At 65.0% G+C, this 55,090-nt stretch carries 57 protein-coding genes and 3 tRNA genes (1 of these 60 cut by a window edge); 23 read left to right on the top strand and 37 right to left on the bottom strand.

Translation table 11 applies throughout. From position 1 onward, the window contains the following. The 11 genes from B7G52_RS04390 to trpE all read right to left on the bottom strand — a co-directional run. The coding region (locus B7G52_RS04390; RefSeq protein WP_240523322.1) for a GTP-binding protein at positions 1–145 on the bottom strand (145 nt) is incomplete at its 3' end. Positions 146–248: 103 nt separating this feature from the next. Next, positions 249–323: transfer RNA gene (locus tag B7G52_RS04395), tRNA-Thr, on the bottom strand. 53 nt (positions 324–376) lie between these two features. Then, positions 377–450: transfer RNA gene (locus B7G52_RS04400), tRNA-Gly, on the bottom strand. Positions 451–533: 83 nt separating this feature from the next. Beyond that, a tRNA-Tyr gene (locus tag B7G52_RS04405) sits at positions 534–619 on the bottom strand. A gap of 62 nt (positions 620–681) precedes the next feature. Beyond that, a complete protein-coding gene (locus B7G52_RS04410; RefSeq protein WP_096696442.1) occupies positions 682–1,452 on the bottom strand; it encodes a uracil-DNA glycosylase in 771 nt (256 codons plus the stop codon). Positions 1,453–1,468: 16 nt separating this feature from the next. After that, complete coding sequence (gene trpC, locus B7G52_RS04415) at positions 1,469–2,269, bottom strand: indole-3-glycerol phosphate synthase TrpC (protein ID WP_096696443.1); 801 nt, start codon at positions 2,267–2,269, stop codon at positions 1,469–1,471. A gap of 3 nt (positions 2,270–2,272) precedes the next feature. After that, positions 2,273–3,316: an anthranilate phosphoribosyltransferase gene (gene trpD / locus B7G52_RS04420; protein WP_096696444.1), complete on the bottom strand. Its 1,044-nt coding sequence runs from the start codon at positions 3,314–3,316 to the stop codon at positions 2,273–2,275. A 42-nt stretch (positions 3,317–3,358) separates the two neighbouring features. After that, positions 3,359–4,009, bottom strand: a complete 651-nt coding sequence (locus B7G52_RS04425; protein ID WP_096696445.1) for a LysE family translocator — start codon at positions 4,007–4,009, stop codon at positions 3,359–3,361. A 3-nt stretch (positions 4,010–4,012) separates the two neighbouring features. Beyond that, the gene (gene ltaE, locus B7G52_RS04430) at positions 4,013–5,065 is read right to left on the bottom strand and encodes a low-specificity L-threonine aldolase (RefSeq protein ID WP_096696446.1); all 1,053 of its coding nucleotides are present in this window, start codon (positions 5,063–5,065) and stop codon (positions 4,013–4,015) included. 66 nt (positions 5,066–5,131) lie between these two features. After that, positions 5,132–5,704: an aminodeoxychorismate/anthranilate synthase component II gene (locus tag B7G52_RS04435; protein ID WP_096696447.1), complete on the bottom strand. Its 573-nt coding sequence runs from the start codon at positions 5,702–5,704 to the stop codon at positions 5,132–5,134. A 10-nt stretch (positions 5,705–5,714) separates the two neighbouring features. Continuing rightward, positions 5,715–7,214 (bottom strand): anthranilate synthase component I, encoded by a 1,500-nt coding sequence (gene trpE / locus B7G52_RS04440; RefSeq protein WP_096696547.1) that lies wholly within the window; start codon positions 7,212–7,214, stop codon positions 5,715–5,717. A gap of 456 nt (positions 7,215–7,670) precedes the next feature. Here trpE and B7G52_RS04445 point away from each other — a divergent pair, with 456 nt between their 5' ends. Then, positions 7,671–8,258, top strand: coding sequence for a chalcone isomerase family protein (locus B7G52_RS04445; RefSeq protein WP_096696448.1), 588 nt, complete (start codon positions 7,671–7,673; stop codon positions 8,256–8,258). Between the two features lie 21 nt (positions 8,259–8,279). Here the strand turns inward: B7G52_RS04445 and gph are convergent, their stop codons facing one another. The 4 genes from gph to rpe all read right to left on the bottom strand — a co-directional run bounded on the left by gph (position 8,280) and on the right by rpe (position 14,085). Next, the gene (gph, locus tag B7G52_RS04450) at positions 8,280–9,020 is read right to left on the bottom strand and encodes a phosphoglycolate phosphatase (protein WP_096696449.1); all 741 of its coding nucleotides are present in this window, start codon (positions 9,018–9,020) and stop codon (positions 8,280–8,282) included. 6 nt (positions 9,021–9,026) lie between these two features. Then, positions 9,027–11,549 carry a PAS domain S-box protein gene (locus B7G52_RS04455; RefSeq protein WP_096696450.1) on the bottom strand — a complete coding sequence of 841 codons (2,523 nt, stop codon included), beginning with the start codon at positions 11,547–11,549 and terminating at the stop codon, positions 9,027–9,029. Positions 11,550–11,672: 123 nt separating this feature from the next. Beyond that, the gene (locus B7G52_RS04460; RefSeq protein ID WP_096696451.1) at positions 11,673–13,325 is read right to left on the bottom strand and encodes an adenylate/guanylate cyclase domain-containing protein; all 1,653 of its coding nucleotides are present in this window, start codon (positions 13,323–13,325) and stop codon (positions 11,673–11,675) included. Positions 13,326–13,389: 64 nt separating this feature from the next. Further along, the gene (gene rpe, locus B7G52_RS04465; RefSeq protein WP_096696548.1) at positions 13,390–14,085 is read right to left on the bottom strand and encodes a ribulose-phosphate 3-epimerase; all 696 of its coding nucleotides are present in this window, start codon (positions 14,083–14,085) and stop codon (positions 13,390–13,392) included. A 98-nt stretch (positions 14,086–14,183) separates the two neighbouring features. Between rpe and apaG the strand changes: the two genes are divergently transcribed. From apaG to thiL, 5 genes are all read left to right on the top strand, one after another. After that, positions 14,184–14,591 (top strand): Co2+/Mg2+ efflux protein ApaG, encoded by a 408-nt coding sequence (gene apaG / locus B7G52_RS04470; RefSeq protein ID WP_096696549.1) that lies wholly within the window; start codon positions 14,184–14,186, stop codon positions 14,589–14,591. 3 nt (positions 14,592–14,594) lie between these two features. Beyond that, positions 14,595–16,601: a site-specific recombinase gene (locus B7G52_RS04475; protein WP_096696452.1), complete on the top strand. Its 2,007-nt coding sequence runs from the start codon at positions 14,595–14,597 to the stop codon at positions 16,599–16,601. Positions 16,602–16,879: 278 nt separating this feature from the next. Further along, positions 16,880–18,136, top strand: coding sequence for a cation:proton antiporter (locus tag B7G52_RS04480; protein WP_096696453.1), 1,257 nt, complete (start codon positions 16,880–16,882; stop codon positions 18,134–18,136). Continuing rightward, a complete protein-coding gene (locus B7G52_RS04485; RefSeq protein WP_240523317.1) occupies positions 18,129–19,286 on the top strand; it encodes a YbdK family carboxylate-amine ligase in 1,158 nt (385 codons plus the stop codon). Before B7G52_RS04480 ends, B7G52_RS04485 begins: the two co-directional genes overlap by 8 nt. A gap of 515 nt (positions 19,287–19,801) precedes the next feature. Continuing rightward, the gene (thiL, locus tag B7G52_RS04490) at positions 19,802–20,776 is read left to right on the top strand and encodes a thiamine-phosphate kinase (protein WP_096696454.1); all 975 of its coding nucleotides are present in this window, start codon (positions 19,802–19,804) and stop codon (positions 20,774–20,776) included. On the opposite strand, the gene B7G52_RS04495 is transcribed toward thiL, so the two are convergent. After that, complete coding sequence (locus tag B7G52_RS04495) at positions 20,764–21,168, bottom strand: tautomerase family protein (protein ID WP_096696455.1); 405 nt, start codon at positions 21,166–21,168, stop codon at positions 20,764–20,766. The genes thiL and B7G52_RS04495 overlap by 13 nt on opposite strands. Before the next feature lies 1 nt (position 21,169). After that, positions 21,170–21,349 carry a hypothetical protein gene (locus tag B7G52_RS04500; RefSeq protein WP_096696456.1) on the bottom strand — a complete coding sequence of 60 codons (180 nt, stop codon included), beginning with the start codon at positions 21,347–21,349 and terminating at the stop codon, positions 21,170–21,172. Positions 21,350–21,485: 136 nt separating this feature from the next. Between B7G52_RS04500 and B7G52_RS04505 the strand changes: the two genes are divergently transcribed. The 6 genes from B7G52_RS04505 to B7G52_RS04535 all read left to right on the top strand — a co-directional run bounded on the left by B7G52_RS04505 (position 21,486) and on the right by B7G52_RS04535 (position 26,398). Continuing rightward, the gene (locus B7G52_RS04505; RefSeq protein ID WP_096696457.1) at positions 21,486–22,415 is read left to right on the top strand and encodes a LysR family transcriptional regulator; all 930 of its coding nucleotides are present in this window, start codon (positions 21,486–21,488) and stop codon (positions 22,413–22,415) included. Then, a complete protein-coding gene (locus B7G52_RS04510; RefSeq protein WP_240523318.1) occupies positions 22,415–23,302 on the top strand; it encodes an alpha/beta fold hydrolase in 888 nt (295 codons plus the stop codon). Before B7G52_RS04505 ends, B7G52_RS04510 begins: the two co-directional genes overlap by 1 nt. A gap of 109 nt (positions 23,303–23,411) precedes the next feature. Next, positions 23,412–23,960, top strand: coding sequence for a phosphatidylglycerophosphatase A (locus B7G52_RS04515; RefSeq protein WP_096696458.1), 549 nt, complete (start codon positions 23,412–23,414; stop codon positions 23,958–23,960). After that, positions 23,954–24,472: a CinA family protein gene (locus tag B7G52_RS04520; RefSeq protein WP_096696459.1), complete on the top strand. Its 519-nt coding sequence runs from the start codon at positions 23,954–23,956 to the stop codon at positions 24,470–24,472. The genes B7G52_RS04515 and B7G52_RS04520 overlap by 7 nt, the downstream gene beginning before the upstream one ends. A gap of 472 nt (positions 24,473–24,944) precedes the next feature. Next, on the top strand, positions 24,945–25,760 hold the full coding sequence (locus B7G52_RS04525; RefSeq protein WP_096696460.1) for a hypothetical protein: 816 nt from the start codon (positions 24,945–24,947) through the stop codon (positions 25,758–25,760). A gap of 200 nt (positions 25,761–25,960) precedes the next feature. Further along, positions 25,961–26,398, top strand: coding sequence for an FKBP-type peptidyl-prolyl cis-trans isomerase (locus B7G52_RS04535; RefSeq protein WP_096696552.1), 438 nt, complete (start codon positions 25,961–25,963; stop codon positions 26,396–26,398). Positions 26,399–26,531: 133 nt separating this feature from the next. On the opposite strand, the gene B7G52_RS04540 is transcribed toward B7G52_RS04535, so the two are convergent. Further along, positions 26,532–27,515, bottom strand: coding sequence for an LLM class flavin-dependent oxidoreductase (locus B7G52_RS04540; RefSeq protein WP_096696461.1), 984 nt, complete (start codon positions 27,513–27,515; stop codon positions 26,532–26,534). A 155-nt stretch (positions 27,516–27,670) separates the two neighbouring features. Between B7G52_RS04540 and B7G52_RS04545 the strand changes: the two genes are divergently transcribed. The 7 genes from B7G52_RS04545 to B7G52_RS04575 all read left to right on the top strand — a co-directional run bounded on the left by B7G52_RS04545 (position 27,671) and on the right by B7G52_RS04575 (position 32,589). Beyond that, positions 27,671–28,171, top strand: coding sequence for a nuclear transport factor 2 family protein (locus B7G52_RS04545; RefSeq protein ID WP_096696462.1), 501 nt, complete (start codon positions 27,671–27,673; stop codon positions 28,169–28,171). A 2-nt stretch (positions 28,172–28,173) separates the two neighbouring features. Beyond that, a complete protein-coding gene (locus tag B7G52_RS04550) occupies positions 28,174–29,085 on the top strand; it encodes an alpha/beta fold hydrolase (RefSeq protein ID WP_096696463.1) in 912 nt (303 codons plus the stop codon). 2 nt (positions 29,086–29,087) lie between these two features. Continuing rightward, positions 29,088–29,564 carry an OsmC family protein gene (locus B7G52_RS04555; RefSeq protein WP_096696464.1) on the top strand — a complete coding sequence of 159 codons (477 nt, stop codon included), beginning with the start codon at positions 29,088–29,090 and terminating at the stop codon, positions 29,562–29,564. Between the two features lie 98 nt (positions 29,565–29,662). Further along, positions 29,663–30,568: a triacylglycerol lipase gene (locus B7G52_RS04560; RefSeq protein WP_205853026.1), complete on the top strand. Its 906-nt coding sequence runs from the start codon at positions 29,663–29,665 to the stop codon at positions 30,566–30,568. Between the two features lie 20 nt (positions 30,569–30,588). Next, entirely contained in the window at positions 30,589–31,050 is a 462-nt protein-coding gene (locus B7G52_RS04565; RefSeq protein ID WP_096696465.1) for a GNAT family N-acetyltransferase, read from the top strand. Positions 31,051–31,381: 331 nt separating this feature from the next. Further along, a complete protein-coding gene (locus B7G52_RS04570) occupies positions 31,382–31,849 on the top strand; it encodes a hypothetical protein (protein WP_096696466.1) in 468 nt (155 codons plus the stop codon). Between the two features lie 140 nt (positions 31,850–31,989). Next, complete coding sequence (locus tag B7G52_RS04575; protein ID WP_170954675.1) at positions 31,990–32,589, top strand: HNH endonuclease signature motif containing protein; 600 nt, start codon at positions 31,990–31,992, stop codon at positions 32,587–32,589. 622 nt (positions 32,590–33,211) lie between these two features. Here B7G52_RS04575 and B7G52_RS04585 read toward each other — a convergent pair. Then, entirely contained in the window at positions 33,212–34,039 is an 828-nt protein-coding gene (locus B7G52_RS04585; RefSeq protein ID WP_096696469.1) for a UPF0149 family protein, read from the bottom strand. Between the two features lie 102 nt (positions 34,040–34,141). On the opposite strand from B7G52_RS04585, the gene B7G52_RS04590 reads away from it, so the two are divergent. Together B7G52_RS04590 and B7G52_RS04595 are read left to right on the top strand one after the other, a co-directional pair. Next, the gene (locus tag B7G52_RS04590; RefSeq protein ID WP_096696470.1) at positions 34,142–34,576 is read left to right on the top strand and encodes a hypothetical protein; all 435 of its coding nucleotides are present in this window, start codon (positions 34,142–34,144) and stop codon (positions 34,574–34,576) included. Continuing rightward, positions 34,573–35,802, top strand: coding sequence for a serine hydrolase (locus B7G52_RS04595; protein ID WP_096696471.1), 1,230 nt, complete (start codon positions 34,573–34,575; stop codon positions 35,800–35,802). Before B7G52_RS04590 ends, B7G52_RS04595 begins: the two co-directional genes overlap by 4 nt. A 37-nt stretch (positions 35,803–35,839) precedes the next feature. Here B7G52_RS04595 and B7G52_RS04600 read toward each other — a convergent pair whose 3' ends face one another. The 18 genes from B7G52_RS04600 to B7G52_RS04685 all read right to left on the bottom strand — a co-directional run bounded on the left by B7G52_RS04600 (position 35,840) and on the right by B7G52_RS04685 (position 53,855). Beyond that, on the bottom strand, positions 35,840–36,280 hold the full coding sequence (locus B7G52_RS04600; RefSeq protein WP_096696472.1) for a putative toxin-antitoxin system toxin component, PIN family: 441 nt from the start codon (positions 36,278–36,280) through the stop codon (positions 35,840–35,842). 11 nt (positions 36,281–36,291) lie between these two features. Continuing rightward, the gene (locus B7G52_RS04605) at positions 36,292–37,695 is read right to left on the bottom strand and encodes a class I SAM-dependent RNA methyltransferase (protein WP_096696473.1); all 1,404 of its coding nucleotides are present in this window, start codon (positions 37,693–37,695) and stop codon (positions 36,292–36,294) included. Continuing rightward, entirely contained in the window at positions 37,692–39,227 is a 1,536-nt protein-coding gene (locus B7G52_RS04610) for an RNA polymerase factor sigma-54 (RefSeq protein WP_096696474.1), read from the bottom strand. Before B7G52_RS04610 ends, B7G52_RS04605 begins: the two co-directional genes overlap by 4 nt. A gap of 142 nt (positions 39,228–39,369) precedes the next feature. Further along, complete coding sequence (gene lptB, locus B7G52_RS04615; RefSeq protein WP_096696475.1) at positions 39,370–40,137, bottom strand: LPS export ABC transporter ATP-binding protein; 768 nt, start codon at positions 40,135–40,137, stop codon at positions 39,370–39,372. 10 nt (positions 40,138–40,147) lie between these two features. Next, on the bottom strand, positions 40,148–40,768 hold the full coding sequence (gene lptA, locus B7G52_RS04620) for a lipopolysaccharide transport periplasmic protein LptA (protein WP_170954676.1): 621 nt from the start codon (positions 40,766–40,768) through the stop codon (positions 40,148–40,150). Positions 40,769–41,177: 409 nt separating this feature from the next. Further along, the gene (locus B7G52_RS04625) at positions 41,178–41,831 is read right to left on the bottom strand and encodes a thiol:disulfide interchange protein DsbA/DsbL (RefSeq protein ID WP_096696477.1); all 654 of its coding nucleotides are present in this window, start codon (positions 41,829–41,831) and stop codon (positions 41,178–41,180) included. Between the two features lie 62 nt (positions 41,832–41,893). Then, entirely contained in the window at positions 41,894–42,514 is a 621-nt protein-coding gene (locus B7G52_RS04630; RefSeq protein WP_096696554.1) for an SPOR domain-containing protein, read from the bottom strand. Positions 42,515–42,575: 61 nt separating this feature from the next. Then, positions 42,576–44,252, bottom strand: a complete 1,677-nt coding sequence (gene argS, locus B7G52_RS04635) for an arginine--tRNA ligase (protein ID WP_096696478.1) — start codon at positions 44,250–44,252, stop codon at positions 42,576–42,578. 56 nt (positions 44,253–44,308) lie between these two features. Then, entirely contained in the window at positions 44,309–44,761 is a 453-nt protein-coding gene (locus tag B7G52_RS04640; protein WP_096696479.1) for a DUF2214 family protein, read from the bottom strand. A 26-nt stretch (positions 44,762–44,787) separates the two neighbouring features. Beyond that, positions 44,788–45,825 (bottom strand): LysR family transcriptional regulator, encoded by a 1,038-nt coding sequence (locus B7G52_RS04645; RefSeq protein WP_096696480.1) that lies wholly within the window; start codon positions 45,823–45,825, stop codon positions 44,788–44,790. A 77-nt stretch (positions 45,826–45,902) separates the two neighbouring features. Further along, complete coding sequence (locus tag B7G52_RS04650) at positions 45,903–46,817, bottom strand: sugar phosphate isomerase/epimerase (RefSeq protein ID WP_096696481.1); 915 nt, start codon at positions 46,815–46,817, stop codon at positions 45,903–45,905. Positions 46,818–46,822: 5 nt separating this feature from the next. Beyond that, complete coding sequence (locus tag B7G52_RS04655; RefSeq protein WP_096696482.1) at positions 46,823–47,728, bottom strand: 4-hydroxyphenylpyruvate dioxygenase; 906 nt, start codon at positions 47,726–47,728, stop codon at positions 46,823–46,825. A gap of 59 nt (positions 47,729–47,787) precedes the next feature. Then, positions 47,788–48,621, bottom strand: coding sequence for a shikimate dehydrogenase (locus tag B7G52_RS04660; protein WP_096696483.1), 834 nt, complete (start codon positions 48,619–48,621; stop codon positions 47,788–47,790). 145 nt (positions 48,622–48,766) lie between these two features. Further along, on the bottom strand, positions 48,767–49,774 hold the full coding sequence (locus B7G52_RS04665) for a TRAP transporter substrate-binding protein (protein WP_096696484.1): 1,008 nt from the start codon (positions 49,772–49,774) through the stop codon (positions 48,767–48,769). Positions 49,775–49,949: 175 nt separating this feature from the next. Further along, positions 49,950–51,230: a TRAP transporter large permease subunit gene (locus B7G52_RS04670; RefSeq protein WP_096696485.1), complete on the bottom strand. Its 1,281-nt coding sequence runs from the start codon at positions 51,228–51,230 to the stop codon at positions 49,950–49,952. A gap of 15 nt (positions 51,231–51,245) precedes the next feature. Next, positions 51,246–51,785, bottom strand: a complete 540-nt coding sequence (locus tag B7G52_RS04675; protein ID WP_096696486.1) for a TRAP transporter small permease — start codon at positions 51,783–51,785, stop codon at positions 51,246–51,248. A gap of 105 nt (positions 51,786–51,890) precedes the next feature. After that, positions 51,891–52,574: a TetR/AcrR family transcriptional regulator gene (locus B7G52_RS04680; protein ID WP_096696487.1), complete on the bottom strand. Its 684-nt coding sequence runs from the start codon at positions 52,572–52,574 to the stop codon at positions 51,891–51,893. Between the two features lie 51 nt (positions 52,575–52,625). Further along, the gene (locus B7G52_RS04685; RefSeq protein ID WP_096696488.1) at positions 52,626–53,855 is read right to left on the bottom strand and encodes a CaiB/BaiF CoA-transferase family protein; all 1,230 of its coding nucleotides are present in this window, start codon (positions 53,853–53,855) and stop codon (positions 52,626–52,628) included. Positions 53,856–54,014: 159 nt separating this feature from the next. On the opposite strand from B7G52_RS04685, the gene B7G52_RS04690 reads away from it, so the two are divergent. Next, the gene (locus B7G52_RS04690) at positions 54,015–54,722 is read left to right on the top strand and encodes a haloacid dehalogenase type II (RefSeq protein ID WP_096696489.1); all 708 of its coding nucleotides are present in this window, start codon (positions 54,015–54,017) and stop codon (positions 54,720–54,722) included. A 67-nt stretch (positions 54,723–54,789) separates the two neighbouring features. Then, positions 54,790–55,090, top strand: partial view of a malate synthase G gene (locus tag B7G52_RS04695; RefSeq protein ID WP_096696490.1) — the start only. 1,916 nt of this gene lie beyond the right edge of the window; the window shows 301 of its 2,217 coding nt (coding positions 1–301); it begins with the start codon at positions 54,790–54,792; its stop codon lies beyond the right edge, outside the window.

Genomic DNA, 55,090 nt, shown 5'->3' on the forward strand with positions numbered 1-55,090 from the left:
GGTCGTAACCCTTGGCTTCGCCGCCGAACTTGGCTGCAAGCACGGTCGTGATCGCTGCCGTCAGGGTGGTCTTGCCATGGTCAACGTGTCCAATCGTGCCTACGTTGACGTGCGGCTTGGTCCGCTCAAATTTGCCTTTTGCCATTTTTCGACTCCAAATACCTTAAGGATTTACTTACGAAATTTGTCACACCTCAGCCATCACACCAGCCATGCCGGCACGCCACGCCGGCCATGCACCCATGAAATGGTGCCCATTCCGGGAATCGGACCCGGGACCTCTCCCTTACCAAGGGAGTGCTCTGCCACTGAGCCAAATGGGCCAAATTCAAAAACTCTGCCTACCTGCCAAATACAAAACCAGCGCTTGTTGTGATGGAGCGGGAGACGGGAATCGAACCCGCGTCATTAGCTTGGAAGGCTAGGGTTCTACCATTGAACTACTCCCGCATCGACCGCCTTTTCACCTCAAGACAACCCCGAAACACGGCATACCAACCATCCAGGCCAAGCCTGCCTATCAAAATTATCGCTGGTGGAGAGGGCTGGATTCGAACCAGCGTACTCGTTAGAGGGCAGATTTACAGTCTGCTGCCATTAACCACTCGGCCACCTCTCCTTTGGCGAACCTCAGATTATGCCATGGAAATTTGACATCCGGCAATCCTGAACAACAAGTGCTTACCACCTCACCGGCCGGCGGCCATGGCTGCGCAAAAAGTCGTTGGCGGCGCTGAAATGCCCGCAGCCAATGAAGGGTTTGGGGGGGCGCAGCGCCGACAGGGGCGAGGGGTGATTGGCCGCCAGCACCAGGTGCCGGGCAGGAATCAGCGCCTGTTTGGTCTGCGCATGGGCGCCCCAGAGCATGAACACCACCGGCTCGGGTTTGGCCGCCACCGCGGCGATCAGCTGGTCGGTCAGCACTTCCCAGCCCTGTTTGGCATGGCTGGCGGCCTGCCCTTCTTCCACCGTCAGGCTGGTATTGAGCAGCAACACGCCCTGGCTGGCCCAGCGTTCCAGCGAACCGCCGCTGTGCGCTTCCGGCGTCACCGCCGGGTCGCGCGCCAGCTCCTTGAACATGTTGCGCAGGCTGGGCGGGGGTTTCACGCCGTCGGGGACCGAAAAAGCCAGCCCCTGCGCCTGCCCCGGGCCATGGTAGGGGTCCTGGCCCAGGATCACGACCTCGACATCGGCCAGCGAGGTCAGCGCCAGGGCCCGGAAGGGCTGTGGCGGGTAGATGATGGCCCCTTGCGCGAGCCGCTGTTCGATGAACGCCCCCAGTTGCTGGCCGGTTTGGCTGGCCAGGAAATGACCGACTTCCGGCGCCCAATCGGCCGCCAGTGGCCAGTCGGCCGGATTCCAGCGCGTGAGGTGCCGGCCGTGGCCGCCGCCCTCCGGCAGCGGCTTGGGCCGAGTTTCAAAGGCCAGATCGGCCTGCAGTCCTTGTGGCATGGGCGTGCGCGGCTATTTAATCAGTAGCATCCGGAAACAGGCCCGCCAGCGCGACACCGGGGTCTTCGGCCCGCATGAAGGCCTCGCCGACCAGGAAAGCGTTGACTTTGGCCTCGCGCAGGCGCGCCACGTCGGCGGGGGTCGAAATCCCCGACTCGGTGACCAGCAGGCGGTCGGCCGGCACGTCCTTGAGCAGGCCCAGCGTGGTGTCCAGCGACACCTCGAAGGTCTGCAGGTTGCGGTTGTTGATGCCCAGCAGCGGCGTCTTGAGCTGGAGCGCGCGCTCCAGCTCGGCGCGATCGTGCACCTCCACCAGCACCGCCATGTCCAGCGACAGGGCCAACGCCTCCAGCGCCTTCATCTGCGCGTCGTCCAGGCAGGCGGCAATCAAGAGGATGCAGTCGGCACCCATGACGCGCGATTCGTAGACCTGGTAGGGGTCGACGATGAAGTCCTTGCGCAGCACCGGCAGGCTGCAGGACGCACGTGCCTGCTTCAGGTAGTCGATGCTGCCCTGGAAAAAATCCTTGTCTGTGAGCACCGACAAACATGCGGCGCCATGCTCCGCATAACTTTGGGCAATGTCCGCCGGAATGAAGTCGGCGCGCAACACCCCCTTGGAGGGACTGGCCTTCTTGATTTCTGCAATCACGGCGGGCTTGCCGGCGCTGATTTTGGCGCGCAGGGCGCCGACAAAATCACGCGTCAGCACGCGCGACTCGGCGTCAAAACGCATCGCGGCCAGGGGTTTGCGCTTGAGCGCCGCGGCGACTTCTTCGCGTTTGACGGCCACAATCTTGTTCAGGATATCGGACATGGTTCAGGTCGCCAGGGCTTGGGAAGTGGAAACAAGCTGCTCAAGCTTGCCTTTGGCGGCGCCGGAGGTGATGGCCTTGCGGGCCAGCGCGATGCCGGCCAGCATGGATTCGGCCACATTGGCCGCATACAGGGCGGCGCCGGCGTTGAGGATGACGATGTCGCGCGCCGCGCCGGGCTCGTCGTCGAGCACGCTCCTGAGCATGGCCATGGACTGCTCGGGCGTTTCCACGCGCAGGGTGCGGTTGCTGGCCATGGCCAGGCCGAAGTCCTCGGGATGGATTTCGTACTCGGTGATTTCGCCGCCCTTGAGCTCGCCGACCACGGTGGCCGCCCCCAGTGACACCTCGTCCATGCCGTCCTTGCCGTAGACCACCAGCGCATGTTCGGCGCCCAGGCGCTGCAACGCGCGTATCTGGATGCCGACCAGGTCGGGGTGGAACACGCCCATCAGGATGTTGGGCGCATCGGCCGGGTTCGTCAGCGGCCCGAGGATGTTGAAGATGGTGCGCACGCCGAGTTCCTTGCGCACCGGGGCGACGTTTTTCATCGCCGGATGGTGGTTGGGCGCAAACATGAAACCAACGCCAACCTGCGCGATGCATTTGGCAATCGCGTCAGGGGGCAGGTTGATGTTGATGCCCAGGGCTTCGAGCACGTCGGCGCTGCCGGACTTGCTGCTGACGCTGCGCCCACCATGTTTGCTGACCTTGGCGCCGGCCGCCGCGGCCACAAACATCGAGCAGGTCGAGATGTTGAAGGTGTGCGAGCCGTCGCCGCCGGTGCCGACGATGTCGACCAGGTGTGTCTTGTCGGCCACATGGACCTTGGTGGAAAACTCGCGCATCACCTGAGCCGCCGCGGTGATCTCGCCAATGGTTTCCTTCTTCACGCGCAGACCGGTGATCAGCGCCGCCATCAGCACCGGCGACATCTCTCCGCTCATGATCAGCCGCATGATGTGCAGCATCTCGTCGTGGAAAATCTCGCGGTGTTCGATGGTGCGCTGAACGGCTTCCTGCGGGGTGATTTTGTGGGTGTGGGGCATGACGTGTCTCGTTTCTGTGTTCTTGACTGAAGAATATCTGGATCAGTTCGCCGGCTGGTCGGCAAGGGCCAGCTTGATGCCAAATCCGATGAACATCACGCCGGCGGCGCGGTCCAGCCAGTGCATGCCGCGCTGCACCGCATCGCGCCTGGCCATCCACGCGGCAACCAGCGCCCAACCCACGTTGACAGGGATGGCGTTGAGATTGAACAGCACGCCCAGCATCGCAAAAGCCAGCGCCGGGCTGGCGGCGTCAGGCGCGATGAACTGCGGCACAAACGCGAGGAAAAAGATCGCCACCTTGGGATTGAGCACATTGGTCCAGAAACCACCGATGAACACCGCCTTCAGCGGGCGTTGCGGTTCGCTGGCGGCCGCGGCCATCAGGTCGGTGGCGGCTTGCGGGCGCCTGGAAAACAGGATTTTGATGCCTGTCCACAGCAGGTAGGCAGCGCCCATCCATTTGAGTACCGTGAAGGCCGTGGCCGAGGCGGCCAGCAGTGCGCTGACGCCGACCGCGGCCGCGAAGATGTGGACGAAACAACCGGCCGTGATGCCCAGGCCCGCAACAATGCCGGCGCGCGCGCCCGAGCGCAGGGAGTTTGTCACGATGTACAGCACATCAGGGCCCGGCGTCAGGTTGAGCAGCCAGCCGGCCGCGATGAAAAGCAACAAGTGTTGAACATCGGGCATGGCTCACGTCCTTGCGTTGAAAAATTGGCGAATCGCCGCCACAGCACGATCCACACCGGCGGTGTCCACGTCCAGGTGGGTGACAAACCGGAGGCGGTAAAGGCCGGTGGCCTGGACACCCTGCCCCGCCAGGTGCTTGAGCAAGGCCGCAGACTGTTCTCTGGCCGCCCCCGTCAAATCCACAAACACCATGTTGGTCTGCGGCACCTCCACCTGCAGGTCTTCAATACCCGCCAGCCCGTCGGCCAGATGTTGGGCCAGCGCATGGTCCTGGGCCAGCCGCCCCACATGGTGGTCCAGCGCATGCGAGGCCGCGGCCGCCAGCATGCCGGCCTGGCGCATGCCGCCGCCCGCCATCTTGCGGATGCGATGCGCCCGGGCGATGAATTCGCGCGAGCCGCACAAGGCGGACCCCACCGGGGCACCCAGGCCTTTGCTGAAACACACCGAAACGCTGTCAAAACATTGCGCAATGCGCCGCGCCTCGGCCAGCGGGTTGCTGCCCGTTTGGGCGGCCTGCGCAACGGCGGCATTGAACAGCCGTGCACCGTCCAGGTGGCGGCTGAGTCCGTGTCTTTGCGCCAGGGCGGTCGCCTGCTGCACATACTCGAAAGGCAGCAGCTTGCCGCCCAGCGTGTTCTCCAGCGCCAACAGCCGGGTGCGCGCAAAGTGCGCGTCATCGGGCTTGATGGCCGCCTCGACGTCCGCCAGGGCCAAGGTGCCGTCGGGCTGGTGATTCAGCGGCTGCGGCTGCACGCTGCCAAACACCGCTGCACCGCCGCCTTCCCAGCGATAGCAGTGTGCCATCTGCCCCACGATGTATTCGTCGCCACGCTGGCAGTGGGCCAGGATGGCGCACAGGTTGCTCTGGGTGCCGGTGGGCACAAACAGCGCCGCCTCGAAGCCCAGCATCGCCGCGATCTTGTCCTGCAGCGCGTTCACACTCGGGTCGTCGCCGAACACGTCGTCACCCAGCGGCGCAGAGGCCATCGCGGCACGCATGCCTTCGGTGGGCTGCGTCACGGTGTCGCTTCTCAGGTCAACTTTTGTCGTCATTTATGCCACCAGCCCTTATGGAATATGCACAAGCAGCTACGCTTTTAATAGCAAACAGAGCCAAGACTAGGCGCGCTGCTCAAGGAAGTTTTTCAGCATCGCGTGGCCGTGTTCGGTCAGTATCGATTCAGGGTGAAACTGCACGCCCTGGATCGCGAGTTCCTTGTGGCGCACGCCCATGATCTCGCCGTCGTCGGTCCAGGCGGTGATGGCCAGCACCTCGGGGCAGGACGCCTTGTCGATCGCCAGCGAGTGGTAGCGGTTGACGGTGAACTGCTTGGGCAAACCGGCAAACACGCCTTGCTGCGTGGTGCTGATCACACTGGTCTTGCCGTGCATCAGCTGCTGCGCACGCACGATCTTGCCGCCAAAGGCCGCGCCCACCGCCTGGTGGCCCAGGCAGACGCCCAGGATCGGCAGCTTGCCGGCGAAATGCTGAATGGCCGCCACCGAAATACCGGCTTCCGCCGGTGAACACGGGCCGGGTGAAATCACCAGCCGGTCCGGCGCGCGTGCGGCAATGCCTTCGACGGTGATTTCATCGTTGCGGAAGACCTCGACCTCGGCACCGAGCTCGCCGAAATACTGGACGATGTTGTAGGTGAAGGAGTCGTAGTTGTCGATCATCAGTAATTTCATGATCCGCTCCTTATTCCAGGCCTTCTTCGACCAGCTCGGAAGCGCGCAGCAAGGCGCGCGCCTTGGCCTCGGTCTCTTTCCATTCGAGCTCGGCCACCGAATCGGCCACCACGCCGGCTGCCGCCTGCACATACAGCATCTGGTCCTTGATGACGCCGGTGCGAATCGCTATCGCCACGTCCATGTCGCCGGCATAGCTGAGGTAGCCGCAGGCGCCGCCGTACAGGCCGCGTTTGGTCGGCTCCAACTGGTCGATCAGTTCCATCGCATGCACCTTGGGCGCGCCGGTCAGCGTGCCGGCCGGGAAAGTCGCCTTGAGCACGTCCATGCTGGTCATGCCGTCGAGCAACACGCCCTCGACATTGCTGACGATGTGCATGACATGGCTGTAACGCTCCACCGAAAACGCCTCGGTCACCTTGACCGTGCCGGTTTTGGCGATGCGGCCGATGTCGTTGCGCGCCAGGTCGATCAGCATCACGTGTTCGGCACGCTCTTTCGGGTCGTTGATCAGTTCCTGCTCGACGGCCTTGTCGGCCTCGGGCGACGAAGCGCGCGGGCGCGTGCCGGCCAGCGGGCGGATGGTGATCTTTTGACCTTCTTCCGTTTTCTCCTGGCGCACCAGGATTTCCGGCGAGGCCCCGACCACATGAAAATCCCCGAAGTGGTAGTAATACATGTAGGGGCTGGGGTTGAGCGAACGCAGCGCGCGGTACAGCGACAGCGGCGACTCGGTGTAGCGCTTCTTGATGCGCTGGCCGACCTGCACCTGCATGAAGTCGCCCGCCTCGATCAGCCGCTTGGCGCGTTCGACAGCCGCCAGGTAGTCGGCTTTCGCAAAGTCACGTTCGGCCGGATAGCCTTGGGTCGGCTTGACCACGGGCGCGCTGACCGAGTACTTGAGCTGCTCCTTCAGTTCCCGCACGCGCTTCTTGGCGTTCGCATAGGCTTCCGGCAGGGCCGGGTCGGCGTAAACGATCAGGTAGAGCTTGCCCGACAGGTTGTCGATCACCGCCAGTTCTTCACATTGCAGCAGCAGGATATCGGGACAGCCCAGCGTATCAGGCGGACAGGAGGCTTCGAGTTTTTTCTCGATGTAGCGCACCGTGTCGTAGCCGAAATAACCAGCCAGACCACCGCAAAAACGCGGCAGGCCGGGCCGCAGCGCGACCTTGAAACGCTTCTGGTAGTCGCTGATGAAATCAAGCGGGTTGGCCTTGGAGGTTTCGATGACCTGGTCGTCGCGCACGACCTCCGTCAGCACGTCGGCGCCAAAACCGCTGGCGCGCACCAGGGTGCGGGCCGGCAGGCCGATGAAGCTGTAGCGGCCAAAACGCTCACCGCCGACGACCGATTCGAGCAGAAAGCTGAATTTTCCGCCGTCCCTCGAATGCGCCAGCTTGAGGTACAGGGAGAGCGGGGTTTCGAGGTCGGCAAACGCCTCCGCCATCAGCGGAATGCGGTTGTAGCCCTGCTGCGCAAGGCTTTTGAATTCAAGTTCAGTGATCACGGCAAGTTCCTTCACCGGTGGACCCACGCGCGCCGGCGTGGCCACCCTCATTCAGTACGCCCCAAAAAACGGGGCAAGGATGCTCGTTGCAGGAGGGCAAGAGCGCATCAAAACAGGCTTGCAGGGCAACGAGGCGGGATGGCCTCGGCATGCGAGAGCTGTCAGGCCCGCCAGGGCCAGGCTCCCCGGTAGCTGCTACCTGTCTGAATGATGCGATGAATGAACATGGAAGGCCGAGTGTAGCAAAGCCAGAAGGACAGAAGGCGCCGCCCAGCCACTCACACAAACGCAAAAGAGCGAAGTTCAGCGGGGGCCCAAAAAATCAGGCGCCCCCATAGCCCCGAAAGAATGTAACTAGTAGTAACGCTTATCTCGCAAACCCTCTTGTGGCGGCTCAGGGGCCGGACCAAAATACACTCATTAACGAACGACCGTTCTTTTTTTGGGAGACCTCTTATGACCTGGATGAAACCATGCTTGGCGGGCGCTGTGTCGCTTTTGTTGGCATGCAGCGCCGCAGCAGCCACCGTGGAGGTGGGCGGTGTCAAACTGGATGACCAGATCGACATGCGCGGCAGCAAGCTGGTGCTCAATGGCGCCGGCGTGCGTTTCAAGGCCGTCTTCAAGGTGTACACCGCCGGCCTGTACCTCGGCAAAAAAGCCGCCACCCCGGAGGAGGTGCTGGCCGCCCCCGGCGCCAAGCGTCTGCAGATCACCATGCTGCGTGAGATTGATTCCAACGAACTCGGCAAGCTCTTCACGCGCGGCGTGCAGGACAACGCGCCCAAAGCTGAAATGTCGAAGCTGATCCCGGGCCTGATCAAGATGGGGCAGATTTTCTCGGACCAGAAAAAGCTGCTCGCCGGCGACGTCTTCATGATCGATTGGGTGCCCGGCACCGGCACGGTGATCACCGTCAAGGGGGTTCCGCAAGGCGAGCCCTTCAAGGAGCCGGAATTTTTCAACGCGTTGATGCGTATCTGGCTCGGTCCCGTGCCCGCCGACTGGAAACTCAAGGACGCTCTGCTGGGCAAACCCGCCTGAGCCCAGCGCCGGCTGTGATTTTTAACGGGGCGCAAGCCCCGTTTTTGTTTTCAGGGCGGCCAGGTCCATCGCCGCAAGCGTGTCGACAAAACCATCGGCGTCCACACCGCGCACGGGCTGGCCATGGTTGTAGCCGTAAGTCACCAGCAACACCGGACAACCTGCGGCCCGCGCCGCCTGCGCATCGTTGCTGGAGTCACCAATCATCAGCGTTCGCGAGGGTGCGCTTCCCAGTGCCTCGCAGGTCTTGCGCAGCGGCAGAGGGTCGGGTTTTTTCCGCTCGAACGAATCGCCGCCGAACACCAGGCTGAAAAAACCGTCCAGGCCCTTGGCCTTGAGCAGGGGCAGGGCAAACGCGGTCGGCTTGTTGGTCAGGCAGGCCAGCTTCAGGCCCTGGCGCTGCAGCAGCTGCAAGCCCTCCAGCACGCCCGGGTAGACGCTGGCATGCTGGCCGTTGATCGCCAGGTAGTGGCGCTGGTAGCTGCTCCAGGCAGCCGGCAACAGTTGCCCAACTGCTTCTTTATTGATAGCTACCGAAGACCGCCCGTCAAGGGATACAGGCCGATTCAGCACATGATCCAGGACAGCGCTGATCAAATGCTCCGAGCCCTTGCCTACCCGTGTCCCGACCACGGATCGTTCGACCGGCGACAGCGACAGATCGGCCAGCATCCGGTTCAGGGCGACCACAAAATCACCGAGCGTATCGACCATGGTGCCGTCCAGGTCAATGATCGCCGCATCAAAAAAGCCGGAGCTCATGCCCGCTCACCGCTTGCCATGGGCGCGCCGGCTGTCAACGGCTTGCCGCAGGCAATTGAGAAACCGCTGCTCGTCGATCGGCTTTTCAAGCCAGTCGGACACCGCCACCGTGGCGCCGGCGTACAAGCGGGCTTCCGCCGCCGTCACCGACAAAACGAGAACCGGCAGGTCTGCCGTGCGCTCGTCCTGGCGCAGGGAGCGGATCAGTTCCAGCCCGTTTTCGTAGGGGGGCTGGATATCCACGGTCATGGCGGCGTAGGACTCCATCCTGAGGTAGTCGCGGGCCTGCGCCGCCGTGTGGGCGATGTCGGCATCGAAGCCGGCCTTGTCCAGCATCATGCCTATCAGTTGCGCCACATCCGGGTCGTCTTCACAGACCAGGATGCGCGGCCGGTTGAGGCCGTAAAGACTCATGGGCGCCGTGACCGGGGGCGCCTCGCGCCACTCCGGCAGCTCGAAAAAGAAGGTGCTTCCCACATCGACCTTGGAGGTGAAGCCGAGGCTTCCCTCCATCCGCTCAATGATCGCTTTCGAAATCGCCAAGCCGAGACCGGTCCCGCCCTTCTGGCGCGTATCGGACGAGTCGGCCTGCGAGAACTTCTGGAAAATGCGCTGGCGGAATTCTTCGGGAATCCCCGGTCCGCTGTCACTGACCTCGACGCGCACGCGACCCGCGTGCCGGCCCAGCAGCACCAGCACCGTGCCTTGCGCGGGAGAAAACTTGATGGCGTTGGACAGCAGGTTGGTCATCACCTGGAGCAGGCGGTCGCTGTCCACCTGGACCTTCAGGGGCTGCCTGGGCGCATGCAGGATCAGCTTGACCTGGTGCTGCGCGGCAAAACCTTCGTTGTCCGCCAGCGTCTGCTGCAGCAGGGGCAGCAGTTCCAGCGACTGCAACTCGAACTGCATCTTCCCGGATTCGATTTTTTCGCTGTCGAGGATGTCGTTGATCAGGCGGATCAGCCGCTCACAGTTGTTTTTGGCGATTTCCACGAGGCTTTTGGCGCGGTCCGGCAGCGCTCCGGCCACACCGCCAGAGACCAGCCCCAGCGAACCGCGTATCGAGGTCAGGGGCGTGCGCAGTTCATGGCTGACCGTGGAGACAAACTCGCTCTTCATGCGGTCGATGCGCTTGAGCTCGGTGACGTCGGTGCCGAGCGTGAAAAATCCGATGACCTTGTCCTGCACATCGCCTTCACCGTAGCGCGGGAAGTAACTCATCACGTATTCGCGCCGCTCGCCGCTGGCGGTGAGCTGCTCCCGCTCGTAACGCACCGCATAACCGGACAGCGCTTCCCGCACATGGCCGCTTATCCGGCTGTAAAACTCGGGGCCAGCGATTTCAAGCAGCGTCTTGCCGTGGATTTTTTCCCGCGGCAAACCAAAAACCTCTTCATAGGCCTTGTTATGAAACTGGAAGCGCTGGTCGCTGTCCACATAGGCCATCAGGGCCGGGACATTGTCGGTCAGCTGGCGCAACTGCTCCTCGCTGTCGTGTAACGCATCAGCAATGCGCTTGCGTTCGGAAATGTCGCGGATGATGGCCGTGAACAGCCGCCGCCCGCGCACATTGACGTCGCCGAAGGACACATTGACGGGAAACTCGCTGCCATCGCGGCGCACGGCCAGGACCTCGGTATCGGACTCCCTGAAGCCTGGCGGGCGGTTGACCAGGGTGGCAAAAAAAGCGGAAAAACCCGGCTGCCAGCGCGCCGGCAAAAGCATGGCCACCGGCTGCTCCAGCAAGTCTTTGAGCCGATAGCCAAACAAGTGCCGGGCCGCACTGTTGGCGTTGGCAATCAGCCCCTCCGGGGTCGCGGTGATGACGCCGTCAGCCATGCTCTCGGTGATGGCGCGGCTCATGGCTTCGCTGTCGGCCAGCTCCGCCTGGATGCGGCGGTTGCTCGCCTGCGCGCGGATCACGGCCCGAATGGTCCAGCCGAGCAGCCCGAGCGAGAGCAGGCCGCTCAGCAGGATCAACAGCCGGACCGTCTGTGCTGTCCGCCGGGCGTTTTGCTCGGACCGCTCCAGGGTCAGCGTCTGTTCGCTTTTGATCCGGCCGGCGAGTTCCTCGATGTCATCGTGAAGCTGGCGATTGAGGTCGCTGCCGACCAGCACGGTCGCCGCTTCCAGCCCCGCCTGCTGCCGGGCGCTGACGGTCTCTTCCATGAGATCCAGGCGCCGGGCGATCAGCCCCTGCAGGGTGCGCAGGTCCTCCAGGCTCTCGCCCGCCATCGGCAGGTCACCGGCGCCCCGCAGCACCTGCTGCACGCCCGCCCTGGCCTGCCGGTAGGAAGCCAGGTCCCTGTCGATATTGGTCAAAAGGTAACGCCGCTGCAGGGACTCCGTGGTCTTGAACTGCGAGACGAGCCGCTCCAGCAGGACCACCGTCACCTGGATTTTTTCTTCGCTTTTCTCGCCCTCGAGCAGCGCATTGATGGTCAGGTAGGACGTGCCCGTGCTCAGGGCCATCAGGAGCAGGCCCAGGCCCAGGGCAATGGTGATGTTGGTGCGAAAGGGCAGCTTCATGGCGGGGGCCTCATGCGGGCTGGGTACGGGAATCGGTGCCGGGGTGCTTTTCCCGATCCGCCTGTACGGACGATACACCAGCGGACCCTGCACGCCTGCCTGCCGCCGGACGCAGCCGCGCGGTCATGGCGTTGCCGCCGCAGGCAAGCCGGCCTCCAGCGCCGCGATCAACTCGCCCAGCGAGGCCTCCAGCCGCTTCAGCAAAACATCGAGCGCGGCGCGCGGCTGCTCCCCGTGCAGGGCCTGCTCCAGCGCCTGGGCGTGCCCGGGCACCTGCGTGGCACCGATCTGCGCGGACAGGCCGCGCAGGGAGTGGACCAGCAGTTCCGCCGCTTGCAGGTCGCCCGCGTCCAGCGCCTCCCGGAGGCGACCGGGCGTGTCCTTGCGCCCTTCCAGAAAACGGCTCAGCATGGAAAAATAAAGCGTTTTCACGCCCATCGCCCGGCGCAACCCGAGGGCCAGGTCCAGCCCTTCGATGGCGGTGGGCCAGGCATCGGCCGGCGGCTCACCAGCCGCCGTCGCTTCCAGCCTGGCCAGCGCCTTGCGCAACTCGCTCACGGCCTCGGCCTTTTGCGCCGCGGTCAGTCGGCCCGCATCGATTTCCAGATGCAGGCCCGGCCGGTCGCAGCGAATGACCGCCGGATCGCCAGGCAGTCCCGTGGTTTCCGGACGGACCACATAAACGGGAATGGGTTGGGAAAACCCCTTGGCCAGGATGGCGTCCCGTGCGTCGGCCTGGACCTCGCCCTGCACCAGGGCATGGGTCTCGCTGGAAATCAGGATTTCGCCGGGTTCGGCGGCCTGCTCGAGCCGGGCCGCCAGGTTGACCTCGCGGCCGATGATGGTGTATTCCATGCGCAGGCTGCTGCCGAAATTGCCGACGTCGCAAAACCCCGAGTTGATGCCGATGCGAATCTCGAAATTCCTGTGGATGCCCATGTCCCGCCAGCGGGCCCGCAGCCCTTCCATGCGTTTTTGCATGGCGATGGACATCCGCACGCACTGCAAGGCATCCTCGCGAACGCCCAGCGTATGCGGGTCGCCAAAAAAAATGACGATGGCGTCCCCGATAAATTTGTCCAGCGTGGCGCCGTATTCGGCGGCAATCTGCGACATCTCCGCGAAATAGCTGTTGAGCAGCAGCGTGACCTCTTCGGGCTGCCACTGCGCCGTCGATTCGGTGAAGTTCTTGATGTCGGAAAAAAACACCGTCAGCTTCTTGCGCTGCGTCCGGATTTCAGCTTGGCGCGAACCGTCGAAAAGCGACTGGTACACCTGCGGCGCCAGATACCGCGAAAGCTGCTCGGACAACACCTTCAGCCGCCTGGCGTTGGCGCTGCGCTCCAGGTGCAATTTCAGGCGGGCCAGAAGCACCGGCGGACTGATGGGCTTGGTCACGTAGTCGGTGGCGCCCAGGTCCAGACCCCGGTGCTCTTCGTCCTCGCTGCCCAGCGCGGTCAGGAAGATGACCGGGATATCGGCGGTGCGCGGGTCCCGGCCGAGCCGGGCAAGCACCTCGTAGCCGTCCATGTCCGGCATCACCACGTCGAGCAGGATGATGTCGGGCCGCTCGGCCGACCGGGCCATCTGCAGACCGGCCTCGCCGGCGGCAGCCGCCACCACCTCATAGCTGTCCTGGAGCAGGGCCGTGAGCAGGTAACGGATGTCCTCGCTGTCCTCGATCACCAGAATTCGGTGCCTGTGCAGCGGCGCCGGCGCATCTGCCCCTGCGGTCTGCTGCAGCGCCCCCGCTTCTGATTTGCCCGCTGTCCCCATGGTCCGGCCTTTCCAATCTAGCCAGGGCACGGCCCCTGGTTCACCCGCATCCTGCGCTGTCGGCTTATGTCGCCAGTGCTGCCCGCATGCCCGCGATCACCGCCCGGTAGTCCGGCTTGCCGAAAATCGCACTGCCCGCCACAAAAGTATCGGCGCCGGCAGCAGCCACCTGCGCGATGTTGTCGAGCTTGATGCCGCCGTCGACCTCCAGACGGATGTCCTTGCCCGAGGCGTCAATGCGCTTCCTCGCCTGCTCGATCTTGCGCAGGGCCGAGTCGATGAAACTCTGGCCGCCAAAACCAGGGTTGACACTCATGATCAGGATCAGGTCGATGTCGTCGATGACCCAGTCCAGCACGTCCAGCGGCGCGGCCGGGTTGAACACCAGACCGGCCTTGCAGCCTTTGGACTTGATGGCCTGCACACTGCGGTGCACGTGGCCGGAAGCGTCGGGGTGGAAGCTGATCAGGTCGGCGCCGGCATCGGCAAAGGCCGCAGCCAGGCTGTCCACCGGCTGCACCATCAGATGCACGTCGATCGGCACCGCGGTGCCGTCGGCCTTCTTGGCGTGCGGCTTGAGGGCGCTGCAGATCATGGGCCCGAAGGTGAGGTTGGGCACGTAATGGTTGTCCATCACGTCAAAGTGGATCCAGTCGGCACCGGCCTCGATGACCGACCGGAGTTCCTCCCCCAGGCGCGCGAAATCGGCGGACAAAATCGAAGGGGCAATCCGGTACACGGGTGGCTTGTTTTGGCTCATGGCGAGATTGTCGCAGCAAGCGCGCATCCCGCCCATTTCCCCCGGATTCTCCTGCCCGCCAGAGGGCGGTTAACATGGGCGCCACTCTTGTGGACCCCATGCCGAAATACGAATTTTCCTGCGACGTCCAGCCGCACTACCTTCCCGAGCAATCTGCGCCCGACGACGAGGTGTACGGCTTTGCCTACACCGTCACGATCACCAACACCGGCGAAGTCGCGGCGCAACTGATCTCGCGCCACTGGATCATCAGCGACGCGCGTGGCCACACCGAAGAGGTCAAGGGCCTGGGCGTGGTGGGCCACCAGCCCTTGCTCAAGCCCGGCGAGTCCTTCCAGTACAGCAGCGGTTCGCGCCTGCGCACCCCGACCGGCACCATGCATGGCAGCTACTTCTGTGTCGCCGAGGATGGCGAACGTTTCGAGGCGACCATTCCGATGTTTGTGCTCGAGGCGGGCGATGCCGGCGGACCGGGCCAGGCCGGCGCCGGCCGTGTCCTGCACTAGGCCATGCGGACACTGAGCGAGTTGCTGGACCAGCTGGAGCCGCGGGCCGAGCTGGCCGTGCGGCACCTCTGGCTCAGCGACCTGCTGGACTGGATACGCGGGGACGCCGGCAATGCGCAGGCCGCGCTGTCCCGGGTCCAGCTGTTCCTGGACGCGGCGCACGCCCGGCCGGGTTTTCCGGAGCGGCTGCGTCAATGGTGGCTCACCCTGGTCGAGACGGTGGATGCCACGCCCCTGTTTTCCGATTTCGGTTTTGCGCCGCGTGCCGCCTTTCTCAGCGAACTCGGCGAACGGCTGCGCTACAAGCTGTTGCCGGGCACGCCCGAGACCACGCACGCCACCGAACTGTTCATGCTGCTGTTCCCGGTGCCGTTCGACGCGCAGTGGCTCAAGCTGCTCGACGAGGACACGCTGGGCCGGCTGGGCGCCCTGCTGGACCCGCCCATCGCCACACCGGCCGGCGACGAAGCCGTTGGCGAACCCCCTGCCACCGGCGCCAGCACGTTGTTGCAGGACTGGCAGGTCACGCTGCTGGAGTCCCTGACCTACTGCACCAGCCAGGTCTGCGCCACCGGCTTCTCGCCGGAACTGCGCCTGCGCATGAGTTCCCAGAGCCTGCTGGCCCGGCCCTTTCACGGCCTGCAAGCTGATCTTGAAGCGCTGCGCGCCGCGCTGCTGCTGCACGGGCCCGACAGCGGCGCGCTGCACCTGGCGCTGGACCAGTTCAAGAGCCGGCTCGAGGCTTGCCGCAGCGCCGCCTCGTCGGTGTACGTCCATCTCGATGAACATGGCATCTCGGTCGGCCTGGTGTTTCGCCTGCGCCAGTTGCGCGAGCGCATCCTGCGCATTCGCGAGCTGCTCGACTGCCTGCTTTCGGACAAACCCGCCACCAGCGCCATGCAGCTGCTGGCCCGGCTGGTGCTGCTGGCCGAAGAGCGCCGCAGCATACGCGCGCTGGTGGCCAGCAACTCCACCCTGCTGGCCGCCAAGGTGGCCGAGCGCGGCGCCGAGACCGGCGAGCACTACATCACGCGCGACCGTGCCGCCTACACCGACATGCTGGGCAAGGCGGCCGGCGGCGGCGCCCTGACGGCCGTCACCACGCTGCTCAAGTTCATGGTGGTGGGGCTGGCGCTGTCGGCCTTCTGGAGCGGCTTCCTGGCCAGCATCGTGTATGCCGCCAGCTTTGTGCTGATCCAGCTGCTGCACTTCACGCTGGCCACCAAACAGCCGGCCATGACGGCACCGGCCATGGCCGCCAAGCTCAAGGACCTGCGCACCGGCGAAGCGGTCAGCGAGTTTGTCGACGAGGTCACCCACCTGGTGCGCTCCCAAGTGGCGGCCGTGCTGGGCAACGTGCTCGTGGTGGTGCCGGTCGTGCTGCTGATCAGCCTCGCCATGCAGTACGGGCTGGGGCGGCCGATGATCGACGCGAAAGAAGCCGGTCATGTGCTGCACACCCTGAGCCTGCTCGGCCCCACGCTGCTGTGGGCCGCCTTCACCGGTGTGGTGCTGTTTGCCGCCAGCATCATCGGCGGCTGGGTGGAAAACTGGTTTGTGCTGTACCGGCTGGCGTCAGCCATGCGTTACAACCCGCGCATCACGCGGGCCCTGGGCGTTGCTCGGGCGCGGCGCTGGGCCCATTTCATGCGCGACAACATTTCCGGCTTCACGTCCAACATCGCCCTGGGTTTCATGCTGGGGCTGATTCCGCCCATGACCGGCTTTTTCGGTCTGGAACTCGAAGTGCGCCACGTCACGCTGTCCTCGGGCCAGTTGGCTGCGGCCGCTGCGGCCCTGGGCTGGGACGCGTTGCGGCAGCCGGCCCTGTGGTGGTGCGTGGCGTCCATCCCGCTGATCGGTGCACTCAACCTGGGGGTGAGTTTTTACTTCGCCTTCCGGCTGGCGCTGCGGGCCCACAGCGTCAGCGGTGTGGACCGCGGCCGCATCCGTTCTGCGATCTGGGCGCGCTGGCGCAGCAAGCCGGCCAGCTTTTTTCTGCCCGATTGAGTTCCACGGGAACTGTCAGTACCCTGACAGCCATCACACCAACAGCGCGGCAGGCCCGCATGTGAGTACTTGTCCTACATGCAAAGAGTGTGAAGCGTTGTAAATTGGGGCTGCTTTTCCCATGGGTGCCTGTCCGGCCTGCAACCCCCGGCCCCGACAATGAACCGCAGCAGGCCCCCGGGGCTTGTCGCCGCATCGGCGGCCTGTCCCCATCGAGCACCCGCGCACCCCTGCGCGGCGCTGCATGAATTTCAATCAATCAGCGGAGACACTCATCCATGAATGAAATCGTGGCCATTTGGGCCGAATGGATCAAACCCTCGGCGGGACTTCCCACGGTTCAGTGGTCCATCCTGCTGGCGCTGGCCGCGCTGACCGGGCACCTGGTGCAGCGTTATGCAGGCGTTCCCAAGGTGGTGGGTTATTCGGCGGTCGGCGCCTTTGCCGGTCTGGCCGGATTCACCGGTGCGGCCTGGCCGCTACAGGGAACCGGCCTTTTTCTGCTGGAACTCGGCGTGGCCGTCGTGCTGTTTGAAGCGGGTGGCCGCATTCCGCTGCGCTGGTTCCGCCACAACCCCATGGTGCTGGTGCAAAGCCTGGCCGAATCGACGCTGACCTTTGTCGCCGTCTATTGGGCGCTGACTTTTTTCGGCGTGCGTGACGTGGTCGCCGAGCCGCTGGCCCTGCTGGCCATGGCGGCTTCGCCGGCGGTGCTGTCGCGCGTGATCATCGACACCCGCGCCTCCGGCCCCGTCACCGAGCGTGCCATGGTGCTGTCGACCCTGAGCACGCTGTATGCGCTGACGCTTTGCAGCGCCCGCGCCGGCATGATGAACACCGCCGACCAAAGCCTGACCGACACCCTCTACCCGGTGGCGGTGGTGCTGGGCCTGTCGGTGGTGGTCGGTGCCGGCCTGGCGCTGGCGCTGCGTTCGGCCCTGCGCGTGATGAGCCCGACCAGCGAGAACACCGCCATCCTGCTGCTGGCCCTGATCGCCACCGGCGCCGCACTGGCCGCCCACTTCGGCGGCTCGGCGCCCCTGGCCGCACTGCTGGGCGGCATGATGCTCAAGCAGCTCAACCCCCGGCCCTGGTCCTGGCCGCGGCAGATGGGCACCGCCTCGGCGATGCTGACCATGCTGATGTTCGTACTGGTTTCCGTGGTGGCCGCGCAGGCCGACTGGAGCGGCCAGGTGGCCGGACTGGTGGCGGCGCTGGTCGTGGCGCGGGCCCTGGCCAAGATCACCGGCGTCGCGCTCGGCAACGTGGGCAGCGGCGCCAGCTGGAAGCAGGCCCTGTGGGTCGGCTGCGCGATGTCGCCGATGTCCTCGGTGGCGCTGCTGATCGTTTCGCAGTTTGTGGCTTCGTCGGCGTCGCTGGGACCGCGCATTGCCAGCATTGCGCTGCCGGCCATCCTGCTGATGGAAGTGCTGGGCGCCATCGTCGCCACCTTCGCCATCTACCGCGCCCGTGAAAGCTCCAAACCCTGGACGCACAAACCCTGGACCACCTCAACCGGAGAGCTCCGTGAGTAAACACACCCCTGCGCAACTGGCACCCGGCGGGCTGGAGCCCTTCCAGAAATCGGAGGCGCTGTCGCTCGGCGTCGAGCTGGAACTGCAGCTCGTCAACACCCATGACTACGATCTCGCCCCGTATGCCGAAGACATGCTGCGCCTGATGGACAAGATCCCCCTGCCCGGCAGCGTGGTGCCCGAAATGACCTCGAGCATGATCGAGATCTCTACCGGCGTCTGCCAGTCCTCGTCCGAGGTGCTGGGTCAGCTCACGCAGATCCGCGACGCACTGGTCAAGTGCGCCGACAAGCTCAACATCGCCGTGGTCGGCGGCGGCACCCACCCCTTCCAGCAATGGCATGAGCGCCGCATCTACGACAAACCGCGGTTTCGCGAGCTGTCCGAGCTGTACGGCTACCTGTCCAAGCAGTTCACGATTTTCGGCCAGCACGTGCATGTGGGCTGCCCCGATGCCGACACCGCGCTGCTGACGCTGCACCGCATGTCGCGCTACATTCCGCACTTCATCGCGCTGTCGGCCTCCAGCCCCTATGTGCAGGGACAGGACACGGCCTTTGATTCGGCGCGGCTGAACTCGGTGTTTGCCTTTCCGCTGTCGGGCCGCGCGCCGATGGCGCTGACCTGGGACGAGTTCACCGTCTACTTCGAGAAAATGACACGCACCGGTGTGGTCCGGAGCATGAAGGACTTTTACTGGGACATCCGGCCCAAGCCGGAGTTCGGCACCATCGAGATCCGCGTCTTCGACACACCGCTGACGGTGGGCCGCGCCGCCGCGCTGTCCGGCTACGTGCAGTCGCTCGCTTCCTGGTTCATGAACGACCAGCCCTTCATGCCGACCGAAGACGACTACCTGGTCTACACCTACAACCGCTTCCAGGCCTGCCGCTTCGGGCTGGAAGCGGTGTATGTGGACCCGGCCACCGGCGAACACATGGCCCTGCGTGACCACATCCTGATGACCATGGACAAGATCGGCGCGCACGCCAGGCCGCTGGGCGCCAGCAGCGGCATCCACCTGCTGCGCAGCAGTGTGGAGCTGTCGAACAACGACGCGCGCTGGTTGCGCGAGTTGCAGGCCAAGGAAAACCTGCTGGCCGAAGTGATTCGCCAAGCCGCGCTTAAGTTTCGGGGATTGCCGGTCTGACTGCGGCTGCATCACGCTGCGTCTGCGGTCTGCCCTGGACAGTAGGACGGACTCCCCACTCCCACCCCTAACCCCTGCCCTCGCCTCGCTGGGCGATGGAGGGGGACTTCATTTGGCTGCGTGTGCTGCACTCGCGTGCAAACATCACGGCCGCTTGAGTCCGACCTGACGCGCTTCGCGCCAGGTCTCCCCGTATCTGCATCCGCTCCCGCTTTCTTCCCCCACCCGTCGGGCTGGGGCCGAGGAGCGCAGCCGAAAGTGGATCAGGGCGAGCGATTGTCTGAGCCGAAGGCGAGTTCGAGCTCGACCCCACTTTCGGCGAGCACCGCAGGGTGCCCGTAGCGAAGCGAAGGGACCCAGACCATCGGGTCGCCTTTTCTTTTGCTTACTTTTCTTTTGGCGACGCAAAAGAAAAGTGAGTTGCCGCCGGGCAACCCCCGGCTTGCCGGCAAACCACGCCTCCTGCATTGGCCAACGAATAAAAAAATGGCCCCACCACCCGTTATGCTCCCCCCATGGGTGAATTCGACCTGATCGCGCGTTATTTCACACGCCCCACGACCCGCGCCGTGCTGGGCGTCGGCGACGACTGCGCGCTGCTGCAGCCGGCCGCCGGCATGCAGATGGCCATTTCCTGCGACATGCTGGTCGAGGGCCGGCATTTCTTCGCCGATGTGGACCCGTTCGCGCTGGGTCACAAGGCGCTGGCCGTCAACCTCAGCGACCTCGCTGCCTGCGGTGCGCAGCCGCTGGCCTTCACGCTGGCGCTGGCCCTGCCGCGGGCCGACGAAGCCTGGCTCGCGGCCTTCTCGCGCGGCCTGTTCGCCCTGGCCGATGCCCACGGCTGCGAACTGGTCGGCGGCGACACAACGCAGGGGCCGCTGAACATCTGCATCACCGTGTTCGGCGAGGTACCGCGCGGGCAGGCGCTGCTGCGCTCGGGCGCGCGCGACGGCGATGAGGTGTACGTCAGCGGCACGCTGGGCGAAGCGCGGCTGGCCCTGGAAGCGCTGCGCGGCAGCATCGCCTTGCCGCACGAACGGCTGGCCGCCGCGCGCGCGCGGCTGGAGCAGCCCACGCCGCGTGTCGCGCTGGGCCTGGCGCTGCGCGGCATCGCGACAGCGGCCATCGACGTGAGCGACGGCCTGCTCGGCGACCTCGGCCACATCCTGGAGGCCTCCGGCACCGGTGCCCGCATCGACACCTCGGTTGCTATCAATTTACTAGCTGATGGCGCAGATTCCACAAGGGCTGAGGGCCATTTTTCGCATGAAACCCGGCTGCGCTGCGTGCTGGCCGGCGGCGACGACTACGAGCTGGCGTTCACCGCGCCGGTGTCGGCGCGAGCGGCGGTGCAGGCCGCGGCGCTGCAGGCGCAGACCGCGGTGACCCGCATCGGCGTCATCGAACACCCGCCCGGCCTGCGGCTGGTCGACGCCTCGGGGCATGCCGTGCCGGGCCGGTATGCGTCCTTCGATCACTTTGCCTGAGCCAGCGTGCGCTTGCGGGCCTGTTGCGTGTGCCCGCCATAGCCCCAATCGGCGGCCGGCAGTTCCCGCACCACCACGTAACTGGCTTCTTCCAGTGCGCCGCCCTCTCCCAGCTGGCGCTGCAGTTCGGCAAACGCCGCGCTGACAAACGCGGCTTTCTCGTCCACCGTGTTGGTGCCGGCGGTGATGCTGATTTCCAGCAGCGCGGTGGGCCGCCGCAGTTCGTCGCCACCCACATACCAGTGTCCAACAGGCAGGCCCTCCACGATGACCGCCGTCACCTCGCGCCGCTTGCCGAGCAGCTGCGCGGTCAGCGTGGTCAGCGCCTGGGCGAGTTGCCGGTAACGGGCCGGGGTTTGCAGCGGTGCCACTTTCAGCGTCAGCGTGGGCATCTCAGGCCTCCCGCGGAAGTTGCAGCCTTGCCGGGCGGCGCAAGGCCTGCAGGCGGCGCCGGATGGCTTGCCCCAGCCGGCGCCAGAAATCGTTGATTGCCTGCCGGCGCAAGGCCTCGGCCTGGCGCTTGGCTGCATCGTGCAGGCGCTGGTAGCTGTCGTGGTGGAGATCGCTGTACATGGCGGGTCCTTTCATTGCGGTGACTGGTGCAGGCCACTGTAGGCAAGCCCTCACCCGCGGGAAACAGCGCGACGTGCAATTGGGTTTTGCGTTCGCTGCAAAGGCAGGGGCACCTGCGGCTGGTTACCATCACGCCATGCGCGACCTCAGCTTCGATGACATGCACCTGTTTGCCCGCGTGGCCGAGCTCGGCACCCTCTCGGCCGTGGCGCGCGAGCGCGACGTGCCGGTGAGCCAGGTCTCGCGTGCGCTGGCGCGCATCGAAAAAGCCTGCGGCGCGCGGCTGATCCACCGCTCCACCCATGGCCTGACGCCGACCGCCGAAGGCCAGACCTTTTTGCAATACTGCCGGCGCCTGACCGGCACGCTGGACGAGCTGGAGGGCGAGTTTGCCAGCCAGTCGCGCCAGGCCAGCGGCTGGGTGCGCGTGGCGGCCAGCACGGTGGTGGCCGAGTACCTCCTGATCCCGAGTTTCGAGAGCCTGCACGCGCGCCACCCCAAACTGTGTGTGGAACTGCAGGTCGAGGACAGGCTGGTGGACATGGCGCACGACGGCATCGACATCGCCATCCGCACCGGCGCGCCGCTGACCGACACGGTGGTGGCGCGGCAGCTCGGCACGCTGGGCCGCAAGCTGTACGCCACGCCCGGCTACCTGCAGGCCCACGGCACACCCCGGCATCCGGACGACCTGCACCAGCACCGCCTGATCACCAACAGCGCGGTGGCCATGCTCAACCACTGGCCTTTCATCGTCCAGGGCAAACCCAGCGTGGTGGTGACGGAAGGGCAGTGGCGTTCGGGCAGCACCGGCATCACCGCGCAGCTGGCGCTGCACGGCCTGGGCATTTCGCGTTTTGCCACGGTGGTGGCCGAGCCCCTGGTGCGGCGCGGTTTGCTGGTGCCGGTGCTGCCCGCCTTTGTCGACGACCAGCCCAGCCCGATTTACGCCGTCACACTGACGAGCCGGCACCGCCTGCCCAAGATCAGGGCCTGCCTCGACCACTGGGCCGGGTGGTTTGCCCAGGCCGAGGGCGTTCAGCCCGCTGCGGGTATAACCGCCTGATGCAACCCGACACGCCACCCGCCCCGCCCCCCGACGTCCAGCGCCTGCTGGCCAGTGCCACCTGCCTCGAAACGCCGTGCGGCAACGGCAGCATGGTCTGGCACCGGTGGCAGCCCGATCCGGCCCGGGCCGGCGCGCCGCACCTGCCGGTGGTGCTGCTGCATGGCGGCAGCGGCAGCTGGACCCACTGGTTGCGCAACATCGAATCTCTGGTGGGCAGCGGCCGCGAGGTGCTGGCCGCCGATCTGCCGGGTTTTGGTGACTCGGCGCCGCCCGCCAGAGGCAACGACGCCGACGCGCTGGCCGCTCCGGTGCAAGCGGGTCTGCAGGTTCTGCTGGGCGATGCCGCCTGCGACCTGGTGGCGTTTTCCTTCGGCGGCATGGTCGCCGGCTTTCTGGCGGCGCAGTGGCCGGCCCGCGTGGCGCGGCTGGTGCTCATCGGCTCCCCCGGCCTGGGCGTGGCGTCGAGAAACACCGTCACGCTCACGGCCTGGCGCCACCTGCCCGACCCGGCCGAACGCGAGGCCGTGCACCGCAAGAACCTGGCCGCGCTGATGCTCTACCGGCCCGAGGCCATCACCGCGCTGGCGCTGAGTGTGCACAGCGACAACACGCTGCGCGACCGCATGAAGGGCCGCCGCCTGGCCTACACCGACGTGCTGGCGCGCACACTGGCCGAGGTGCGCTGCCCGGTGTACGCGATTTACGGCCGCGAAGATGCGCTGTACCGCGAGCGGCAGGAAGCGCTGGCGCTGGCCCTGCAGTCGGCGCCCAACTTTCGCGGCATGCACTGGATAGACAACGCGGGCCACTGGGTGCAGTTCGAGCAACCGCAGGCCTTTGATGCCGTGTTGCGGACGGTTCTGGATGAAAGCTCCACCCCTTGAAGTGCTATGAAAAACATAGCTACTTGCGCACGTTTTCATTGGGCCGCGTGCCATTTTTACGCATGAAATAGAATCGCTTCGCCCCCTGCGCACCCGCTGCCCACACACCATGCCCCCACTGAACGAAACCCCTGCCTTTCCGGGCGTACCGCATGCGGCGCCGCCGCGCCGGCCCACGGCCCGCTTCATGCTGGCCCACCCGGCCCACCTGCTGGCGCTGGGCTTCGGCTCGGGCCTGAGCCCGGTGGCGCCCGGCACGGCCGGCACCTTGTGGGCCTGGCTGGCCTTTCTGGCGATGGCGCCTTGGCTGAGCACGCCGCAGATGGGGCTGCTGATTGCCGTGGCCACGCTGCTGGGCTGGTGGGCCAGCACGGTGACGGCCAGGAACATGGGCGTGGCCGACCCCGGCAGCATCGTCTGGGACGAAATCGTGGCCTTCTGGCTCATCCTCTGGCTGGTCATGCCGGCGGGGCTGTGGGGCCAGCTCGCGGCGTTTGTGCTGTTCCGCTTTTTTGACGCGGTGAAGTTCGGCCCCATGGCCTGGGCCGACCGGACTTTCAAGGGTTTTGGCTGGCGCGGTGGTTTCGGCATCATGCTGGACGACTTCGCCGCGGCGTTCTGCACGCTGCTGGTGATCGCCGCCTGGAGCTTCTGGTGAACCCTTCGTCACTACCAAAAAGTGAGCTGTCTTCGCCCGTCCTGGCTGGGCTGCTGGCCGATTTGCTTCTCAAAAAAGGCTGGCTGCTGGCCACCGCCGAAAGCTGCACCGGCGGCATGATCAGCGCCGCCTGCACCGACCTGGCCGGTTCGAGCAACTGGTTCGAGCGCGGCTTTGTCACCTACTCCAACGAGGCCAAGACCGAGATGCTGGGCGTGGCTGCGGCGCTGGTCACCGCCCACGGCGCGGTCAGCGAGGAAGTCGCGCGCGCCATGGTGCAGGGCGCCATCACGCATTCCAGAGCCCGGGTCGCCGTGGCGGTGACCGGTGTGGCCGGCCCCACCGGCGGCAGCCGCGCCAAGCCGGTGGGCACGGTCTGGTTCGGCTTCATGGTGGACGGACAGGTCAGCAGCGAGATGCAACACTTCGACGGCGACCGCGCGGCCGTGCGGTCGGCCACCGTCCAACATGCGCTGCAGCGGCTGGTGCAACTGCTGGCCGACCAGCCCTAAGCCCAATGCTGCTCAGTTAGTTCAGTTAGCTCCGTTCACCCTGAGCTTGTCGAAGGGCTACAAGGCTTCGACAGGCTCAGCCCGAACGGTAGTTGTACAGAATTGACCGTAAGCCCGCGCCGCGGCGAGGGCCCCACCTGCGGCGCAAACCCCAGCCGGGCCCACATCTGCACCGTGTACTGCGGCGGGGCCTGCAGGGCGGGCGGTGCGGGCTCGCGCATGGCATAGGCTTCGCGGTTGGTGTGCCGCAGCAGGGTCTGGGCGAACAGCGGGGGTCGGGCTTGACGGCGGCAGGCGCAGCTGGCGCGCCCAGGGCCAGCCCACCCACCCGCAGCTTTTGGGTCAAGGGTTTTCCGGGCTGTGTAAAGTAGGCCTTGCCCCGCAGCGCCGCAGGGGCGGGACGGGTAAAGTTGTTTTGTTTTTTTGGCCACAAGGACCCCCCAGCGCGACTGGCGGGTTTCACAAGGATTGAATGCTGACATCACGCTGGCTCCAGACGCTTTGGCACCGCCCCGGTGCGGCGGGCCGCGTGCAAGGCCCCGCACCGGTGTGGCTGCTGTCCGTGCTGGGGTCCTTGCTGGCCCTGCCTGGCGCCCATGCGCTGGAGTTCAGCTACGGCAACCCCTTCCCGGACGGCCCGCTGGCCGGTGTGGCCCGCAGCCTGACGATCAGCGGCGAGCTGGTGCCGGGTGACACCGCCCGCCTGACCGAGCTGGTGCGGCGCAAACCGGCCGACGCCTGGCACGCCCTGGGGCGGGTCGAGCTGGCCATTTCAGGCGGCGACACCGCGGAAGCCCTGCTGCTGGCCGACACCCTGGCCGCCTTGTACCCACACACGGTCACCACCGCCGACTGCGCGGGGCCCTGCGCCATCGTCTGGCTGGCCGGCGCCTGGCGCCTGTTGCCCGCCGGGCGGATTGGCCTGCAACAAGCGCCGGGTTCCGCGCGGGACAAGGCGCCTACCGACGGGCTGCGCAACTACCTTGTCAAGCAGGGCCTGCCAGCGCCGGTGTACGAGCGCTGGATGGCCAGCCGCGGCAACGGGGTGTACTGGCTGTCCGGCCAGGAGGTCAACACCACCGGCACCTGGCCGCCCTACTATTACCAGAAGCTCAGCGCCCGCTGTCCGCCGCTGGACAACACGGACGAGTCTTTTCACGCCGTGCGGCGTTGTGCGGCCCGGCTGGTGATCAGCCAGAAGGCGTTTGCCTTTGACAAGCTGCTGGAGGGCGTCAACGACCCCTGGTGGAACGACAACCGGGACCTGCTGCGCGACGCGCCGCGCTGAATGTGGCCCCCACGGTTGCTCACTGCGTGTAGCGCCCTGCCCCCCGAGGGGGCCGCTGCGCCTGCGGACTGGCAAAGCCAGATCCGCGGCCCTGGCTTGCATTTTTGGCTCGTGTCAACGTTCGCTTCGCTTCGTGTCACTTCTTGCAGCGCGCTAACATGAGCGCATCGGTCTTTCTGACCATCACCCAAGGAATTCTCATGCGATCCATCCTCTGCGCCAGCGTTTTGTCATTGTTTGTGTTGCCCGCCGCCTGGGCGCAAGCCGATGCGGCCGCGGCCGCCGCCGCCAAGGAGGCCGGTGCGTCCGTCACGGCCAGCGGGCTGGTCTACCGCTCGCTGAAAGACGGCAGCGGCGCCAGCCCGGCCGCCACTGACACTGTCAAGGTGCACTACCGCGGCAGCTTTCCGGACGGCAAGGAGTTCGACAGCTCTTACAAGCGCAACGAACCCACGGAATTTCCGCTGAACCGCGTGATCCCCTGCTGGACCGAAGGCGTGCAGAAAATGAAGGTGGGCGGCAAGGCCAAACTCACCTGCCCGGCAGCGATTGCCTACGGCTCGCGCGGCGCGGGCGGCGTGATTCCGCCCAACGCCACGCTGCAGTTCGAGATTGAATTGCTGTCGATAAAGAAGTAGCCCCCACGGTCGCTCACTACGTGTAGCTCCCTGCCCCCCGAGGGGGCCGCTGCGCCTGCGGCCCGGCAAAGCCGGTTTCGCGGCCCCGGCTTGATGGGAGAGCTACACGCGGGCGGCGCGCGAAGCTTCATCCTCAGCCCTGCAGGCCCGCCGTGATCTCGTAGGAGCGCAGGCGCGCCTTGTGGTCGAAGATCTGTGAAGTGATCATCAGCTCGTCGGCGCCGGTGCGGGCCACGAAGGCCTCCAGCGCATGGCGCACCGTCGTCGGCGCGCCTATGGCCGAGCATGACAGGGTCTGCTCCAGAATGGCGCGCTCGGGCGGCGTGAGACGCTCCTCGTAACCGGCCACCGGCGGCTGCAGGCGCGAAGGCCTGCCGCTGCGCAGGTTGACAAAGGCCTGCTGCATCGACGACGACAGCAGCTGCGCCTGTTCGTCGCTATCGGCCGCAAACACATTGAAACCCAACATCACATAGGGGCGCGCCAGTTGCTCCGAGGGTCGGAAGCGGCCGCGGTAAACCTCGATGGCCTGCATCATCTGCGCCGGCGCGAAGTGCGAGGCAAAGGCAAACGGCAGGCCGAGCTGGGCCGCCAGCTGCGCGCCGAACAGGCTGGAGCCCAGAATCCAGATCGGCACCTTCAGGCCGGCGCCGGGCACGGCGCGCACGCGCTGGCCCTCGGACACCGGCTCGAAGTAATGCATGAGTTCAACCACGTCCTGCGGAAACTCGTTGGGGTCGGCGTTCAGGTCGCGCCGCAGCGCGCGTGCCGTCGCCTGGTCGGAGCCCGGCGCCCGGCCCAGCCCGAGGTCGATGCGGCCCGGAAACAGCGATTCCAAGGTGCCGAACTGCTCGGCAATCACCAGCGGGGAATGGTTGGGCAGCATGATGCCGCCGGCACCGACGCGAATGCGCGACGTCCCGCCGGCCACATGCGCCATGACGACCGCCGTGGTCGCACTGGCAATGCCGGCCATGCCGTGGTGCTCGGCCAGCCAGTAGCGCTGGAAGCCCCAGCGTTCGGCGTGTTGCGCCAGGTCCAGGGTGTTGCGCAGGGACTGCGCGGCGTCGCTACCCTCCACGATGGGGGAGAGGTCCAGAACGGAAAAAGGGATCATGGTCGAGCAGATGGGTCGCGTTGGCACATTATCAATGCCCGGCCTGTCGCCCGGGTGCCTGCTGGCTGTTACAGGTCGCTGCGCAGGCGCATCCGGACGGTGTACGATTTCGCGGGTTGATCCCTCTCCGTGCTCCTTCACTTCCGAAAGCGTTTATGCATCCCAACGAGCAGACCCTGGAGAAGTTCTACAGCGCCTTTGCGCGCCTGGACCCGGACACCATGGCCCAGTGTTATGCACCCGACGCATCTTTTGACGACGAGGCGTTTTCGCTGCGCGGGCACGAGCAGGTCACGGGCATGTGGCACATGTTGTGCGATGCCACCCGGGCCAAGGGGCGCGATGTGTGGCAACTCGACTACAGCGACGTCCAGGCCGATGCGTCCGCCGGCCAGGCGCACTGGGAGGCGCACTACCGCTTCAGCGCCACCGGGCGCATGGTGCACAACGTGATCAACGGGCGCTTCACCTTCACGCCGCAGGGGCTGATTGCCACCCACCGTGACCGCTTCGACTTCTGGACCTGGGCGCGCCAGGCGCTGGGCACGCCAGGCCTGCTGCTGGGCTGGACGCCTTTTCTGCGCAGCAAGGTGCGCAAGACGGCGGCGGCCAACCTGCACACCTACCTGGCGCGGCGGAAACAGGGCGGGCACTGAGCATGGCGTCCACCCTGCCGCAGGCCTGGTTTGAAGGTTTTGAAGCGCGCGACTTCGAAGTCAACGGCACCTCCATCTTCGCCCGCTACGGCGGCAATACCGCCGGCCCGACCTTGCTGCTGCTGCACGGTTTTCCGCAAAGTCATGTGATGTGGCACCGCGTGGCGCTGGCGCTGCAGACACACTTCTTCCTGGTGCTGCCCGACCTGCGCGGCTACGGCGACTCGTCCAAGGTGGCCGGCCTGCCCGACCACAGCAACTACAGCAAACGCAACATGGCGCAGGACGCCGTGGCCGTGATGGACGCGCTGGGGCGCGGCAACTTCTATCTGTGCGGCCACGACCGCGGCGGCCGCGTGGCGCACCGCCTGGCCGTGGACCACCCCGGGCGCGTGGACCGGCTGTGCCTGATCGACATTGCGCCGACGCTGGACATGTACAACGCCACCGACATGCGTTTTGCCACCGCGTATTACCACTGGTTCCACCTGATCCAGCCCAACCCGCTGCCCGAAACCATGATTGGCGGCTGCGCCGTCGACTACCTGCATGCCAAGCTGGGCGGCTGGGGCAGCCGCGGCCTGAGCTACATCGAGCCCGAGGCGCTGATCGAATACGAGCGCTGCTTCTGCACGCCCGAAGCAATCCACGCCGCCTGTGAGGACTACCGCGCCAGCGCCGGCATCGACCTGGTGCATGACCGCGAGAGCCGGGCGCGCGGCGACAAGATCGCCTGCGACACCCATGTTCTGTGGGGTGAGCGCGGTGTGGTGCAGCAGCTGTTCCAGCCGCTGGACCTCTGGCAGGCGCAATGCGCCGGCATCGTCAGCGGCCAGGCCCTGCCGGCCGGGCATTTCATTCCCGAAGAGCTGCCGCTGGAAACGGCGCACGCCCTGCACACCTTCTTCAAATAACCATGGCCCACTACACCGCTGAAGTTTTATGGCTGCGCAACGAAGGCGACTTTGCGGGCAACCGCTACAGCCGCCGCCACCTGCTCCGTTTTGACGGCGGCCTGGAGGTTCCCGGCTCGTCGTCACCCCATGTGGTGCCGCTGCCGATGTCCGACGCCTCGGCGCTGGACCCGGAGGAAGCCTTTGTGTCCTCGCTGTCGAGCTGCCACATGTTGTGGTTTCTGTCGATTGCGGCCAAACGCAAATTCTGCGTGGACCGCTACTTCGACGCCGCGGAAGGGGTCATGGAAAAAAATGCCGACGGCAAGATGGCCATGACCGTCGTGACACTGCGGCCCGACGTGGAGTTTTCCGGCGAGCGCCAGCCGACCCGCGAAGAGCTGGACAGTCTGCACCACGAGGCGCACGACGCCTGCTTCATTGCCAACTCGGTCAAAACCGACGTACGCTGCGAGCCGGTGTACGGTGCGCTCGCATGAGCCGCGCAGTGACGTGGGCCGGCCTTCACCGCCGGGCCGGCTTGATTCCCCTGCTTGGCCTGTTGGGCCTGCTCAGCGGCTGTGCTTCAAAACAGGCGATGAACACCGTCGATCTGGAACAAGGCCGCCTGCCCGCGCCTGACATCACACTCCAGATTCCTGGCCTGGGGCCCTGCACAGACAATGCCGACCGCAGCTTGCGTCTTGATTCGACCCAGCCGGTGCAGGTGCTGGTGCATGGCTGCTTCGGCTCCTCCGGCCAGTTTCGGGGCCTGGCCCAGGTGCTGGCTTTTCACGGCCAGCAGACGGCCTGCTTTACCTATGACGACCGTGCCCGGCTGGCAACGGCAGCAGACGAACTCCGGCAGGCCGTCCAGCAGCTGACCGCGCAATCGCGCGCTCCCCAGATCACGGTGATCGGGCACAGCCAGGGTGCGCTGATTGCGCGCAAGTCCATGACGGAACCGTCAAACCCGCCGCCCCCAGGGCGGCCTGTCGATCTGCGGCTGGTGACCGTTTCGGGGCCCTTCTCCGGCATCGACTCGGCCAGAACCTGCGGCACGACCTGGCTGTACCCGCTCACCCTGGGCATGCTGCCCTTGAGCTGCTATATCGCCACCGGCGCGAAGTGGGCGGACATCACCTATTCGTCGCGCTTCATTCGCGAGCCCGGGTCGCTGGCCCCGCAGGTGGCCAGCCACCTGAAGATTGATACCGACGAAAGCGGCACTTGCCGACGTGAAGAAAGCGGGCGCTGTGTGGAAGGCGACGATATTTTTTCACTGGCAGAGCAACGCCACCCCATCGTGGAGGCCGACGGGCGCACCAGGCGAGTCGAAGTGGGCGCAGGCCATGTCGAGATCGTCGGCGACAAGCAGGTGGCTCCCAGAAAGCTGATTGCCATCCTGCAAGCCGAAGGCGTGCTTCGCCCGACGCCGGCCGCCAGCCTGCCCGCTTTCGGGTTGCTGCTTGCGCGCGTCTACGAAGGCCAACCCACCCGTTGACAACCAGGACCCACGACAACATGGCCACTGCCGTTCTCATTCGCCCGCTCCGCGAAACCGACCTCACCGCCTGGACGCCGCTTTGGGACGGCTACAACGCTTTTTACGGACGCCACGGCGAGACAGCCCTTGCGCCGGAGATCACGCAAACCACCTGGCAACGCTTCTTCAATGCGGGCGAGCCGGTCTTCGCGCTGGTGGCGGAAAGTGAGGGCCAGCTGCTGGGTCTGACCCACTACCTGTATCACCGAAGCACGACCCGCGTCGAGCTCACCTGTTACCTGCAGGACCTGTTCACCGACCCGGCAGCACGCGGCAAGGGCGTCGGACGCGCGCTCATCGAGGGCGTGTACGAGCGCGCGAAAGCCGCGGACATCAAGCGGGTGTACTGGCAAACCCACACCAGCAATTCAGCCGGCCGGCTTCTTTATGACAAGGTGGCCCAACACATGGGGTTCATTGTTTATTCGCATGAGGTTTGAAAGTCGCGCGACGGTGCTGCCTGCCATGAACCTGCGACGTCCAGCGGTCAGTTTGATCTGCTAGAAAATAGATAGCTACTAGCGCCCGTCCCCATTGGGCCAGAGGCCAAAAAGGCTATTGAATTTGCGTGGTCGGCACGTCAGAAAGCGACAAAAGGGAATTTGCGGTGTTTCGCAAATTTTTTATACCTGTATGAATTTGCAGCGTATTGCGGTAAAACCCAACAGCCATGCCATTTGCAGGAGATTTTGATGACCAAGTTAAACCGCAGCCGCCAAGTTATACCGCAGGGTTTGCGGTTTAAATTAAGTTAGACATCGGATACCAAGCATGCTGCAGGCTCAATCCCTCCAAGTCCTGGCCCCACTGATCCGTGCGTTGGGCTTCTTGCAGATGATCGAAGAGGGTCTGAAGCTATATGTCGGAACCGCTGAAGAACTCATTCAGGCAGCCACTCCGTACGGCGTACCTTTCAAGGTAGATCGGAAGGCTATTGAGAACGCCCCCTTGGGAAAGCTGATCGGCATGTTTGCGAAGCTCAATCGAAACGACCAACTGATCGCCCGACTCCGCCAGCTACCCGAACACAGGAACCACATCGCGCATGCTGCGTTCAAGCGAGCATTTCAGGCGAGCACGGACAAGAACATCGATCTTGAATATGCGAAGCGGCACGCGACGGAGGTGGGCGATGAAGCAGAGAAGGTGCTGCTATTGATCGGGCAGGAGATGAGAAGCCTCCTTGCCAACTTTCCGAACTCCAAGACCGCCAGCCTCTTTGGGGACGCCGATGCCTAACTTGTCAATCGACACGGACCCACAACAGCAGGAGGCGGCTTCGCCGCTGATGTTGGTGGTCCGGTCATTTTTACGTTAGGCCAGCGATGCCCACTTGTACGAAATGCGGAGGATCAAGATTTAATAGCTGGAAACGCTGCATGGATTGCAGGAACAAGAGAGCTATTGTTCGCGCGGAACGCACTAAGGCGAATGGAGGCTCTCATACCAAGAAGGAATGGGGAACGTTGCTTTCGGAGAGCCCTGCCTGCGCGGTATGCGGAAGAAAATGGTCGGAAGTACCACCCCGGCCAGATCCTCGATACATGAACACTTGGACCAAAGGCCACAAGGTTCCCATATTCCACGGTGGCACCGACGCCATTTCGAATATTCAGGCCGAATGTTATGAGTGCAACTTCAAGAAGAACGCCGGAAAACTTACGAAATCAGAGAGAGAAATTGTGGCTAGGAACCAAGATCGCTTCTCCCGTGCATTCTGTTTTGTCCTTGAATCCGGCAGAGAAATCTATCCGGTGAAAATGAAGCGCCGCGAAACCGGCAACATAGCCTTTCGGGTGTCCCCTGGCGGAACTGGCGGCAATACGGTGAAGGTCAGCGAAGAGGTCGACGAACCGACGATGATTCACAAAGTCTTGAAGGAAGGGTTTGCGGTCCGGTGTTCGTCACTGGACGGTGAAGTAAATGGGCTTTACAAGGCTGGACATCGCTCAGTTCGTGAAGTGCGACGCTTGGCCTAACCACTCGTTCCAGGGGCCTCGCGCATAAAGTGCGCGAGGCCCCTGAACTCAAACGTCAGACTTCGTACCCCAAGCATCCACCACATGCCATCCATTCACCGATGTGAACTCCCACACGGAGCGCTCCTCGAAAAATATCAAAGCCGGGGGGCGTACGCGGATTGCTACGTCACGGAGATCGCACGACACGTTTCCCAGGCCGAGTATGTCCAGGCCTTTTACACAACCCCCTTGTTCAAGGTCGAAAGGCGGCTGCTTGCACGGCTCGTTTCGAAACCCTCAACGGACGCGCAGGCGAGTCAACTCGCCTCAGGAACGCTTGATTCGTTTGCTGCGTGGAGCGTCGAGAAACGGCGTGAAGATCAGTTGCTCATGTGCGACTTCCAGGGCCGCACGCGTTCATGGTTGATGGTCGTTCCCGCGGAAGGTGAAAGCGCCGCAAGCACGCGCTTGTACTTTGGGTCCGCCGTGGTGCCAGCGCGTGCCCCAAGGGCCGGAGCCCAAACACCTGGCTTGGGCTTGACCTTTCGCTTGCTGCTTGGCGTTCACAAGCTGTATTCCCGTGCGCTCCTGTTTTCGGCGAAGTCCCGTTTGATGAGACAGCGGTCCGAGCAGCGTTAGGTCACCCCGCCCCGTGGCACTTCTTGTATTTCTTCCCGCTGCCGCAGGGGCACAAATCGTTGCGGCCGGGCGTGGCCTCTTTGTGAATGGTCGCCACCTTGGCGCCGAAGCTGCGCCAGAAGCCGCGCAGGTCGTACACCGCCCATAAGGCTTCGCCGAATTGTTCGAGCCGCGTTTCGCTGGCGCTGGGCGCGGCGTCTTCACCGAGCATGGGCATTTCCATCGGGCCCGGGTCGTCGTCGGTCAGCTCGATGATGGCGCCCAGCGCTGCGTCGAGGTCCTCCACCGCCTGCTTGTCCTTGGCTTCCTGGCGCGAGAGTGCCCACTCGTCGGGCCAGGACTCGACCGCGTACATGAAGCCCAGCGCCCAGACCTGGGCAAACGAGGGCACGCTGTCCATGTCGATGTCCTTGCGCTCTTCCTCGGGCAACCGGGCCAGCATGCCGCGCATGTCGCCGACCTGCGGGTAAAACGCGCGCTCGTCCTGCAGGCTTTCCACGTCGGCGTCCAGCGCGCGGCAGATGTCCTGGTAGCGGCGTTCCCACAGGTCCATGAACTGCGCGCGCTGCGCGTCGCTGGCAAACAGCTGCCGGGCAGCGGCCTCGTCTTCGGCCCCCTCGAAGTCGAGCAGCACGGCCATGTAGTCGTCAGGCGGGATCTCTCGCCGCGTGCAGGCCAGAGCGGCCAGGAAACCCTCGCAGAACTCCCACTGCGGCGTTTCTTCCTCGCGGTTGCGCAGGTCGTCGAGGATGTTGTCCAGTGTTTCAAACTCCTCGGGGCTCAGGGCGCCCGGGAAGGTCGAATCGGCAGGGGCGGCGGCGTCTGTCATGGGGTGTCCGTGGTGGTTTAACTCGTATGATGGGCAGTGTAGCCGCAGCCCCCCTGGCGGGCGAGCCCCGGCCACCCGCCCCTTCCCACTGCAAAGGCTTGCATGCTCGATCGTTTCAACGCGGGGTACCCCGTCCGTTACACCGCCCTTGTCCTGTGTGCGGCCGGTTTCCTGCTGGGCGCTTTCATGCTGCTCGATTCCGGCCGGGGCCTGCTGGCGCTGCTGCTGTTCGGGGTTCTCTGCGGCGTTGGCATCCACGATGTCCTGCAGACCAAGAGCTCGATCCTGCGCAACTACCCGGTGATGGGCCACCTGCGTTTTCTGCTGGAGTTCATCCGCCCCGAGGTGCGCCTGCTGTCGAACCTGGTGCTGCATGTGAAAGAAGGTTCGCTGCTGACCGACCTGGATAGCCAGCACCAGGTCTTCAAGCTGTACTGGCCGCTGGCCAACGCGCACAGTTTTGCGGTCAGCAAGCCCAAGGACAAGGTCTCCAGCACCGGCGAAGAGGAGCCCGCTGCCGCGGTGGTGCCGGCATGACGGATCCTTCTGCCGCCACTGGCCGTTCCGGGCTGCCAGCGGATTCGATGCAAGCCCCTCGGCCTGACCCGGCGGCGACGGTCGACGCAGTTCCCGGCACCGACGCCATCGGCTCCGTCCGCGATCTTTACGATGGCGCCCTGCTGCCCGACCTGCAGGTCAACACGCTTCGCCATGTGGACCGCCTGTTCCCCACCCGCCTCGTGGCGCGCGGTGCCCACGTGCACGCCTTGCCCGTCAGCTCCCGGCCCTGGCCCGCGATCGGGTTCGACGACGGCGGCCAGCGCTGGGATCTTTTCGACTACCTGTCCCTGAACCGTGTCAGTGGCTTGCTGGTCCTGCAGAACGGCGAGGTCGCCTTCGAGCATTACGCGCTGGGCAATACACCGGAGACGCGCTGGACCTCGATGTCCATGGCCAAGTCCATCACCGCCACCCTGGTCGGTGCGGCCATCCACGACGGCCACATCGGCGGCCTGGACGAGCAGGTCTGCCGCTATGTCCCGGCGCTGGCCGGCTCGGCCTATGACGGCGTGACGATCCGGCAGGTCCTGCAAATGAACTCCGGCGTGCGCTGGAATGAAACCTACACCGACCCCCACTCCGACCGGCGCCGCCTGCTGGAGGCGCAACTGAGCCAGCGCCCGGGCGCCCTCATGGCCTGCATGGCCGCGTTGCCGCGCGCCAACCCACCGGGCACGGCATGGAATTACAGCACCGGTGAAACCCAGGTGGCCGGCGCCGTGCTGCGTGCTGCCGTCGGGCGGCCACTGTCCGATTATTTGTCCGAGCGTATCTGGGCCCGCTTCGGCATGGAGGCCGATGCCAGCTGGTGGCTGGAGTCGCCAGGCGGGATGGAAGTGGCGGGCAGCGGCTTGAGCGCACGCCTGCGCGACTTCGCACGTTTTGGCCTGTTCATGCTGGGCGGCGGCGTGGCCGGTGGCGCGCAGATCCTGCCCCAGGGCTGGATCGAGGAAGCCAGCAGCGGCAAGGCAGTGAACGGCAGTGTGGTGCCGTATGGCTACATGTGGTGGCCGATGGAGGCTTCGGCCGGCGCGGTGCACCAAGGCGCTTATCTCGCCATCGGCATCTTTGGCCAGTACCTGTACATCCACCCCGCAAGGCAGGTGGTCATCGCCCAGTGGAGTGCCATGCCCAAGCCCAAAGGAACGGTACCGATCCAGCCCGCGAGCTTCTTCGCTGCGGTCGTGCAAGCGCTGGGCTGAAACTGTTCTTCCCGCGTACGCGCTCCAGCGGAAAATCTCAAATTGCTATTAAATAAATAGCTGATTGCGCCCGTACATCAAGGGCCAGCAGCCTTTTTTTCATGCAAAGCACGGCCTGATCCTTGCTCAGCAGCCAGGCTTTGTGCGCCACCGCCAGGTCGAGGAAGATCTGGTCGTCGGCGTCGCTGCAGGTCACCGGCGCCTTGCTGCCGGCGGCCACGGTGCGCGCATGGGTGTCGAAGGCCAGCAGCACTTGCGCAGCAACCAGGCCGTCGCGCGTCATCCGCTTGGCGACCTGCGGGTAGTCCAGCACGCGCGCCAGCTCGACACGCATGGCCTCGGTGGCCAGCCATTGCAGCTGCCCGGTGATCACTGCGCTTTTGAGCGCCTGCGCCGCCAGGTCGCCAAACACAAACAGGTCCAGCACGATGTTGGTGTCGAGCACCACGCAATCACCGGCCCGTGCCTGGGTGTCCATGGCGACCGGGCTCAAGGTGTGGCGGCGGGCTTTTTCTCGCGCGCCGAGCCGGCCACCATGTCAAAGCGGAACAGCCGGCATTCGATCGGGCCGTTCCACATCGGCACGCGGCGCGATTCCTTGAGCCGCATTTTTTGCGGCAGCTTCATGTCGGGCGTCAGCACGTGGGCGGTCCAGCCGGCGTAGTTTTTCTTCCAGTGGCTGGCCAGTTGCGGAAAGAAGTCCGAGGCCTCCTCGCCCCAGGCATTGAGGGCCTGCTCGCGGCCCGGGTTGGCCGAGCGGTCGCGCGAGGTTTCGAAGGCTGGCTCTTCGCGGGTGTCGCGGCTGTCACCGGCGTCACGGCTCAAAGGCTGGCCGAACTCGTCGATGGGCTGGTTGCGGTGGTCGTGGGGCGCCTGGCCGCCCTGCTGGCGGCGCTGGTCGCGCCCCTGCAGGGCGGGGATGCCGGCCACACCGGCCACATCGATACGCTCGCCATAAGGTGGGTTCACCAGCATCACGCCCGAAGGCGCGGGCGGCATGCGCTGCAGCGCGTCGCCGCCGCGCAGCTGTACCGCGTGCGAGACGCCGGCGCGTTCGGCGTTGCGTTCGGCGAAGTCGACCATGCGGAAGGACACGTCGCTGCCGAACACCGGCGCCATCGGCGGCGTGATGGCCTGCTCGGCCTGGTCCAGCAGGCCTTCCCAGACGTGGGGCTGGAAAGGCACGAATTTTTCAAACGCAAAATGCCGGCCCATGCCGGCGGCGATGTTGCAGGCAATCTGCGCCGCCTCGATGACGATGGTGCCCGAGCCGCAGCAGGGGTCGTACAGCGGCACGCCCTGCTGGCACAGGCCGTTTTCACCGCTCCAGCCGCTGGCGGCAAGCATGGCGGCGGCCAGGGTTTCCTTCAACGGCGCGTCACCCTTGTCCTCGCGCCAGCCGCGTTTGAACAGCGGCTCGCCCGAGGTGTCGATGTAGAGCGTGACGGTGTCGGTGGTCAGGTGGGCGTAGACGCGCACGTCGGGCCAGCGGGTGTCGACATCGGGACGCACATCGTATTTGTCGCGGAAGCGGTCGGCGATGGCGTCCTTGATCTTGAGCGCGGCAAAGTTCAGGCTGGTCAGCGGGCTGTGCTGCGCGGTGATCTCGACCTTGAAGGTCTGCTTGGGTGTGAACCAGATTTCCCACGCCACGCTGGCCGCGGCGTTGTACAGGTCCTGCTCGCTGCGGTAGCTGTTGTGCTGCAGCTCGATCAGCACGCGCTGGGCCAGCCGGCTGTGCAGGTTGAGCTGCAGCGCATCGCGCCAGGAGCCCGTCACCTGCACGCCGGCGCGCCAGGCCTTGCCCTGGGCGCCGGTGATGCGTTTGACCTCGGCGGCGAGAAGTTCCTCGACGCCGGCGGCGCAGGGTAAAAATAACTGGAGTTGGTTCATAAAGATTTTCGGAGGTTGGCCGGTGCAATACGCAGGGCTTCGCGGTACTTGGCAACGGTGCGGCGCGCGCACTCGATGCCCTGCTCCTTGAGCATCTCGGAAATCTGGTTGTCGCTGAGCGGCTTTTTCAGGCTCTCTGATGCAACAAACTGCTTGATCAGCGCGCGTACCGCGGTGCTGGACGCATTGCCCCCGGTCTCGGTGCCCAGCGCCGAGCCGAAGAAATACTTGAGCTCGAAGGTGCCAAAGGGCGTGCTCATGTATTTGGCGGTGGTGACACGCGAAATTGTCGATTCGTGCAGGCCCAGCTCGTCGGCGATTTCGCGCAGCACCAGTGGCCGCATGGCGAGTTCGCCGTGGGTGAAGAAGTTTTTCTGGCGCTCGACAATCGCGCTGCTGACGCGCAGGATGGTGTCAAAGCGCTGCTGGATGTTCTTGATGAACCAGCGCGCCTCCTGCAGGCGCTGCTGCAGCGCCTGCCCGCCCTGACCCTTGTTCTGCTTGAGGGCGTTGGCGTAGATGTCGTGCACGCGCAGGCGCGGCATCACGTCGCTGTTGAGCGACACCTTGAAACCGCGGCCGGACTTGACCACCAGCACGTCGGGCACGATCAGGTTGCGCTCGACGTTGACAAAACGCCGGCCCGGCTTGGGGTCGAGCCGGCCGATCAGGCCGATCGCGCCCTTGATCACCGCATCGGGGAAACCGCAAAGCTGCGACAGGCGCTTGACGTCGCGCTTGGCCAGCAGCTCCATGGGCTGCTGGCACATCGCAATGGCGGCGCGGGTCTCGTCGTTGTCCTTGCAGTCGAGCAGTTGCAGGCTCAGGCACTCGGCGAGGTTGCGCGCGCCGACGCCGGCGGGCTCCATGTGTTGCAGCAGCTTGAGCGCCACCGCGAACTCATGCTCCACCGCTTCAAGCTGCTCAAGATCGTCGCCGGCCAAGCCGGCGGCCAACGCCGCCAGGCTGTCTTCGAGGTAGCCGTCATCGTTGAGCGATTCGATCAGGAAATGCAGCGCGGCCTTGCCCTCGGGCGACAGGCGCAGCGACAGGGCCTGCCGGTGCAAGTGGTCCTGCAGCGACTCCTGGCTGCGCGCCAGTTCGGTGGCATCGACATCGCTGTCGTCGTTGTTGTTCTTGCGCGGCGTGGCGTCGCCACCCCACTCGCTGTCGTCGGGCGCGGTGTCGACGCTGCCATCGCCCTCCCAGCTTTCCTCGAGTTTGGCCTCGCTGCTCGGTTCTGCATCATTTTGGCCTGCAGCCCCCGTATCTTCTGCGGATACTGCTATTGAATCAGTAGTGGATTCAAACTCGCGGGTTTCCTGGCTGACCGGCGTGTCGACCTGGCCGAGGCCGAAATCCTCGCGCGGGGCGGCCTCCTCGGCCACTTCAAGAAACGGGTTTTCGTCGAGCATCTGCTCGACTTCCTGGCTCAGCTCCAGCGTCGACAGCTGCAACAGGCGGATCGACTGCTGCAACTGGGGCGTGAGCGCCAGATGCTGCGAGACGCGAAGAGACAACCCCTGCTTCACAAGAGCTCCAACATCCCGGGAAGTGGCATGTATTTTTCAAGCATGGGCCGCGGAACCGGCTTTGCCGGGCCGCAGGCGCAGCCCCCTTGAGGGGGGAAGGGGCTACACGAAGTGAGCCTCCGACGGGGGGGAGCCAAGGTGATCACATCTTGAAGTGCTCACCGAGGTAGACCCGGCGCACGTCGGCGTTGTTCACGATTTCAGAAGGGGTTCCCGTGGCCAGCACATGGCCGTCGCTGATGATGTACGCGTGGTCGCAGATGCCCAGCGTTTCGCGCACGTTGTGGTCGGTGATCAGCACGCCGATGCCGCGCGACTTGAGGAAACCGATGATGCGCTGGATCTCGATCACCGCGATCGGGTCGATGCCGGCAAACGGCTCGTCGAGCAGGATGAAGCGCGGCTGCGTGGCCAGCGCGCGGGCGATTTCAACGCGGCGACGCTCGCCACCGGACAGAGCCGGTGCCGGCGAGTCGCGCAGGTGGTCAACCCGCAGGTCCTGCAGCAACGAATCCAGGCGCTTGTTGAGCACCGCGGCATTGAGCGGTTTGCCGGCGTCATCGGTCTGCAGTTCCAGCACGGCGCGCACATTCTGCTCGACCGTGAGCTTGCGGAAAATCGAGGCTTCCTGCGGCAGGTAACTCAGGCCCAGACGCGAGCGCTTGTGAATCGGCATGTGCTCGATCGACTCGCCGTCGATGGTGATCTCGCCGGCATCGGCGCGCACCAGCCCGACGATCATGTAAAACGAGGTCGTCTTGCCGGCGCCGTTGGGGCCGAGCAGGCCGACCACTTCACCTTTTTTTACCGCCAGGGAGACATCCCTGACGACCTGGCGGCTTCCGTACGATTTTTGCAGGCCGGTAGCGACCAGGCGACTGACGGGGGCGGTTTCCGGGGACACATCCATGGGGGTTTGGTTACTTCTTGTCATTGCCCAGCGTGGTGCTGGGCCGTAGGGAAGGAGACGGCCCGGCCGGCGCGGGCGCTGCGGGGGCGCCGGAAACCGTGTTGCGCGGGGCCAGCAGGGCGCGCACGCGCCCCGTCGGGTTGGAGGGGGTCTTGGTCTGGGCGCCGGCGTCAACGGTGAATACATCGGTCGGGTTGTCGTAAACAATCAGCTCGCCGGTGGTTTCGTCGGCCAGGGTGGCGCCCACATAACGGCGCAGCACGGCGCGCTTGATGAACTTGACGGTGTCGGCGCGGCTGTCGTATTCGATTCTTTCGCCCTCGCCCTCGATGTATTCATCGACCCCCTCGCGCTTCTTGCGGTAGTAGGCCAGCTTGTCGGGCGCCGCAATCACGATCGCGTTCTGGTAACCCTCGGGGTCCTGCTGGACATCGACGCGGGCGCCACGAACAATGATGGTCCCCTTGGTGATGACCACGTTGCCGGTGAACACACTGGTTTGTTTGAGGTCGTCGTAACGCAGGGCATCAGCCTCGGCGTTCATGGGCTTGTCGCGGTCGGCCTTTTCAGCCGCAACCGGAAAAGCCGCGAGGACGGCGGCCAGCATCAGTACACAGGCGGGTTTGTTCATAAAGGCACGAATCTTGCTGCTTTGGTGGTGTTGGCCCATTGTAGCGACGCAACTCCGGGTAATCCACCACGCCCATAAAAAACCCGCCCATTCGGGGCGGGTTCGATAGCCACCAAGGGACATGCTTCGACACGCTCAGGACGATCGGATTTGAAGCAAGCGACCGTTGGGGGCTCTTCAATCCAGCAGGGGCCGCGGATCCGGCCTTGGCCTGTCCTGAGCCGCCTGTCCTGAGCTCCGTCGAAGGGGTCGAAGGGCCAGTCCGCAGGCGCAGCGGCCCCCGAGGGGCTGGAGCCTGCGGCTCCAAAGCTGCTTGAGCAGCTTTGGACAGGCGACAGAAGCGAAGCCTCTGGCGAGCGGCGGCCTGCAAGGCCTCGGGAGCTACACGCTAGTAGAGCGACCGTGGGGGCTAACCTTTCCTGACCTGGGCAATCAGGTAGTCGGTGACCAGCAGCGCGCGCGCCATGGTCTGTGCCATCGACCCCGAGGTGAAATAACGCCCGGCGACGCCAAGCGCGGGAACGCCGTCGATCTTGTAGGCATCCTGCAGCTGGGTGGCCTTGCGGGCCTTGGTCGCCACCGAAAACGAGTTGTAGGTCTCGAGAAACTTCGCCTTGTTGAGGCCCTGCTTTTCAGCCCAGGCCGCAATCAGGTCCGGCGTGTTGAGCATCTGCTTTTCCACATGGATGGCGTAAAACACCTTTTTGTGCAGTTCATCGACCTTGTTCATGGCCTCGAGCACGTAATAAAGGCGCTGCTGCGGCTCGAAATCGGGACGGAAGGCGATCGGCACGCGGCGAACCATCACGTCTTTCGGCGCCTTTTTGATCCACTCGTCCAGTGCCGGCTCAAAACTGTTGCAGTGCGGGCAGCTGTACCAGAAGAACTCCACCACCTCGACCTTGCCGGCCGGGGCCTCGACCGGGGCCGGTTTGTCCAGGACCAGAAAGTCAGTTCCCGCGCGCGGCGCTGGCGCCTGGGCCAGGGCCGGGGTGCTCAGGGCGCCCAGCGAGGCGGCAGCAGCCACCGAAGCGGTGGCTATCGAAAATTCACGTCGTTGCATCAATCATTTCTCCGTTAGTACGCCAATGTGCTGTCAGGTTTGACACCCGGGCGCCAGAAAGTTCAGCGCTGGACGCGAACCAGGACGGTTTCTATGCCGCTTCCGTCAAGCCGTTCCTTGGCCTTGTCGGCGTCGTCCTTCTTGTCGAAAGGCCCCAACCGCACCCGGAACACCGTGCGGCCAGACTGCTCGCGCTCGGTCACCTTGGCCTCCAGGCCCATCAGCGAAATCTTGGCGCGCTGCTGTTCGGCGTCCTCGGGGGTGCGAAAAGCACCCACCTGCACAAAATAGCTGAAAGGGTCGGCCCCGGTGGCGGCCGGCGTGGCCAGCTTGGCCTTGGCCAGGTCGCCAATGGGGTCGGCCGCAGGTTTTGCGGTCTTGGCAGGCGGCTCGGCCGGGGCGACAGGCGCCGCTGCCGGCTTCTGGGGTGTGACATCGGTCACCGGTCCGCCCGACGCCGCAGCCGGCTTGGCCGGGTTTTTGCCATACAGGGGGGCGTTGGGGTCCCAGTCCCGGTTTTTCTTGGCCTCGGCCGCGTCATGGTCGGGGCTGCGCGACTGGCTCTTGTTCATGAAAGGCACCGGCACCTTGGTGATGTAGACGGCCACCGCCAGGGCAGCGGCCAGGCCGATCAGCGCACCAATAATGAGCCCCAGCAGGGTCCCGCCTCGTTGTGTGTTCATGCCTTGCCCGGTTGGCTTGGTGAAAGGGTTGCGGTTACGCGTCATGGTGTCAGGCTCGGGTTTACATCTTCTGCGGGGCGTCAACGCCCAGCACCTTCAGGCCATTGTGCAACACCTGCGCGGTAGCGGCGACAAGCGCCAGGCGTGCCAGCTTGACCACGTCGTCGTCGACCAGAATACGCTCGGCATCGTAGTAGCTGTGGTAGCTGGCAGCGAGCTCGCGCAGGTAAAACGCCACGTCATGCGGCGCAAACCCGGTGGCGGCATTGGCCAGCATGTCGGGGTACTTGGCCATCAGCAGCATCAGGGCCTGCGCCTGCGGGCTGTCGAGTGCGGACAGGTCCATGCCCTTGAGCGTGGCGACATCACCGCCCCAGGCCGCCAGCACGGAGCAGATGCGGGCGTGCGCATATTGCACGTAATACACCGGGTTTTCGTTGTTCTTGGCGAGGGCCAGGTCGATGTCGAAGACGTATTCGGTGTCGGGCTTGCGGCTGAGCAGGAAAAAGCGCACCGCGTCCTTGCTGGTCCACTCGATCAGGTCGCGCAGCGTGACATAACTGCCGGCGCGCTTGGAAATTTTCACTTCCTCGCCATGGCGCATCACACGCACCATGGTGTGCAGCACGTAGTCCGGGTAACCCTCGGGAACGCCGGCGCCGGCCGCCTGCAGGCCGGCGCGCACACGGGCGATCGTGCCGTGGTGGTCCATGCCCTGGATGTTGATGGCACGCGTGAAACCGCGCTCCCACTTGGCCAGGTGGTAGGCCACGTCGGGCACGAAGTAGGTGTAGCTGCCGTCGCTTTTTTTCATCACGCGGTCTTTGTCGTCGCCGTAGTCGGTGGACTTGAGCCAGAGCGCGCCGTCCTGCTCGTAGGTTTTGCCGGCTTGCTTCAGCTTGGCCACCGTGGCCTCGACCCGGCCCGAGCTGTACAGGCTGGACTCGAGGTAGTAGTTGTCGAAGCCGACCGCAAACGCCTTGAGGTCCAAGTCCTGCTCGTGGCGCAGGTAGGCCACGGCGAACTGGCGGATCGCGTCCAGGTCCTCGATGTCGCCGGAAGCCGTGAACTCGCGGTCGTCGGACTTGACGGTTTTTTGGGCCATGAAGTCGGCCGCAATGTCGGCGATGTAGTCACCGTTGTAAGCCGGCTCGGGCCAGCGCGCGTCGCCGGGCTTGAGGCCCTTGGCGCGTGCCTGCGTGCTGGTGGCCAGGGTGTGGATCTGCACGCCGGCGTCGTTGTAGTAAAACTCGCGGTAAACGTCCCAGCCCTGGGTCGCGAACAGGTTGCAGATCGCGTCGCCGAGCGCCGCCTGCCGGCCGTGGCCCACGTGCAGCGGCCCGGTCGGGTTGGCCGAGACAAACTCGACCACCACGCGGCGCGCCTTGTCCACCGGCTTGACGCCGTATTGCCCGGCCGCCGTCAGCACCTCGCGCACGGTTTCCTGCTTGGCCGCCGGCTTGAGCCGGAAGTTGATGAAGCCCGGCCCGGCGATTTCCACTGCATCGACCCAGCGCTGGTAAGCCGGCGCCGCCAGCAGCGACTCGCGCAGGCCCTCGGCGAGCTGGCGCGGGTTGAGCTTGAGCGGTTTGGCCAGCTGCATGGCGGCGGTGGACGCGAAGTCGCCATGGGCGGCGACCTTGGGCGACTCGAAAGCGGCCTTCTGGCCGGCACCGGGGGACAGCTTGTCCAGCTCAGCGGCCAGGACCGCGAGCAATTCTTGTTTGACTAGGAGCATGCGCTGATTTTACGGGTGCGGGCCGGCAAGCGGGCCGGCGCAGTTGGCCGCGCTGCCTACTTGCCGTAGCCGCGCGCCAGAAACACGGCGGCCAGCGGGATCAGCGGCAGCAGATGGGCCTGCACCATCACCCGCTTGCGCGCCTGCGTGACCTGGCTGACGTCGGGCAAGCGGCCGGTGGCGCGCAGCTCGCGGCGCCAGCGGGCAAACAGCCGCGTGGGCTGGATGGACAGCAGCGCGATGATGACGAACAAGGCCAGCTTGACGTAGAGCAGCGGGTTGGTGCCGTACCAGCCCGCACCCTTGGCGCCCAGGAACACGCGCAGCAAGCCTGTCAGCAACACGGCACCCGCCGCCACGGCGTAGATCAGGTCGATCTTGCCCAGACGCTCGACCACGGCGGCATTGAGCCACTCGCTGCGGCACAGGGCGGCCTCGCTGGCGAGAAACACCACCATGGTCAGGATGGCCAGGATGTGGGCATAAGCGAGCAAGGCTTCAAACGTCATGGGGTCTGCCGGTGGTCCGGGGGCTATCAGGGGTGCGCGGTGCGCGAGCCGGTCCAGAACGCCGGCTCGCCGTAATTGTGCTTGAGGAAATCTATCCACAGGCGTACGCGCAGCGGCAGGTGCTTGCGCTGCGGGAACACCGCGTAAATCCCGTTGGGCGGCGCATCGAAGTCCTGCAGCACCGCCACCAGTTTGCCGGCGGCAATTTCAGCCTCGACCTCCCAGGTGCTGCGCCAGGCAATGCCATAACCGGCCATGCACCAGTCGTGCAGCACCTGCCCGTCGGAGCAGTCCAGCGGGCCGCCTGGCTTGAGATGGATGACCTCGTAGTCGCCGTCACCTGACGCGTCCGTGAGGACGCCTTCCTGTGGTCGCCCTTGAGCGCTGCGCGGAACACCGGCATCCGCAAGGGTGCCTTCCTGTTGTCGCCCATGGGCGTTGCGCGGAACGCGAAACGCCCAGCCCCGCGTCTGCGAAGCGTCGCTGGACAGCGTCAGGCAGTCAAATTTCGCGAGTTCGGTGGGGTGCTGTGGCGTGCCGTGGCGCTGCAGGTAGCCGGGCGTGGCCACACACAGGCGGCGGTTGTCGGCCATGCGCGCACTGACCAGCGAGGAATCGGGCAGGTCGCCGACACGCACCGCGCAGTCAAAACCCTCGCCCGCCAGATCGACCACGCGGTCGCTGAGGTTCAGTGAAATGGTGACGTCGGCATGTGATTGGCGAAACAGCGGCACCAGCGGCGCCACATGGCGGCGACCGAACCCGGCCGGCGCCGTGATGCGCAAATGCCCGCTGGCCTTGACCCCGCCGGCCGACACGCTGGCTTCGGCATTGGCCACGTCGATCAGCAGGCGCTGGCAGTCTTCCAGAAAGGCACTGCCCTCATGGGTCAGCGAAATCCGCCGCGTGGTGCGCACCAGCAGCTTGACGCCCAGACGTTCTTCCAGCGCATCGAGCCGCCGGCCCATGATGGCCGGTGCCACGCCCTCGGCGTTGGCCGCCGCCGTCAGACTGCCGCGCGTGGCCACCGAGACGAAAGACTCCATTTGTTTGAGTTTGCTCATGATCCGCGATTATGAACACAAAAGGTGGCAATGGGATGCTGAAGGTCTCTATTGCGCCGCCGCTGCCGCAGCGTGTGTCAATGCGTAGCGGCATCGAGCCCGCGTTTCAGACGGATGCGGTTCGGCAACGGCACGGACCGCCGGAGCACTTCTTCGCCCAGCCACAGGGCCGAGCGCCGGGCGCGCTGGGCCACCGTCGGCAACGGCATCTGCTGGTAGTCGTCGTTGAAGACTTCAAAGCTGTAGTCCCCGCGGTACCCCAGGCTGTGCAAACGGCTCACCAGGGCGGCGAGGTCCGCGCTGTGCACGCCTTCCCCGGGGAACACCCGGAAATGCCGGGCCGTGGCGATGCGCTCCTCCACCGACTTGATCTCGGTCCACATGAAGTCGGCCAGCTGCACCAGGAAGATCTTGTCGGGATCGAGCAGGTCGAGTTCGTCCAGCGGGGTCCGGGTCGCAAACATGTGAAACGAGTCAAAGCCCAGACCCAGGTTGGGCATGTCGGCCTGGCAAATGAGCTCCCAGGCCTGCGGAAACTCATTGACGGTGCGGCCCCAGGACAGCGCTTCATAGGCGATCCGGATGTTCATCGGAATCGCCAGCATGGCCAGTTTGCGCAGGTCCCGGACCAGCGCCTGCGTCTCGCCGCTGGCATGCACCGAGGTCGAGGAGCAGATCAGCAGCAGCCGGCAACCGAGTGCATGGCACATCTCCAACATGGACTTGGCAATGTCCATCTTGTAGTCGTGCAGGTGGCCCGACAGGCCTTCGAAATCGCGCAGCACCTGAAAGCCCGTCACGCGCAGGCCGCTGGCGCGCACGGCGGCCACCGCCGCGGCCAGCCCATCGGGGTGGCCCACCAGGTCCCGCGCGGCCAGCATGATCTGGGTGAAACCGGCGTCGCGCACGGCTTGGAGCTTGGCTTCGAGAGGCCCGGCCAGCGAGATGGTGTCCATCCCGAAGTCGGCGATATTTCCGCTGTCGTGGTTCATGGTGATCAGCCCCGCTCGTCGTGCACGAGCTCGAAACTCACACCGCCCAGCCAGGTGTGGGTCAGGGCGCCCCGGTCTTCGGTGTGCACGCTGCGCGATTCGACAAAGGTCACGCCGCGCCGGCCAAGCTCGGCCACCGTGGCCAGCACATCGGCCGTGCCCAGGCCGATGCGCTGCAGGCCTTCGTCATCCTCCACATCGAGCAAACCGGCTTCGGGCTCGATCAGCTGGATGTAAAAACGCGACGCGGGCGGGCACGGACTGCGCAGAATCCGGCCCTTGGGCAGAATGCCGAAACGCTGCTCGGCGGGCAACTCGGCAAAGCCGAACAGCTCGCGGTAAAACTCGGACCAGTCCTCGGCGCGGTCATTGCCGATGTATTGCACGACGCCGAAAAAATGCAGCCCCGCCACCGCCGGCGGGTACGGGTCCACGCCGGGAATCGGCACGAAGTCCACGTCGTAGATCGAAAACCGGTCGTAACGGTCGACAAAATAGATGCGGCTGGTGCCCACGCCATGGATCGCCGGGATGTTCAGTTCCATCACCTCGACGCGGGGCGGCACGGCCCAGGCGCCCCGCTCCAGCGCGCGGCGGTAGGCGGCTGCGGCATCGCGCACGCGCAGCGCCACGGCGGCGATCACCGGCTTGTCCTGCGGTCCTGCGGCGGTCGGCAAAGCCGGCGTGTGGGCATTGACAATCACGTTGATGGCACCCTGCCGGTAGAGCAGGACCTCGCGCGAGCGGTGCCGGGCCACCGGCCGGAAACCCATCATCTCCAGCACCTGGCCCAGGGCCTGCGGCCGGGTCGTGCTGTATTCGATGAACTCGATGCCGTCCAGCCCGAGCGGGTTGGCGGCCTCCGCAATCGCTTCCCGGTCGGCGGCTGTGGCCTGGCGTAGGGTGTTCATGGGGTTCTCCATTGGGGTTGAGCAGTTCGAAACATGAGGAGACTTTCCGCCCGCCGGCGTCAGTAGCTCAGACGTGCCACCGAGCGCAGGGCCTCGGGCGTCGCCGCGCCGAAACCGAAAAACTCGAGGTAAGCCGGAATCTGCTCGAACAGCATGTCCGAGCCCACCTGCACCTCGCAACCGCGTGCCTGCGCCGCACGCAGAAAGGCCGTCATCTCCTTTTTCATCACGACTTCGCCGGCAAAGGTCGATGGCGCCATGCGCGCCACATCGACCGGCAACGCGTCCCCGTCGTTCATGCCCAGGGGCGTGGCATTGACCACCAGGTCGTAGCCGGCCGGGTCGTTGCTGCCGGTGGCGACCTGCAGCGCCGGGTAATGCTTGCGCAGACGGGCGCCAAGCGCCTCGGCAGGCGCCGGGTGGACGTCATGCAAGCCAATCGCGCCAATGCCTGCCGCCGCCAGCGACGCGGCAATCGCCGATCCCACGCCGCCACTGCCGACCACGAGCACGCGGGCACCTGCCAGCTTCAAACCCTTGCGCAACACGCCGCGCACAAAACCGGCGCCGTCGAACATGTCGCCGAGCAGGCTGCCGTCGGGACGGCGCAGGATGGCATTGCAGGCGCCGGCAATTTCCACGGCCGGGGTGCATTCGTCCAGCAATGCCAGGGTGCTCACCTTGTGCGGCATGGTGATCAGCGCGCCGCGGATGTTGGTGAGCTTGAACAGGCTTTTGAGCACCTGCGGGTAGTCCTCGGCTTTGACGCCCATGGGCACCACGACCGCGTCGATACCGGCCTGTTCAAACCAGGGGTTGTAGATCATCGGCGCCTTGAAAGCCTCCGTCGGGTAGCCGAGGTGGGCAATCAGGGTAGTGGTGCCGCGAATCATGTCCGCCTCCCGCAGGAGGCAGCGCGCGCGGCGTGGCCGCCGGAAAGAACGCTCAGGCTAGGGTTCATGCAAATCAGACAAGGGGACATCGGTGAGGCCCGGCGTCCGGGGCCAGGCCCCGGACGCGCAGGCGCCTTCTTCTTACTTATTTACGCAGCTTGGCCAGCTCGGCCATCAGTTCATTGACCGTGGACTCACCCACACCGCCGGAGTACTTGGCGATCACCGGCTTCATCCGGTCGCGCAGCTTGGCCATTTCGGCGGGCGGCAATTCGGTGACCTGCATGCCGGCCTTCTTGAGGGCTTCCAGCGTGGCGCCTGCCGCATCGCGCGACGCCTGGCGCTGGTACTTGCCGGCTTCGACGGCAGCGTCGGCCAGCAGTTTTTTCTCGTCATTGCTCAAGGTGTCCCAGAACTTCTTGCTGATGATGACCGACTGCGGGTTGTAAACGTGGTTGGTCAGGGTCAGGTGTTTCTGGACCTCGGCGAACTTGTTGGCCAGGATGGTGCTCAGCGGGTTCTCCTGGCCGTCCAGCGCCTTGGATTCCAGCGCAGCGTAGACCTCGGGGAAAGCCATGGGTGTGGGGTTGGCATCGAGCGCCTTGACCCAGTCCAGGTTGATGGGGTTGGGAATCACGCGGATCCGCAGGCCGGCCAGGTCTTCCACCTTGTTGATGGCGCGTTTGCTGTTGGTCATGTTGCGAAAGCCCAGTTCCCAGTAGGCCAGACCCACCATGCCTTTTTCCTGCAGCTTGTCGTGCATCTTCTTGCCGAAGGCGCCGTCCACCACGGCATCGGCTTCCTTCGCATTGGCAAACAGGAAGGGGAAGTCGTACACCGCGAACTCCTTGGCCTGGCTGGCCAGGATGCCGGAGTTCAGCACTACCATTTCAATGGTGCCGCCCTGCAGGCCCGACACGTTGGGCGCATCACCGCCGAGCACGCCGCCGGGGAACAGGTTGACCTTGATCTTGCCGCCCGATTTGGCGGTGACGATCTCGGCGAACTTCTCCATGCCCATCACGATGGGGTGGCCCTTGGGGTTCTGGTGGGCGAACTTGATCGTGCGCTCCTTGATGTCCTGGGCAGAAGCCAGGCCGAAGGCGGCCAGGGCAGCGGCAGCCACCAGGGTTTTGATCATCAGACGTTTCATGTTTGTCTCCTCGGGAAAGTTCAAAGTACGCAAACAGGGAGGGTGCAGGACCTGGCGTACCAGACACGCCCTGCGCCACGGGAATCAGGATCGGTGCCGGGCTGTTCCAAGCCAGCCGCGCCCCCCAGAGGAACAGCGCAGCCAACGAAGCGCCAAGCGTGGGGACGACATGTTTTCAGCCATAGAACCAGCGCGCGGGCACCATGACAATCTGGGGGAACAGCACCATCAGGAACATGACCGAGAACTGAGCCAGCATGAAGGGCCAGACACCGCGGGTCACCTCGTCCATGCTGACCTTGCCGACACCGGCGACGGTGTTGAGCACCGTGCCCACCGGCGGGGTGATCAGGCCGATCGCGTTGTTGATGATGAACAGCACGCCGAAGTAAACCGGGTCGATGCCCGCGGCCTTGACAATGGGCATCAGCACCGGTGTCAGGATCAGGATGGTCGGCGTCATGTCCATCGCCGTGCCCACCACCATCACCAGCAGCATGATGGCCATCATCAGCAGTTTGGGGCTGTCCAGCAGCGGCTGCAGCAGCGTCACCACCTGCGCCGGCAACTGCGCCACCGTGATCAGCCAGGCCGACACCATGGCCGCCGCCACCAGGAACATGATCACCGCCGTGGTTTTGGCCGCCGCGAGAAACAGGCCGTACAGCTGGCTCAGCTTGAGCTCCCGGTAGATCAGCGTGGAGACCAGCAGCGCGTACACAGCGGCCACCACCGCCGCTTCGGTGGGCGTGAACACACCGAATTTGAGGCCGACCACCACAATCACCGGCAGCACCAGTGCAAAAGTGGCGTCCCCGAAGGCGGCAAGGACCTCGGCGCGGGACTTGCGCGCCGGAACCGCAACGGCTTCCTTGCGCGCCACCCACCACCAGGTCAACCAGAGCGCCGCGGCGAGCATGATGCCGGGCGCAATGCCCGCCATGAACAGTTTTGAAATGGACACGTTGGCGGCCACGCCAAAGATCACGAAGCCGATGCTGGGTGGGATGATGGGCGCGATGATGCTGGCCGAGGCCAGCAGGCCGGCGGAACGCGCCTTGTCGTGGCCGGCCGCCACCATCATCGGCAGCAGCAGTGCCGAGAGCGCCGCGGCATCGGCGACGGCCGAGCCCGACAGGGCAGCCATCATGACCGCGGCCACGATGGCCACATAACCCAGACCGCCCTTGATGTGGCCCACCAGCGTCATGGCGAAGTTGACGATGCGGCGCGACAGGCCGCCCGCGTTCATCACCTCGCCGGCGAGCATGAAGAAGGGCACGGCCAGCAGCGGAAAGCTGTCGGCACCGTTGATCACGTTCTGCGCCAGGATCTGCGCGTCAAACATGTCGAGGTGCCACATCAGCGCGGCCCCGCACAGCAGCAGGGAAAAGGCGATGGGAATGCCCAGCGCCATGGCGGCGAGCAGGGAACCCAGGAAAATGGCGATGGTCATGCGGTGTTCCTGCGGCTAGCGGGCGAGCGGTTGCTCTTCGTGAGGCACTTCTTCGTTTTCCCGAATGCCGACCAGCTCTTCGCCGGTGAGCTGTCCCGTGAGCAGGCGCCACAAATCGCTGAGCAGGATCAGCGCACCCGAAACGGCAAACACCAGGCCACAGCCGTAAAACAGCGCCATGGACACTTCCATCGCCGCACTGGTGGAGTCCCAGTTGATCTTGACCTGGTCAAGGGTGCCCCTGAAAAGCAGCCAGCAGATGAACAGCATGAGGACATGCCCCAGACCCAGGCAGATTTTCTTGCCCAGCACCGGCAAGCGGGCCACCAGCATGTCCGTGCCCAGGTGGGCGCGCTCGTGGAGTGCGACGATGGCGCCCAGAAAGGTCAGCCAGACGAACAGCCAGCGCGACAGTTCCTCGGAGACCGCGATGCCGGAGTTGAAGGCGTAACGCAAGACCACATTGGTGAACACCAGCACCACCATGAGCGCGAGGCTGGCAGCCATCAGCCAGGACAGAAGCTGGCAATAGCTGTTGATGACTTTCCGGACCATGAATGTCTCCTGCAGGCGCTGCAGATAACGCCCGAAGTCATTAATGTACGAACTAGTTAGTTTCTATAAATCAGTATTTACCCTTGGCCGGGCGCCGGGGGCCGCTTAAGCGCGAACGAAGCGCACGACCATCTCGATGACGCTCTCGCGCCGCGCGGCCACCGCCTGCGGGGAGCGGGCATCCTGCTTGAAGATCAGGCCGAAGGTGTGCTGGTTGGACACATTGAAAAAGGTCAGGGCCGAGATCGAGGCGTGGATGTCGATCGGATCCAGGCCGGGCCGGAACACCCCGGAGGCCACGCCGCGGTCGTAGAGCTTGCGGATGGCCTGGATCGCGGGCACGTTGAGCTGCTGGATGCTTTTGCTCTGCGCCAGGTAGGCGCCGCGCTCCATGTTCTCGGTCATCACGAGCCGGATGTAGTCCTGGTTGTCATGGTGATGGTCGAAGGTGAAGCCCACCAGCCTGCGCAAGGCCTCTTCGGGCGGCAGGTCTTCAAGGTGCAGTTCGGCCTCGATGCTGCGCATGCGGCGGTAGGCTTCCTCGAGCACCGCGATGTACAGGCCCTCCTTGCTGCCGAAGTAGTAATAGATCATGCGCTTGCTGGTGCGCGTGGCCGCCGCGATCTCGTCGATGCGCGCGCCGCTGAGCCCCTTGCTGGCGAACTCCACGGTCGCCACTTCGAGAATCCCGGCCATGGTCCGGGCCGGATCGTTGGTGCGGGTGGTTTCGCGAACCGCGGTTTTGGCCACCGGCTTCGCCGGACGCACGGAATGTACTGACTGGTTCATTTCGGCAGTATAGAGGCGCAGGCGGCCGCCAGCCCGGCGCGCGCCACCTACTTATCCCGCAACAATCTTCCCGCCCTGCAGGGCCTGGATGTCCGCCTCGGCATAGCCGAGTTCCTGCAGCAATACCAAGGTGTGTTCGCCCAGCCGGGGCGGGTTCAGGCGCACACCGGGGCGCTCGCCGCCCAGCGTCAGGGGCAGCAGCGGCACGTGGGTCTCCCGCCCGTCCGGCAGTCTCAAGGGCGCCAGACCGCCGGTCTGCTGCAAATGCGGGTCCTCAAACAAGTCCTCGGGCCGCGTGATGGGCGCAAACGGCAGGCCGTGCTGCTCGAACAACGCGCTGAGTTCGGCCGCCGTTCGCGGCGCCAGGCGTTCGCGCAGCTGCGGCAGCAGCCAGTCGCGTGCACGCACGCGGTCGTTGTTGCGGTCCAGCCGCGGGTCGGCGCGCAGGTCGGCAAACCCGAAGGCGTCGCAAAACAGCTGCCACTGCGTGTCGCTGACCACGGCCAGAAAGATCTGTGCGCCGCCGTGCACGGTGAACACGTCGTAAATGCCCCAGGCCGAGATGCGGCCCGGCATGGGCGCGGCCGGCTGGCCGGTCACGGCAAACTGCATCATGTGCTGGGCCACGAGGAACACATTGTTTTCAAACAGCGCGGCCTGCACCTCCTGGCCCTTGCCGGTTTTGGCGCGCGCGGCCAGCGCCGCCATGGCGCCGATGGCACCGAACATGCCGCCCATGATGTCGTTGACGCTGGTGCCCGCGCGCAGCGGGTCGCCGGGCCGGCCCGTCATGTAGGCCAGGCCGCCCATCATCTGCACCACCTCGTCGAGCGCGGTGCGGTGGTCATACGGGCCGGGTAAAAAGCCCTTGTGGCTGACGTAAATCAGGCCTTTGTTGAGTTTCGACAGGCTGGCGTAGTCGAGCCCCAGCTTCTGCATGGTGCCGGGCTTGAAGTTCTCGCTGACGATATCGGCGGTTGCCACCAGCTTGAGCGCAATCTCCCGGCCCTGCGGTGTCTGCAGGTCCAGGGCGATGCTTTTCTTGTTGCGGTTGAACAGCGCAAAAAACCCGGCGCCCGAGCCCAGCAAGCGGCGCGTGTTGTCGCCACCCAGCGGCTCGACCTTGATGACCTCCGCGCCCAGATCGGCCAGCACCATGCCGCAGGTCGGGCCCATCACCATGTGGGTGAACTCGATCACGCGCAGGCCGGCCAGCGGCAGGGGCGTGGCGGGCGCGGTGGGGCCGGAAGCCGCTGGCGGCGGCGGGGAAGGCTCGGACACGGTGGAATCCTTGATAAAACGGTGGTGGGCCGACCACTCGGCTCATGAACTGCAAATTATGCGGCGCCACTCAGGCTGACAAATTACCCGCAAATTTGTCATGGATAAATCGCTTATTAATCAATTAATCTTTGTCGAAGTATCAAATACAGTCTGACCATGGAAAAACCCAAAACCGGGCGCGTCGTGCCACGGGCTGTTCTTTTTGATGCCTACGGCACGCTGTTCGACGTGTACAGCGTGGGCCTGCTGGCGGAGCAACTGTTTCCGGGTCAGGGCCAGGCGCTGGGTGTGCTCTGGCGCGACAAGCAGATTGAATACACCCGGCTGGTCACCACCAGCAATGGCGGCCAGTTTTACCAGCCCTTCTGGGACCTGACCCGCGCCGGCCTGCGTTACGCCTGCAAACGCCTGGGCCTGGACCTGACGGCCGAACGCGAAGAGCGGCTGATGAACCAGTACCGCCACCTGTCGGCCTTTCCGGAAAACCGCGAGGTGCTGCAGGCCTTGAAAAAACGCGGCATCGTCACCGGCATTCTGTCCAACGGCGATCCTTCGATGCTGGACGTGGCCGTCAAGTCCGCCGGGCTCGGGGACCTGCTCGACCATGTGCTCAGTGTCGACAGCATCCGCAAATACAAGACCCACCCCGAGGCCTATGCGCTCGGGCCGCAGGCCACGGGGCTGGCCGCGGCGCAGATCGCCTTTGTCAGCTGCAACAGCTGGGACGCGCTGGCCGCGACCTGGTACGGCTACCAGACACTCTGGGTCAACCGTTATGCCCTGCCCTTCGAGGAGCTGGGTACACAGCCGTCGCGCACCGGCAGCAATCTGCGCGACGTGCTGGGTTTCTTCCCGGCGGGATAATCCGTTTCACTGTTTCGACCTTCTTTTTTCTTTTTCCTTCTTTTTTGCCCTTTTTTGAGGTTCCCCCATGACGACAACAACCCCACGCACATCGCTCCACGGCCTGCAGGTGGCCACGGTTTTGCAACGCTTTGTCGATGACCAGGTCCTGCCCGGCACCGGCGTGGACCGTGCCGCCTTCTGGAAGGGTTTTGACGCCATCGTGGCAGACCTGGCTCCGAAAAACATCGCCCTGCTGGCCGAGCGCGACCGCCTGCAGACCGAGATGGACAGCTGGCACAAAGCCAACCCCGGACCGATTGCCGACATGAAGGCCTACCGCGCCTTTCTGGAAAAAACCGGCTACCTGGTGCCCCAGCCGAAGAAAA

Source organism: Polaromonas sp. AER18D-145 (genome assembly GCF_002379095.1).
GTDB lineage: Bacteria > Pseudomonadota > Gammaproteobacteria > Burkholderiales > Burkholderiaceae_C > Polaromonas.

What these genes read in the sequence shown, in the direction of transcription:
- B7G52_RS04410 (WP_096696442.1), bottom strand. Translation starts at nt 1,452, where the DNA reads ATGCCACAAGGACTGCAGGCCGATCTGGCCTTTGAAACTCGGCCCAAG.
- trpC (WP_096696443.1), bottom strand. Translation starts at nt 2,269, where the DNA reads ATGTCCGATATCCTGAACAAGATTGTGGCCGTCAAACGCGAAGAAGTC.
- trpD (WP_096696444.1), bottom strand. Translation starts at nt 3,316, where the DNA reads ATGCCCCACACCCACAAAATCACCCCGCAGGAAGCCGTTCAGCGCACC.
- B7G52_RS04425 (WP_096696445.1), bottom strand. Translation starts at nt 4,009, where the DNA reads ATGCCCGATGTTCAACACTTGTTGCTTTTCATCGCGGCCGGCTGGCTG.
- ltaE (WP_096696446.1), bottom strand. Translation starts at nt 5,065, where the DNA reads ATGACGACAAAAGTTGACCTGAGAAGCGACACCGTGACGCAGCCCACC.
- B7G52_RS04435 (WP_096696447.1), bottom strand. Translation starts at nt 5,704, where the DNA reads ATGAAATTACTGATGATCGACAACTACGACTCCTTCACCTACAACATC.
- B7G52_RS04445 (WP_096696448.1), top strand. Translation starts at nt 7,671, where the DNA reads ATGACCTGGATGAAACCATGCTTGGCGGGCGCTGTGTCGCTTTTGTTG.
- gph (WP_096696449.1), bottom strand. Translation starts at nt 9,020, where the DNA reads ATGAGCTCCGGCTTTTTTGATGCGGCGATCATTGACCTGGACGGCACC.
- B7G52_RS04455 (WP_096696450.1), bottom strand. Translation starts at nt 11,549, where the DNA reads ATGAAGCTGCCCTTTCGCACCAACATCACCATTGCCCTGGGCCTGGGC.
- B7G52_RS04460 (WP_096696451.1), bottom strand. Translation starts at nt 13,325, where the DNA reads ATGGGGACAGCGGGCAAATCAGAAGCGGGGGCGCTGCAGCAGACCGCA.
- rpe (WP_096696548.1), bottom strand. Translation starts at nt 14,085, where the DNA reads ATGAGCCAAAACAAGCCACCCGTGTACCGGATTGCCCCTTCGATTTTG.
- apaG (WP_096696549.1), top strand. Translation starts at nt 14,184, where the DNA reads ATGCCGAAATACGAATTTTCCTGCGACGTCCAGCCGCACTACCTTCCC.
- B7G52_RS04475 (WP_096696452.1), top strand. Translation starts at nt 14,595, where the DNA reads ATGCGGACACTGAGCGAGTTGCTGGACCAGCTGGAGCCGCGGGCCGAG.
- B7G52_RS04480 (WP_096696453.1), top strand. Translation starts at nt 16,880, where the DNA reads ATGAATGAAATCGTGGCCATTTGGGCCGAATGGATCAAACCCTCGGCG.
- thiL (WP_096696454.1), top strand. Translation starts at nt 19,802, where the DNA reads ATGGGTGAATTCGACCTGATCGCGCGTTATTTCACACGCCCCACGACC.
- B7G52_RS04495 (WP_096696455.1), bottom strand. Translation starts at nt 21,168, where the DNA reads ATGCCCACGCTGACGCTGAAAGTGGCACCGCTGCAAACCCCGGCCCGT.
- B7G52_RS04500 (WP_096696456.1), bottom strand. Translation starts at nt 21,349, where the DNA reads ATGTACAGCGATCTCCACCACGACAGCTACCAGCGCCTGCACGATGCA.
- B7G52_RS04505 (WP_096696457.1), top strand. Translation starts at nt 21,486, where the DNA reads ATGCGCGACCTCAGCTTCGATGACATGCACCTGTTTGCCCGCGTGGCC.
- B7G52_RS04510 (WP_240523318.1), top strand. Translation starts at nt 22,415, where the DNA reads ATGCAACCCGACACGCCACCCGCCCCGCCCCCCGACGTCCAGCGCCTG.
- B7G52_RS04515 (WP_096696458.1), top strand. Translation starts at nt 23,412, where the DNA reads ATGCCCCCACTGAACGAAACCCCTGCCTTTCCGGGCGTACCGCATGCG.
- B7G52_RS04525 (WP_096696460.1), top strand. Translation starts at nt 24,945, where the DNA reads ATGCTGACATCACGCTGGCTCCAGACGCTTTGGCACCGCCCCGGTGCG.
- B7G52_RS04535 (WP_096696552.1), top strand. Translation starts at nt 25,961, where the DNA reads ATGCGATCCATCCTCTGCGCCAGCGTTTTGTCATTGTTTGTGTTGCCC.
- B7G52_RS04540 (WP_096696461.1), bottom strand. Translation starts at nt 27,515, where the DNA reads ATGATCCCTTTTTCCGTTCTGGACCTCTCCCCCATCGTGGAGGGTAGC.
- B7G52_RS04545 (WP_096696462.1), top strand. Translation starts at nt 27,671, where the DNA reads ATGCATCCCAACGAGCAGACCCTGGAGAAGTTCTACAGCGCCTTTGCG.
- B7G52_RS04550 (WP_096696463.1), top strand. Translation starts at nt 28,174, where the DNA reads ATGGCGTCCACCCTGCCGCAGGCCTGGTTTGAAGGTTTTGAAGCGCGC.
- B7G52_RS04555 (WP_096696464.1), top strand. Translation starts at nt 29,088, where the DNA reads ATGGCCCACTACACCGCTGAAGTTTTATGGCTGCGCAACGAAGGCGAC.
- B7G52_RS04560 (WP_205853026.1), top strand. Translation starts at nt 29,663, where the DNA reads ATGAACACCGTCGATCTGGAACAAGGCCGCCTGCCCGCGCCTGACATC.
- B7G52_RS04565 (WP_096696465.1), top strand. Translation starts at nt 30,589, where the DNA reads ATGGCCACTGCCGTTCTCATTCGCCCGCTCCGCGAAACCGACCTCACC.
- B7G52_RS04570 (WP_096696466.1), top strand. Translation starts at nt 31,382, where the DNA reads ATGCTGCAGGCTCAATCCCTCCAAGTCCTGGCCCCACTGATCCGTGCG.
- B7G52_RS04575 (WP_170954675.1), top strand. Translation starts at nt 31,990, where the DNA reads ATGGATTGCAGGAACAAGAGAGCTATTGTTCGCGCGGAACGCACTAAG.
- B7G52_RS04585 (WP_096696469.1), bottom strand. Translation starts at nt 34,039, where the DNA reads ATGACAGACGCCGCCGCCCCTGCCGATTCGACCTTCCCGGGCGCCCTG.
- B7G52_RS04590 (WP_096696470.1), top strand. Translation starts at nt 34,142, where the DNA reads ATGCTCGATCGTTTCAACGCGGGGTACCCCGTCCGTTACACCGCCCTT.
- B7G52_RS04595 (WP_096696471.1), top strand. Translation starts at nt 34,573, where the DNA reads ATGACGGATCCTTCTGCCGCCACTGGCCGTTCCGGGCTGCCAGCGGAT.
- B7G52_RS04600 (WP_096696472.1), bottom strand. Translation starts at nt 36,280, where the DNA reads ATGGACACCCAGGCACGGGCCGGTGATTGCGTGGTGCTCGACACCAAC.
- B7G52_RS04605 (WP_096696473.1), bottom strand. Translation starts at nt 37,695, where the DNA reads ATGAACCAACTCCAGTTATTTTTACCCTGCGCCGCCGGCGTCGAGGAA.
- lptB (WP_096696475.1), bottom strand. Translation starts at nt 40,137, where the DNA reads ATGGATGTGTCCCCGGAAACCGCCCCCGTCAGTCGCCTGGTCGCTACC.
- lptA (WP_170954676.1), bottom strand. Translation starts at nt 40,768, where the DNA reads ATGAACAAACCCGCCTGTGTACTGATGCTGGCCGCCGTCCTCGCGGCT.
- B7G52_RS04625 (WP_096696477.1), bottom strand. Translation starts at nt 41,831, where the DNA reads ATGCAACGACGTGAATTTTCGATAGCCACCGCTTCGGTGGCTGCTGCC.
- B7G52_RS04630 (WP_096696554.1), bottom strand. Translation starts at nt 42,514, where the DNA reads ATGAACACACAACGAGGCGGGACCCTGCTGGGGCTCATTATTGGTGCG.
- argS (WP_096696478.1), bottom strand. Translation starts at nt 44,252, where the DNA reads ATGCTCCTAGTCAAACAAGAATTGCTCGCGGTCCTGGCCGCTGAGCTG.
- B7G52_RS04640 (WP_096696479.1), bottom strand. Translation starts at nt 44,761, where the DNA reads ATGACGTTTGAAGCCTTGCTCGCTTATGCCCACATCCTGGCCATCCTG.
- B7G52_RS04645 (WP_096696480.1), bottom strand. Translation starts at nt 45,825, where the DNA reads ATGAGCAAACTCAAACAAATGGAGTCTTTCGTCTCGGTGGCCACGCGC.
- B7G52_RS04650 (WP_096696481.1), bottom strand. Translation starts at nt 46,817, where the DNA reads ATGAACCACGACAGCGGAAATATCGCCGACTTCGGGATGGACACCATC.
- B7G52_RS04655 (WP_096696482.1), bottom strand. Translation starts at nt 47,728, where the DNA reads ATGAACACCCTACGCCAGGCCACAGCCGCCGACCGGGAAGCGATTGCG.
- B7G52_RS04660 (WP_096696483.1), bottom strand. Translation starts at nt 48,621, where the DNA reads ATGATTCGCGGCACCACTACCCTGATTGCCCACCTCGGCTACCCGACG.
- B7G52_RS04665 (WP_096696484.1), bottom strand. Translation starts at nt 49,774, where the DNA reads ATGAAACGTCTGATGATCAAAACCCTGGTGGCTGCCGCTGCCCTGGCC.
- B7G52_RS04670 (WP_096696485.1), bottom strand. Translation starts at nt 51,230, where the DNA reads ATGACCATCGCCATTTTCCTGGGTTCCCTGCTCGCCGCCATGGCGCTG.
- B7G52_RS04675 (WP_096696486.1), bottom strand. Translation starts at nt 51,785, where the DNA reads ATGGTCCGGAAAGTCATCAACAGCTATTGCCAGCTTCTGTCCTGGCTG.
- B7G52_RS04680 (WP_096696487.1), bottom strand. Translation starts at nt 52,574, where the DNA reads ATGAACCAGTCAGTACATTCCGTGCGTCCGGCGAAGCCGGTGGCCAAA.
- B7G52_RS04690 (WP_096696489.1), top strand. Translation starts at nt 54,015, where the DNA reads ATGGAAAAACCCAAAACCGGGCGCGTCGTGCCACGGGCTGTTCTTTTT.